This is a genomic window from Marinococcus sp. LNHM5E3-2.1, assembly GCF_056034365.1.
In genome coordinates this window covers 1-50,315 of the sequence record NZ_JBQLIB010000016.1, presented here as the reverse complement: position 1 = coordinate 50,315, position 50,315 = coordinate 1, and the positions used below count along the sequence as shown (strand labels likewise).

General features: G+C 46.8%; 51 protein-coding genes and 4 tRNA genes. 43 read left to right on the top strand and 12 right to left on the bottom strand.

Annotated elements, in window-relative coordinates; all coding sequences use genetic code 11:
* Positions 1–111: 111 nt before the first annotated feature.
* The 7 genes from gyrA to dnaA form a co-directional block, all read right to left on the bottom strand.
* Positions 112–2,580 carry a DNA gyrase subunit A gene (gene gyrA, locus ACTRXH_RS14420; protein WP_474261225.1) on the bottom strand — a complete coding sequence of 823 codons (2,469 nt, stop codon included), beginning with the start codon at positions 2,578–2,580 and terminating at the stop codon, positions 112–114.
* Positions 2,581–2,699: 119 nt separating this feature from the next.
* Entirely contained in the window at positions 2,700–4,616 is a 1,917-nt protein-coding gene (gyrB, locus tag ACTRXH_RS14415) for a DNA topoisomerase (ATP-hydrolyzing) subunit B (protein ID WP_474261392.1), read from the bottom strand.
* An 82-nt stretch (positions 4,617–4,698) separates the two neighbouring features.
* Positions 4,699–4,983: an extracellular matrix regulator RemB gene (remB, locus tag ACTRXH_RS14410; RefSeq protein WP_022792942.1), complete on the bottom strand. Its 285-nt coding sequence runs from the start codon at positions 4,981–4,983 to the stop codon at positions 4,699–4,701.
* Positions 4,984–4,996: 13 nt separating this feature from the next.
* Positions 4,997–6,115 (bottom strand): DNA replication/repair protein RecF, encoded by a 1,119-nt coding sequence (recF, locus tag ACTRXH_RS14405; protein WP_474261226.1) that lies wholly within the window; start codon positions 6,113–6,115, stop codon positions 4,997–4,999.
* A 10-nt stretch (positions 6,116–6,125) separates the two neighbouring features.
* Entirely contained in the window at positions 6,126–6,350 is a 225-nt protein-coding gene (yaaA, locus tag ACTRXH_RS14400) for a S4 domain-containing protein YaaA (protein ID WP_022792944.1), read from the bottom strand.
* Positions 6,351–6,552: 202 nt separating this feature from the next.
* The gene (gene dnaN, locus ACTRXH_RS14395; RefSeq protein WP_474261227.1) at positions 6,553–7,695 is read right to left on the bottom strand and encodes a DNA polymerase III subunit beta; all 1,143 of its coding nucleotides are present in this window, start codon (positions 7,693–7,695) and stop codon (positions 6,553–6,555) included.
* Positions 7,696–7,841: 146 nt separating this feature from the next.
* On the bottom strand, positions 7,842–9,182 hold the full coding sequence (gene dnaA / locus ACTRXH_RS14390) for a chromosomal replication initiator protein DnaA (RefSeq protein ID WP_474261228.1): 1,341 nt from the start codon (positions 9,180–9,182) through the stop codon (positions 7,842–7,844).
* A gap of 624 nt (positions 9,183–9,806) precedes the next feature.
* Between dnaA and rpmH the strand changes: the two genes are divergently transcribed.
* The 9 genes from rpmH (at position 9,807) to ACTRXH_RS14345 (ending at position 18,238) form a co-directional block, all read left to right on the top strand.
* Positions 9,807–9,944 (top strand): 50S ribosomal protein L34, encoded by a 138-nt coding sequence (gene rpmH, locus ACTRXH_RS14385; RefSeq protein ID WP_079474470.1) that lies wholly within the window; start codon positions 9,807–9,809, stop codon positions 9,942–9,944.
* Positions 9,945–10,044: 100 nt separating this feature from the next.
* Entirely contained in the window at positions 10,045–10,407 is a 363-nt protein-coding gene (gene rnpA, locus ACTRXH_RS14380; RefSeq protein WP_474261229.1) for a ribonuclease P protein component, read from the top strand.
* A gap of 227 nt (positions 10,408–10,634) precedes the next feature.
* Entirely contained in the window at positions 10,635–11,270 is a 636-nt protein-coding gene (gene jag, locus ACTRXH_RS14375; RefSeq protein ID WP_474282721.1) for an RNA-binding cell elongation regulator Jag/EloR, read from the top strand.
* A gap of 219 nt (positions 11,271–11,489) precedes the next feature.
* Positions 11,490–12,866 (top strand): tRNA uridine-5-carboxymethylaminomethyl(34) synthesis GTPase MnmE, encoded by a 1,377-nt coding sequence (mnmE, locus tag ACTRXH_RS14370; RefSeq protein ID WP_322525348.1) that lies wholly within the window; start codon positions 11,490–11,492, stop codon positions 12,864–12,866.
* A 46-nt stretch (positions 12,867–12,912) separates the two neighbouring features.
* Complete coding sequence (gene mnmG / locus ACTRXH_RS14365) at positions 12,913–14,793, top strand: tRNA uridine-5-carboxymethylaminomethyl(34) synthesis enzyme MnmG (RefSeq protein WP_474261231.1); 1,881 nt, start codon at positions 12,913–12,915, stop codon at positions 14,791–14,793.
* Between the two features lie 129 nt (positions 14,794–14,922).
* Positions 14,923–15,636, top strand: a complete 714-nt coding sequence (rsmG, locus tag ACTRXH_RS14360; RefSeq protein ID WP_474261232.1) for a 16S rRNA (guanine(527)-N(7))-methyltransferase RsmG — start codon at positions 14,923–14,925, stop codon at positions 15,634–15,636.
* A 116-nt stretch (positions 15,637–15,752) separates the two neighbouring features.
* The gene (gene noc / locus ACTRXH_RS14355) at positions 15,753–16,595 is read left to right on the top strand and encodes a nucleoid occlusion protein (protein ID WP_474282718.1); all 843 of its coding nucleotides are present in this window, start codon (positions 15,753–15,755) and stop codon (positions 16,593–16,595) included.
* 40 nt (positions 16,596–16,635) lie between these two features.
* Positions 16,636–17,409, top strand: coding sequence for a ParA family protein (locus ACTRXH_RS14350; protein ID WP_022792953.1), 774 nt, complete (start codon positions 16,636–16,638; stop codon positions 17,407–17,409).
* Positions 17,390–18,238, top strand: coding sequence for a ParB/RepB/Spo0J family partition protein (locus tag ACTRXH_RS14345; protein WP_474282716.1), 849 nt, complete (start codon positions 17,390–17,392; stop codon positions 18,236–18,238). The genes ACTRXH_RS14350 and ACTRXH_RS14345 overlap by 20 nt, the downstream gene beginning before the upstream one ends.
* Before the next feature lie 75 nt (positions 18,239–18,313).
* Here ACTRXH_RS14345 and ACTRXH_RS14340 read toward each other — a convergent pair whose 3' ends face one another.
* Entirely contained in the window at positions 18,314–18,772 is a 459-nt protein-coding gene (locus ACTRXH_RS14340; protein WP_474282714.1) for a GNAT family N-acetyltransferase, read from the bottom strand.
* A gap of 277 nt (positions 18,773–19,049) precedes the next feature.
* Here ACTRXH_RS14340 and ACTRXH_RS14335 point away from each other — a divergent pair, with 277 nt between their 5' ends.
* Entirely contained in the window at positions 19,050–19,760 is a 711-nt protein-coding gene (locus tag ACTRXH_RS14335; protein WP_474261236.1) for a DUF554 domain-containing protein, read from the top strand.
* Here the strand turns inward: ACTRXH_RS14335 and yyaC are convergent.
* Complete coding sequence (gene yyaC / locus ACTRXH_RS14330) at positions 19,698–20,420, bottom strand: spore protease YyaC (protein ID WP_474261237.1); 723 nt, start codon at positions 20,418–20,420, stop codon at positions 19,698–19,700. The two genes, ACTRXH_RS14335 and yyaC, sit on opposite strands and share 63 nt — an antisense overlap.
* A 208-nt stretch (positions 20,421–20,628) precedes the next feature.
* On the opposite strand from yyaC, the gene ACTRXH_RS14325 reads away from it, so the two are divergent.
* The 22 genes from ACTRXH_RS14325 to rlmH all read left to right on the top strand — a co-directional run bounded on the left by ACTRXH_RS14325 (position 20,629) and on the right by rlmH (position 39,196).
* Positions 20,629–20,817 (top strand): DUF951 domain-containing protein, encoded by a 189-nt coding sequence (locus ACTRXH_RS14325; protein WP_091615215.1) that lies wholly within the window; start codon positions 20,629–20,631, stop codon positions 20,815–20,817.
* A 154-nt stretch (positions 20,818–20,971) separates the two neighbouring features.
* Positions 20,972–22,072, top strand: a complete 1,101-nt coding sequence (ychF, locus tag ACTRXH_RS14320; protein ID WP_322525355.1) for a redox-regulated ATPase YchF — start codon at positions 20,972–20,974, stop codon at positions 22,070–22,072.
* Between the two features lie 138 nt (positions 22,073–22,210).
* Positions 22,211–22,498: a 30S ribosomal protein S6 gene (gene rpsF / locus ACTRXH_RS14315; protein WP_022792961.1), complete on the top strand. Its 288-nt coding sequence runs from the start codon at positions 22,211–22,213 to the stop codon at positions 22,496–22,498.
* A 27-nt stretch (positions 22,499–22,525) separates the two neighbouring features.
* A complete protein-coding gene (gene ssb, locus ACTRXH_RS14310; RefSeq protein WP_474261238.1) occupies positions 22,526–23,014 on the top strand; it encodes a single-stranded DNA-binding protein in 489 nt (162 codons plus the stop codon).
* A gap of 44 nt (positions 23,015–23,058) precedes the next feature.
* Positions 23,059–23,295: a 30S ribosomal protein S18 gene (rpsR, locus tag ACTRXH_RS14305; protein WP_022792963.1), complete on the top strand. Its 237-nt coding sequence runs from the start codon at positions 23,059–23,061 to the stop codon at positions 23,293–23,295.
* Between the two features lie 152 nt (positions 23,296–23,447).
* A complete protein-coding gene (locus tag ACTRXH_RS14300; RefSeq protein WP_474261239.1) occupies positions 23,448–23,585 on the top strand; it encodes a hypothetical protein in 138 nt (45 codons plus the stop codon).
* A 250-nt stretch (positions 23,586–23,835) separates the two neighbouring features.
* Complete coding sequence (locus ACTRXH_RS14295; RefSeq protein WP_474282712.1) at positions 23,836–24,774, top strand: YybS family protein; 939 nt, start codon at positions 23,836–23,838, stop codon at positions 24,772–24,774.
* Positions 24,775–24,786: 12 nt separating this feature from the next.
* Entirely contained in the window at positions 24,787–26,757 is a 1,971-nt protein-coding gene (locus ACTRXH_RS14290) for a DHH family phosphoesterase (protein WP_474261241.1), read from the top strand.
* Positions 26,754–27,197: a 50S ribosomal protein L9 gene (gene rplI / locus ACTRXH_RS14285; RefSeq protein ID WP_474282710.1), complete on the top strand. Its 444-nt coding sequence runs from the start codon at positions 26,754–26,756 to the stop codon at positions 27,195–27,197. Before ACTRXH_RS14290 ends, rplI begins: the two co-directional genes overlap by 4 nt.
* A 96-nt stretch (positions 27,198–27,293) precedes the next feature.
* Positions 27,294–28,658 (top strand): replicative DNA helicase, encoded by a 1,365-nt coding sequence (gene dnaB, locus ACTRXH_RS14280; RefSeq protein ID WP_474261243.1) that lies wholly within the window; start codon positions 27,294–27,296, stop codon positions 28,656–28,658.
* 220 nt (positions 28,659–28,878) lie between these two features.
* Positions 28,879–30,171 (top strand): adenylosuccinate synthase, encoded by a 1,293-nt coding sequence (locus ACTRXH_RS14275; protein ID WP_474277759.1) that lies wholly within the window; start codon positions 28,879–28,881, stop codon positions 30,169–30,171.
* A gap of 142 nt (positions 30,172–30,313) precedes the next feature.
* Positions 30,314–30,389: transfer RNA gene (locus ACTRXH_RS14270), tRNA-Lys, on the top strand.
* A 5-nt stretch (positions 30,390–30,394) separates the two neighbouring features.
* Positions 30,395–30,469: transfer RNA gene (locus tag ACTRXH_RS14265), tRNA-Glu, on the top strand.
* 198 nt (positions 30,470–30,667) lie between these two features.
* Positions 30,668–30,743: transfer RNA gene (locus tag ACTRXH_RS14260), tRNA-Asp, on the top strand.
* Between the two features lie 181 nt (positions 30,744–30,924).
* Positions 30,925–31,000, top strand: a tRNA-Phe gene (locus tag ACTRXH_RS14255).
* A gap of 227 nt (positions 31,001–31,227) precedes the next feature.
* Positions 31,228–31,938 carry a response regulator YycF gene (yycF, locus tag ACTRXH_RS14250; RefSeq protein ID WP_091615232.1) on the top strand — a complete coding sequence of 237 codons (711 nt, stop codon included), beginning with the start codon at positions 31,228–31,230 and terminating at the stop codon, positions 31,936–31,938.
* Positions 31,939–31,941: 3 nt separating this feature from the next.
* On the top strand, positions 31,942–33,792 hold the full coding sequence (gene walK / locus ACTRXH_RS14245) for a cell wall metabolism sensor histidine kinase WalK (RefSeq protein ID WP_474261244.1): 1,851 nt from the start codon (positions 31,942–31,944) through the stop codon (positions 33,790–33,792).
* On the top strand, positions 33,789–35,153 hold the full coding sequence (locus tag ACTRXH_RS14240; RefSeq protein WP_474282708.1) for a YycH family regulatory protein: 1,365 nt from the start codon (positions 33,789–33,791) through the stop codon (positions 35,151–35,153). The genes walK and ACTRXH_RS14240 overlap by 4 nt, the downstream gene beginning before the upstream one ends.
* Before the next feature lies 1 nt (position 35,154).
* The gene (gene yycI / locus ACTRXH_RS14235; RefSeq protein WP_474261246.1) at positions 35,155–36,090 is read left to right on the top strand and encodes a two-component system regulatory protein YycI; all 936 of its coding nucleotides are present in this window, start codon (positions 35,155–35,157) and stop codon (positions 36,088–36,090) included.
* Positions 36,091–36,108: 18 nt separating this feature from the next.
* The gene (locus tag ACTRXH_RS14230) at positions 36,109–36,903 is read left to right on the top strand and encodes an MBL fold metallo-hydrolase (protein WP_474282706.1); all 795 of its coding nucleotides are present in this window, start codon (positions 36,109–36,111) and stop codon (positions 36,901–36,903) included.
* A gap of 213 nt (positions 36,904–37,116) precedes the next feature.
* Positions 37,117–38,364 (top strand): S1C family serine protease, encoded by a 1,248-nt coding sequence (locus ACTRXH_RS14225; protein WP_474282704.1) that lies wholly within the window; start codon positions 37,117–37,119, stop codon positions 38,362–38,364.
* A 352-nt stretch (positions 38,365–38,716) separates the two neighbouring features.
* On the top strand, positions 38,717–39,196 hold the full coding sequence (gene rlmH / locus ACTRXH_RS14220; protein ID WP_474282702.1) for a 23S rRNA (pseudouridine(1915)-N(3))-methyltransferase RlmH: 480 nt from the start codon (positions 38,717–38,719) through the stop codon (positions 39,194–39,196).
* A gap of 51 nt (positions 39,197–39,247) precedes the next feature.
* Here rlmH and ACTRXH_RS14215 read toward each other — a convergent pair whose 3' ends face one another.
* On the bottom strand, positions 39,248–39,883 hold the full coding sequence (locus ACTRXH_RS14215) for a hypothetical protein (protein ID WP_474282700.1): 636 nt from the start codon (positions 39,881–39,883) through the stop codon (positions 39,248–39,250).
* A 185-nt stretch (positions 39,884–40,068) separates the two neighbouring features.
* A complete protein-coding gene (locus ACTRXH_RS14210) occupies positions 40,069–40,341 on the bottom strand; it encodes a DUF4190 domain-containing protein (protein WP_474261251.1) in 273 nt (90 codons plus the stop codon).
* Between the two features lie 200 nt (positions 40,342–40,541).
* Here ACTRXH_RS14210 and ACTRXH_RS14205 point away from each other — a divergent pair, with 200 nt between their 5' ends.
* On the top strand, positions 40,542–41,231 hold the full coding sequence (locus ACTRXH_RS14205; protein ID WP_474282698.1) for a uracil-DNA glycosylase: 690 nt from the start codon (positions 40,542–40,544) through the stop codon (positions 41,229–41,231).
* Positions 41,228–42,070, top strand: a complete 843-nt coding sequence (locus tag ACTRXH_RS14200) for an aldo/keto reductase (RefSeq protein WP_474261253.1) — start codon at positions 41,228–41,230, stop codon at positions 42,068–42,070. The genes ACTRXH_RS14205 and ACTRXH_RS14200 overlap by 4 nt, the downstream gene beginning before the upstream one ends.
* Positions 42,071–42,127: 57 nt before the next feature.
* Here the strand turns inward: ACTRXH_RS14200 and ACTRXH_RS14195 are convergent, their stop codons facing one another.
* A complete protein-coding gene (locus tag ACTRXH_RS14195; RefSeq protein ID WP_474282695.1) occupies positions 42,128–42,616 on the bottom strand; it encodes a glutathione peroxidase in 489 nt (162 codons plus the stop codon).
* Positions 42,617–42,790: 174 nt separating this feature from the next.
* On the opposite strand from ACTRXH_RS14195, the gene ACTRXH_RS14190 reads away from it, so the two are divergent.
* The 9 genes from ACTRXH_RS14190 to ACTRXH_RS14150 all read left to right on the top strand — a co-directional run bounded on the left by ACTRXH_RS14190 (position 42,791) and on the right by ACTRXH_RS14150 (position 50,301).
* Positions 42,791–43,840: an AbrB family transcriptional regulator gene (locus tag ACTRXH_RS14190; RefSeq protein WP_474282693.1), complete on the top strand. Its 1,050-nt coding sequence runs from the start codon at positions 42,791–42,793 to the stop codon at positions 43,838–43,840.
* Between the two features lie 336 nt (positions 43,841–44,176).
* A complete protein-coding gene (locus tag ACTRXH_RS14185) occupies positions 44,177–45,457 on the top strand; it encodes an ammonium transporter (protein WP_474261256.1) in 1,281 nt (426 codons plus the stop codon).
* A 3-nt stretch (positions 45,458–45,460) separates the two neighbouring features.
* Positions 45,461–46,474: a DUF294 nucleotidyltransferase-like domain-containing protein gene (locus ACTRXH_RS14180; RefSeq protein ID WP_474261257.1), complete on the top strand. Its 1,014-nt coding sequence runs from the start codon at positions 45,461–45,463 to the stop codon at positions 46,472–46,474.
* Positions 46,475–47,182, top strand: coding sequence for an exonuclease domain-containing protein (locus ACTRXH_RS14175; RefSeq protein ID WP_091615278.1), 708 nt, complete (start codon positions 46,475–46,477; stop codon positions 47,180–47,182).
* Between the two features lie 44 nt (positions 47,183–47,226).
* Positions 47,227–47,484 (top strand): MerR family transcriptional regulator, encoded by a 258-nt coding sequence (locus tag ACTRXH_RS14170; RefSeq protein ID WP_462869050.1) that lies wholly within the window; start codon positions 47,227–47,229, stop codon positions 47,482–47,484.
* Positions 47,485–47,601: 117 nt separating this feature from the next.
* The gene (locus tag ACTRXH_RS14165) at positions 47,602–47,787 is read left to right on the top strand and encodes a hypothetical protein (protein WP_091615281.1); all 186 of its coding nucleotides are present in this window, start codon (positions 47,602–47,604) and stop codon (positions 47,785–47,787) included.
* Positions 47,788–47,954: 167 nt separating this feature from the next.
* Complete coding sequence (locus ACTRXH_RS14160; RefSeq protein ID WP_474261258.1) at positions 47,955–49,424, top strand: nicotinate phosphoribosyltransferase; 1,470 nt, start codon at positions 47,955–47,957, stop codon at positions 49,422–49,424.
* Between the two features lie 180 nt (positions 49,425–49,604).
* Positions 49,605–49,904, top strand: a complete 300-nt coding sequence (locus tag ACTRXH_RS14155; RefSeq protein WP_474261259.1) for a DUF5327 family protein — start codon at positions 49,605–49,607, stop codon at positions 49,902–49,904.
* A gap of 19 nt (positions 49,905–49,923) precedes the next feature.
* Positions 49,924–50,301 carry a DUF423 domain-containing protein gene (locus ACTRXH_RS14150; protein WP_474261260.1) on the top strand — a complete coding sequence of 126 codons (378 nt, stop codon included), beginning with the start codon at positions 49,924–49,926 and terminating at the stop codon, positions 50,299–50,301.
* The last annotated feature ends 14 nt before the right edge of the window (positions 50,302–50,315 follow it).

Here is a 50,315-nt window from a genome sequence, read left to right as displayed (position 1 = left end):
ACCAGCCAAAAAAGAACGTGGATCGAACGATCCACGAACAAACATGACGCTTTTATTTTGTTTCTCAACAATCTGAAAGCCCAGCCGTTTAAAATACGGCTGGGCTTCAAACTATTCTTCCTCTGATTCTGCTGGAACGTTTTCTTCTTCGATGGCTTCATGTTCAATTACGGGCGCCACTGTAGAAACAGCCTCGCCTTTATCAAGACGGATGAGACGTACACCCTGGGCGTACCGCCCGAGTCTCGAAACATCGCCTACCTGCATACGGATCACCACTCCCTGAATGGTCATCACCATCAGGTCGATGTCCAATGGCACCGAACGCATCGCTGCGAGTTCCCCTGTGCGGCTTGTCAGTTTAATCGCTTTTAACCCTTTGCCGCCCCGGTTCTGCTTACTGAATTCTTCAATTGAGGTAAGCTTCCCGTATCCTTTGTTTGTTACCATTAGTATCATTTCATTCTCTACTGAAATATCCATACCTACTACTTCGTCATCTTCGCGAAGGGAAATGGCTTTAACTCCGGAAGCCGTCCGCCCCATCGAGCGCACGTCCTCTTCATCAAAGTGAATGGACATTCCCTGCTTTGTGCCGATAATTAAGGAATCGTCGCCGGAGGTGAGACGCACGCCGTGAAGCTCATCGTCCTCCCGGACGTTAATAGCGAACAGGCCGCCCTTGCGGATGTTTGAAAAGGCCGACAGCACAGTTCTTTTCGAAATTCCTTTTTTCGTCAGGAAGAATAGATAGGCGTTTTCTGAAAATTCCTCGATCGGAATTACCGTGCTGATATATTCACCTTTATCGATCTGAAGCAAATTAATTAACGGAATCCCTTTAGCCGTACGGCTTAATTCAGGAATTTCATAAGCTTTCAAACGATATACTTTCCCTTTGTTGGTAAAGAAAAGAATCGTCTGGTGGGAATTGGTCGTCAGCAGATGCTCTACAAAGTCATCCTCATTCGTCCCCATTCCCTGTACGCCCCGTCCACCGCGGCGCTGGCTCCTGTACGTATCAATCGGCATACGTTTAATGTAGCCCTGGTGCGAAATAGTGACTACTACGTCCTGCCGCGGAATAAGGTCTTCATCTTCGATGGAATTCTCTCCGGCTTCCAGACGTGTCCGACGGTCGTCACCGAATTTCTCCTTCACTTCGGTAAGCTCTTCCCGGATAATTTCGAGCACCCGCTCTTCGTTAGCCAAAATTTCTTTCAGCTCCCGGATGCGCTCCATCAGCTCCCGGTACTCCTGTTCAATTTTGTCTCTTTCAAGGCCGGTTAAACGCTGCAGTCGCATATCAAGAATAGCCTGTGCCTGATCTTCACTCAAATCATAGTTGTCCATCAGACCATTTCTTGCGATCTCCGTTGTTTCCGATCCCCGGATCAGCTCAATCACCGCATCCAGATGGTCAAGCGCCACCCGCAGACCTTCAACAATGTGGGCACGGGCCTCTGCTTTTCGAAGTTCAAAAGCAGTCCGTCGCTTGATAACTACTTTTTGATGCTCGAGATAGTGATACAGACATTCTTTGAGGTTAAGCACCTTCGGCTGGCCGTTCACAAGAGCCAGCATGTTAATACCAAAGCTCGTCTGCAGCGCCGTTTGCTTGTATAGGTTATTTAAAATAACGTTGGCGTTGGCATCTCTTCGTACTTCCACAACGACCCGCATGCCATTACGGTCTGATTCGTCGCGAAGATCAGTAATACCGTCGATTTTTTTATCGCGAACCAGCTCTGCAATACGCTCCACCAGCCGGGCTTTATTCACCTGGTATGGCAGCTCATCTACGATGATTGTTTCCTTGCCTTTTTTATCTTCTTCAATGTAGGCGTGCGAACGGATAATAATTGATCCTTTGCCTGTCTGGTAAGCCTTGCGGATACCCGAGCGGCCTAGAATGGAAGCAGCTGTTGGGAAATCCGGACCAGGGATATATTCCATCAGCTCTTCTACCGTAATATCAGGATCTTCACTCAGGGCGAGTACCCCGTCAATAACTTCTTCAAGACGGTGCGGCGGGATATTGGTAGCCATACCCACCGCAATTCCGGACGTACCGTTAACCAGCAGGTTCGGGAAACGCGCCGGCAGAACTACAGGCTCCCGCTCGTTACCGTCATAGTTTTCCTGATAATCAATTGTGTCTTTGTTAATATCGCGGACCATTTCAAGCGATATTTTAGACATTTTTGCTTCGGTATAACGCATCGCCGCTGCTCCGTCCCCGTCCACGGAACCGAAGTTTCCGTGCCCGTTAACGATTGGATGGCGGTAGCTGAAATCCTGTGCCATGCGCACCATTGTTTCATAAACCGCGGAGTCGCCGTGCGGGTGGTATTTACCGATAACGTCCCCAACGATACGGGCGGACTTCCGGAACGGCTTTTCAGGCGTCATGCCGAGCTCACTCATTGCAAATAAAATACGCCGGTGCACCGGCTTCATTCCGTCACGAACGTCCGGGAGGGCCCGGCTGACGATAACACTCATCGCGTAATCTAAAAATGAGGTGCGCATCTCCTCGCCAATACCAATCTCCGTGACTCTGGATTCGTTTTCTGCCATTGCAGTAACCTCCTACTTTCTATTCCAGCAGGCTTGAGTGCCTGTTTCTGCTATATTCGATAGAAACCCCCGCTTTAATCTTCCGCGGGGGTTTCTTTGTTTCACCTTAATGCCGGCTCTTACACGTCGAGGTTCTGTACGTAATGCGCGTTTTCCTGGATAAAGTCACGACGCGGCTCGACGTGATCACCCATCAGTGTTTCAAACACTTCATCGGCTACCATTGCATCTTCAAGTGTAACCTGCATCGTCGTTCTTGAATCCGGATCCATGGTCGTTTCCCAAAGCTGGGTCGGATTCATTTCCCCGAGCCCTTTATAGCGCTGAAGATTCGGTTTTGGCTGCGCCGGGAGCTCGGCCAGGGCAGGCTGAAGCTCACGTTCGAAAAAGAGGTAGCGCACGTATTTGCCCTGCTGGACCTTGTACAGAGGTGGCTGGGCAATATAAATATATCCTCTTTCAAGCAGCGGCCGCATATAACGATAAAAGAAGGTTAGCAGAAGTGTCCGGATATGGGCTCCATCCACATCGGCATCCGTCATAATAATAATCCGGTGATAGCGGGCCTTTTCGATATCAAATTCGTTGCCGATTCCCGTTCCGAGAGCTGTAATAATGGTTCTGATTTCATTGTTGGCAAGAATCTTATCCAAACGTGCTTTTTCCACGTTCAGAATTTTTCCGCGCAGCGGCAGAATAGCCTGGAAATGCCGGTCCCTTCCCTGTTTGGCTGAACCGCCGGCAGAATCGCCCTCGACGATATATACTTCACTGCTCGCCGCATCCTTCGAGGTGCAGTCGGCCAGCTTTCCCGGAAGGGAACTGACTTCGAGGGCACTTTTACGACGGGTTAATTCCCGTGCTTTTTTCGCAGCGTCCCGGGCTCTTGAGGCCATAAGCCCTTTTTCTACGATCGTCCTCGCCGTGTCCGGATTTTCGCTCATAAACCTCGAAAAATGCTCCGAGAATAATGAATCTGTAATGGTACGGGCTTCCCCGTTCCCTAACTTTGTTTTTGTCTGTCCTTCAAACTGCGGATCCGGAATTTTCACGCTGACAATCGCGACCAGTCCTTCACGCACATCGTCTCCGATTAAGTTCGGGTCGTTTTCCTTGAACAGGCTGTTTTTACGGGCATAGTCGTTAATAACTCTCGTCAGTGCCGTCCGGAATCCGGACTCGTGGGTTCCGCCTTCATGGGTATTAATATTATTCGCAAACGAATACACATTGCTCGTATATCCGTTGTTATACTGCATCGCCACTTCCACCTGAATATCGTTGCGGTTCGCTTCAAGAAAAATCGGCTCTTTGTGAAGAGTGTCCTTCTGACGGTTCAGGTATTCCACAAACGAAGCAATACCGCCTTCGTAATGGTAGGACTGCACCTGCTCTTCTTCCGTGCGTTTATCCGTACATGTAATATGGAGGCCCCGGTTGAGAAACGCGAGTTCCCGTACACGGGTGGTGAGCGTTTCAAATTCAAACTCGGTCGTTTCTTCAAAGATATCCGAATCCGGTTTGAAACGGATCTTTGTGCCCCTTTTGTCTGTCTTGCCGACCTTTTCAAGGTCGTGCTGCGGGATACCGCGGCGGTAAGCCTGCTGATAAATTTCGCCTTCCCTGTGTACTTCGATATCAAGCGTTTCGGAAAGAGCGTTCACCACGCTCGCCCCAACACCGTGAAGACCGCCGGAAACCTTATAGCCGCCGCCGCCAAATTTACCGCCGGCGTGCAGTACGGTCATAATAACTTCCACTGCCGGCCTGCCCATTTTTTCGTGCATGCCGACAGGAACACCACGGCCGTTGTCTTCTACGGTGATGCTGTTGTCTTTTTCGATCGTAATATATATTTGGTCGCAATAGCCGCCCATGGCTTCATCAATGCTGTTATCAACAATCTCCCACACTAAATGGTGAAGTCCTCTGGACGTTGTAGAGCCGATATACATGCCTGGGCGCTTCCGGACTGCTTCGAGTCCTTCAAGTACCTGGATTTGACTTTCATCATATGAATTTTGATTCATCGACAATCTGTTCACCTTCGCTTCCTGCGGGATCAAATCTCGCGTGTAGTCCGTAAATACATGCTGTCGTTTTCATGTCTTTATAAGCTCAGTCCTCTTTAGCTGACTGTATTTCTTCATGATATTCATCATATTCTGAAATAATCTGCGATCTGCGTTTCAGCGTTAACGAAGAAATAGGAGAGAAATAAACCTTCTCTTTCGTAACCACGACGGACTTTGCTTCGGAATCTGCAATTTGCTCTTTATCGTCATTTTCGACTGCCTGCAGGAACTGTCTTGTGATACTTGAAGAGTCCTGACTGTTGCTGTCTAAAATCGCAATGACATCTTTTGAACGTATTACGGTGCCGTCGCCTAAATGTATAAACAATGTGATTCACCACCTACTGTTTTTCCAATTGTCCCTGGCGGGCAGTAAATACGGTTGCCCGCTCGATTGTCTCGTGCTTGATGCTTTCAATGCTTGTCGTTGTAACAAAGGTCTGTACTTTTCCCTGGATCGCGTCAAGTAAATGAGACTGCCGATGCTGATCGAGTTCAGAGAGTACGTCATCAAGCAGCAGGATCGGATACTCTCCCACATAAGCGCGGATCAGCTCTATCTCTGCCATTTTTAACGATAGGGCAGCTGTTCGCTGCTGGCCCTGGGACCCGTATGTCTGTACGTCCCGTTCGTTAACCAGAAGCTTCATTTCATCCCGGTGCGGTCCTGCCAGCGACAGTCCACGGCGGATTTCATTTTCCCTGCGGCGCTCAAGCTCTGCCCGTAGCTGTTCAGCGAGTGCTGAGGCTTCCATTTCCGCGTGAATGTTTGCGGAAGGGTCATACTGCAGCTCAAGCTGTTCCCGACCCTGTGTGATCCGTGTATGAATCTCTGAGGCCCATCCTTCAAGCTGCTGCAAAAATCCGTAACGCCGCTGGATTACTTTCACGGCTGCTTCGATGTATTGTTCATCGATGACCTCAAGTGTTAATTCCTGCTCCCGGCTGGGTACGGGGAACATACCCTTCAGCAGCTGGTTGCGCTGCTTTAGAATGCGCTGGTATTTGGAAAGATCGTGAAGATACACCGGACTGATCTGGCCAATCTCCATATCAATAAAACGCCGCCTCATATTCGGCCCGCCTTTTACAAGGTTTAAATCCTCCGGGGCAAACATGACGACGTTGCATGCGCCTATATATTCGCTCAGCTTTTTTTGCTCGATGCCATTCTTTTTTACTTTTTTTCCTTTAGCCGAAAGAATAACTTCGAGATCAACATGACGCTGCTCCCGCTCTACCGAAGCTTCGATACGGGCAAATTCGTGGTTCCAGCCAATCAATTCCTTGTCTTTGGAAGTCCGGTGGGATTTCGCAAAAGCAAGCATATGAATAGCTTCCATCAGGTTTGTTTTTCCCTGGGCATTTTCCCCGACAATAACGTTTACAGTGTTCTCTATTTGCAAGGCAATATCACCGTAGTTGCGATACTGCTTGAGCCGAATGTTTTTTACATACACAGGCCTGTGCTCATCCTTCGCCGGTACCGATAGTGAAGCTTCCGTTTTCTTCGACTTCCACTACGTCCCCTGGATACAGCTTTCTTCCCCTGCGGGCTTCTTCTTCTCCATTCACTTCTACAGCGAATTCAGAGAGAAACCACTTTGCCATACCACCTGTATCGATGATTCCAGCTTCTTTGAGGAACTGGCCGAGTGTTATATATTCGGTTGTGATATTAATCGCCTCTCCCATATCGATCCTCCCGACGCCGGATATTAAAGCATAATTATTACTTCTGCCTGTTTCCGAACATATTTCATTCATACTCTATATTTTACTAAAAATAAGCGAAAAATGCCAGTATATCGCACTATTCGTTTCATATTCCCTGTCAGCATAACATAAGAAAAACGGCCTCCTGTTTTATACAAAAGGCCGTATAATTGTTCAACTTTTAATACGTGCGTACCGGCGAAAATAAATGCAGCATCTGATCATGGTCTGTCGGCCGCACCACAAATGGGCTCATTGCCCCGGTAAATTGAATATGAATTTTTTCACTGTCGATTACTTTCAGGGCATCTGTGATATTTTTTCCGTTAAACGAAATGCGAAGCTCTTCTCCGTCTATTTTATCACAATCGATGTTTTCCGTCACTTTCCCAATTTCGGAGGAAACGGAGTTGATCTCTACCCTTCCATCTCCGAGTGTTTTTAAGTTGATCACGTTGTTTTTTGTTTCTCTTGAAAGCAGCAATGCCCGGTCAAGTGACTGGAGTAATTCTTTCGTATACAGCTCCACCCCGGTTTTCGTTTCAGAAGGAATCATATTTTTTGTGACTGGATATTTCCCATCAAGAAGCCGGGAATAAAACAGGAGATGCGGAAAACGGAACATTACCTGGGTTTCCGTAATAATAATTTCCACCGTGGCATCATCATCGCTCAGCAGGCGGCTTAGCTCATTCAGGCTTTTACCTGGAATGACAATGTTAGACAGGTCAGGTGCATCCGAACCTGCTTCGAGATTTGCTTTCCGGAGAGCAAGCCGGTGGCTGTCTGTAGCAGTACAGATCAGTTCTCCGTTCTCACTTTCAAGGTTTACACCTGTCAACACTGGTCGCGTTTCCTGGGCCGACACGGCAAAAACCGTCTGGCGGATCATGTCCTTGAGTAAGCTCTGGGGCAAATGAAACATATTTGTATCATCCAGCTTTGGAAGCCTTGGGTATTCTTCTGGGTCCAGACCATTCAGGTTAAATACGACAGAGCCGGAACGGATCGTAGTCGCGAACTGGTCCTGTACGACGACTTCAATTTCTTCCCCTGGAAGCTTTTTTACTATTTCCGCAAAAAAACGGGCCTGGAGCACAATGCTTCCCTGCTCCTGCACCTGAACATACTGATTATCGTTTTCCTCTGTGGGAATGAACGTTTCGATGGATATATCAGAATCACTGCCGGTTAACGTTACGCCATCAGCAGCTGCAACGATTTTAATTCCGGTCAGTATTGGAATTGTCGTTCTGGAGGAGACAGCTTTATTTACGTTTTGTACATGTTGCACAAATTGATCTCGATCGACGGTGAAATGCATAGGTCATCTCCCTTTATATATATTGTTTTTAAAGTAGTAATAGTAGTAGGGCTTGTTAGTAATGTGGATAAATAACATTTGAACTGCTAAATCGGGCATTTGTCCCTGTGAGTAAGTTGTGTATAACTTCGGTTCGTTATCCACACCTATGTGCGTAATTGATCGATGATCCCCTGGACAGTTTTTTGCAGTTCTGTATCTGTCGACATCAGATTTGATATTTTTTCGTGGGCGTGAATGACGGTTGTGTGGTCTCTGCCTCCAAAAGCCTCACCGATTTTCGGCAGAGAGGCATCCGTCATTTCCCGTGACAGATACATGGCGATCTGACGCGGAAAAGCAATGCTTTTTGTACGCTTTTTTGCTTTTAATTCCGGCACAGGCATCTGAAACTGGGTAGCCACCCGTTCCTGGATATGCTCAATGGTGACTGTCTTAGGCTGGGCGGTAGGAATGATATCTTTCAGAGCTTCAGCCGCCAGGTCAGCATTCATGTCCTGATTGATCAACGAAGAATAAGCGACGACACGGATAAGTGCCCCCTCGAGTTCACGAATGTTTGTATCAATCTGATTGGCAATATAGAGCATGACTTCGTTTGGAATATCGAGCATTTCCGCTTTCGCTTTTTTGCGCAGAATAGCGATTCTAGTCTCGAGGTCCGGCGGCGTGATATCAGTGATTAATCCCCATTCAAACCGGGAGCGGAGCCGGTCTTCAAGCGTTGGTATTTCCTTTGGCGGACGATCGCTGGAAATGACAATTTGTTTGCTTTCTTCATGAAGAGCATTGAAGGTGTGGAAAAACTCTTCCTGGGTCTGCTCTTTTCCTGCTAAAAACTGAATATCGTCAATAAGCAGTACATCGACGTTTCGATATTTGTTCCGGAAATGCACAGCTTTGTTGTCCCGGATAGCATTGATGAATTCATTGGTAAACTTTTCAGAGGACAGGTACATAACTTTGGCATTTGGATTATGATCAATAACGTAATGACCGATGGCATGCATTAAGTGGGTTTTTCCAAGGCCGACACCGCCGTAAATAAACAATGGATTGTACGCTTTGGCTGGCGCTTCGGCTACTGCAAGCGATGCAGCGTGGGCAAAACGGTTCCCGGAGCCGATCACGAAAGTATTAAATGAATATTTATCATTCAGCATGCTCTTTGGAGGGTCCTGGCTGGAGCCGGACGGAGCTGCTTTTGGGGGCGCTGGTTCATTTTCAACCGGAACTTCAGCCTGCGGGATCACAAATTTCACCTGCAGCGCGGATCCGGTAATATCTTCTAAAGCATCCGTAATCAGGTTTGTATAACGGCTCTCAAGCCAGTCGCGGGCAAACTCATTCGGTGCTTCAATAATTACGGTATCTCCTTGAAGATCCGAGGCCTCTGTCGCTTTCAACCACGTTTCATAGCTTGGTTTACTTACTTTTTCCTGCATTAGTTCCAATGTCTGGTTCCATAAATCAGTAATATTTTCCAATAAGGACGCACTCCTCTCGTACAGGTTTAGCAGTATACAATGGTTTGGCTGGAGACTCAAATCGCTGGAAAGACAGAAAAGGCTTCTATCTTATCATGGTGAAAGAAAGAAACCCAATAAGTGAATATGCGGGAGATGCATATTGTATGCGTTATAAAATTATTGTGCAATAATAATAAAATTATGTAAAAAAAGAAATACACATAATGCACAGGGCTGTGAATAACATTGTCCAATGGCTGTGGAAAATTATCCACAAAGTTATCAACAGCTGTGGATAAGGTTGCATTGTATGGAATGTTATTAACAGAAACTTAATCCATGATAGCAAATAAAAAGATGAATAACAACGGGAACATATTTGTTTATCCACAAACTCAAGAACTTGTGTATAGAAACTATCCACAGCACTAGATTATGTGTACAGGTTGTTCATAATGCTGTGGGCATTTTTTATGTTCGCTTTTATTTATCCACACAGCAGAAAAGAATTGCTGTGCACAAATGCAGGAAACACAGCCAGCGGTATCGGCCAGGGGGTGGTTGACAGTTTTTCTTATTCTCTATATAATTTACGGGAATGTTTTCGAACGTTTATTACTCCTTAAGGAGGTGCGATACACTATGGGAAAACCAACATTTACCCCTAACAACCGGAAGCGTAAAAAAGTACACGGTTTCCGTGCGAGAATGGGAACAAAGAACGGTCGTCAGGTTTTGAAAAATCGTCGTCGTAAAGGTAGAAAAGTATTATCTGCATAAGAAGGCCACGGATTTTATCCAGTGGTCTTTTTTTCTGTCTTCAGCCGGAAAGAAAAATAAAAATGCCGGTGGTTTTTATAGGAAAAGGGGGAACCGGGTGATGAAAAAGCACAATCGTTTAAAAAAGAATCACGAATTCAGCTATATTTTTGCGCACGGAACTTCCTTTGCCAACCGGCAATTTGTGCTTTATACCTTAAAAAAAGAGGAACAGGTTCATTACCGGGCAGGACTTACCGTCAGCAAACGGATGGGAAACGCCGTCATGCGCAACCGGATCAAGCGTTATCTGCGTGAAGCTGTATCGGAGCTTGAGCCCCGGATCCCCGGAGGCTATGACCTGGTAGTAATAGCGAGGAAACCGGTAGCGGATATGGATTACCATGAAACAAAAAAAAGTCTGACCCATGTATTTAAAAAAGCCGGTTTGTTAAACTCAGGTAAAGCAAAGCCCAACAAGTAGACACAAAGTTGTTTTCGCTTCTGGCCGGCAGCGGCTGGGGGCGAAAAATACTTTTAAAATAGAGGGATTTCTGCTGGTGCTGAAGAAATTGTTTACAAGGACCGTGCGTAAATAAACTCAAAATCACTTTACACATACATGTACGTGCAGCATAAGCATATACATGCCCGTAATAAACGAAAATCGGGTACTTAAGAAACGTAAGGAACGAGGAGGGCGGGGTAACGGTGAACCAATCGATGAAGGTTTCGGGGAAAACAGTAGAAGAAGCTTTAGATACAGCTGTGCGGGAATGGGAAACAACAATAGACCGTATCGAGTACCAGGTGCTTGAAGAACCAAGAAAAGGATTTCTCGGCATTGGAGCGAAGCAGGCTTTCGTAGAAGTATCCCTTCGAATCGACCCTGTGGAGGAAGCGGCTGCATACTTAAAAGATCTGATTCAGGCTATGAACGTAGAAGCAGAAGTGGAAGTACAGATCTCAAGAAAGCATACCGCGATGGAGATCAAAGGCTCTTCTCTCGGCCTTCTGATTGGAAAGCGTGGAAAGACCCTCGATGCGCTCCAGCATCTTACGAATACAGCCGCCAATAAGCATGCTGACGCCAAGCAGCATATAGTACTTGATGCTGAAAATTACCGTGGGAAACGAAAAGAATCGCTGCAGAGGTTTGCAGAGCGGATGGCCGGAAAAGCGCTCCGGGAAGCCAAAACAATTAAACTTGAGCCTATGGACGCAGCGGAACGAAAAATTATTCATCAGGCCCTGCATCAGCATAAAAATATTGAAACAACTTCTTCAGGAAAAGAACCAAGACGTCACGTAGTAATTACACCTGGTGCAAAAGAAAAGTTAAAATGAGACAAATTGCCGCCTGGACTGCCGGGCGGTTTTTTTAAAAGAAACAGGCAGATGTACACAGGTTATCCACATGTGGATAAAAACCTTTTTCGAACTGCTTTCATATGATATTCTATTTAGTTAGAAGCATATAAGGAAACTGACGAAAGCGATGCCGAAAAAGGTGTCGTCCTTTTCGTGTGTCTAATAGATGAAGAAAAACCCAGGGAGGGTTGATGAATGGAAACAGATACAATTGCCGCGATTTCGACTCCGAGCGGGGAAGGAGCTATTGCGATTGTCCGCCTGAGCGGAGACGAAGCGCTAAATATTGCGGATCATGTGTATAAGGGCAAAAAATCTCTTCATGACGTGGAAACCCATACGATCCATTACGGGCATATTATCGACCCAGCGGACGGCTCCGTGATTGAAGAATCCATGATTTCTGTCCTCAGGGCTCCAAAAACATTTACAAGAGAAGATATCGTGGAAATTAACTGTCACGGAGGACTGGTTTCGGTCAATCGTGTCCTTGATAATGTATTAAGTCAGGGAGCGCGGCTGGCGGAGCCTGGAGAGTTTACGAAACGGGCATTTTTAAATGGGCGTATTGATCTGACGCAGGCGGAAGGTGTCATGGACCTGATCAGAGCTAAAACCGACCGGGCGATGCAGAGTGCTTTAAAGCAGGTTGAAGGAAGGCTTTCTGAACGCATCCGTAAGCTTCGCCAGAAGCTTCTTGAAACAGTAGCCAATGTGGAAGTGAACATTGACTACCCTGAATTTGATGCTGATGTTGTGACGACAAATGTTTTGAAAGAGAATGTTTCGTTTGTCGGCGAAGAGATCGATCAGCTTCTCGTAACGGCGCGGCAGGGAAAAATCATGCGTGAAGGACTTGGCACAGCGATTATCGGCCGGCCGAACGTGGGAAAATCCTCCCTGATGAATAATTTGGTACATGAAAACAAAGCAATTGTAACGGAAGTGCCCGGCACCACAAGAGACGTGCTCGAGGAGTATGTAAACGTCCGGGGGGTGCCGCTTCGTTTAATTGACACCGCCGGTATACGTGAAACTGAAGATATTGTGGAAAAGATCGGCGTAGAACGCTCCCGCCAGGTGCTGCAGGAAGCGGAGCTGATTCTTCTTGTCATCAATAGTGCAGAGCCGCTCTCCGATGAAGACCGAGCATTATTTCAGGCAGTTCAGGGCATGAATGTTATTGTTATAATGAATAAAACGGATCTTCCTAAACAGGTCGATGAGGAAGAACTCCGGGAGTATACCTCTGGGCGGCCGATTATTGCCGCTTCTTTTCTGAATGATGAAGGCATTGACAGTCTTGAAGAAGCAATTGCCCACCTCTTTTTTGATGAAGGGGTGGAGGCAGCGGACATGAATTATTTGTCCAATGCCCGTCATATTGGGTTATTGAATCAGGCAAAACGTTCGGTAAATGACGCTTTGGAAGCCGTGGAAATGGGAGTACCAGTAGACATGGTACAAATTGATATTACCCGGGCCTGGGAACAGCTCGGAGAAATTGTCGGGGAAAATGTGCATGACGGATTAATTGATCAGCTGTTTGCCCAGTTTTGTCTCGGAAAATAGATACACCCGCTGCAGGCGGAGGGTAATACTAGAAGGAGGAACTGTAATGAGTTACAACGGAGGAAATTATGACACGATTGTCATCGGCGCCGGACATGCGGGCGTAGAAGCAGGGCTTGCTTCTGCACGCATGGGAGCTAATACATTGATGCTGACGCTGAACCTGGACGCCGTAGCGTTTATGCCGTGCAACCCGTCCGTAGGAGGGCCGGCAAAAGGCATCGTCGTCCGCGAAATTGATGCGCTCGGCGGAGAAATGGCTAAAAATATTGATAAAACCCATATCCAGATGCGGATGCTTAATACAGGAAAGGGACCGGCTGTTCAGGCGCTCCGTGCGCAGGCTGATAAATTTCTTTATCAGCAGGAAATGAAGCGGACCCTTGAGAACACAGACAATTTAACGATCCGCCAGGGACTGGTGGAGGAGTTGATCGTTGAAGATAACGTATGTAAAGGCGTAGTCACTAATACTGGTGCGAGCTATTATTCTTCCTCGGTCGTAGTGACAACGGGCACTTATCTGCGCGGCAAGATTATTCTCGGAGAACTCGCTTATGAAAGTGGTCCGAATAACATGCAGCCTTCCATCAATTTATCGGACAGCATTAAAGCGCTCGGGCTCGATATGGTCCGGTTCAAAACCGGCACTCCGCCCCGGGTGAACAGTAATTCCATCGATTACAGCAAAACAGAGATCCAGCCCGGCGACGAGCAGCCGCGGGCCTTTTCCTACGAAACGGTGGAATTCATTACTGATCAGCTCCCGTGCTGGCTCACCTATACCGGCGCAGAAACGCATGAGCTGATTACAAACAACCTGCAGCGCTCCCCAATGTATTCCGGTATGATCGAAGGAACAGGTCCGAGGTACTGCCCTTCAATTGAAGACAAAATTGTCCGTTTTAACGACAAGCCGAAGCACCAGATTTTCCTCGAACCCGAAGGCAGAAATACAGATGAAGTTTACGTGCAGGGGCTCTCAACCAGTCTTCCGGAGGATATTCAGTTTGGCATACTCAAAACTATCCCGGGACTTGAAAACGTAAAAATGATGCGCCCGGGATATGCGATCGAATACGATGCAATTGTTCCGACGCAGCTGTGGCCGACCCTTGAAACAAAAACCGTGGAAGGTCTCTTTACGGCCGGTCAGATTAACGGTACTTCGGGTTATGAAGAAGCTGCCGGGCAGGGGATTATGGCCGGAATCAATGCAGCCTGCAAAGCACAGGGCAAGGAAGGCGTCATCCTTGACCGTTCGGATGCGTATATTGGAGTACTTATTGATGATCTGGTCACTAAGGGCACCAACGAACCATACCGCCTGTTAACATCGAGAGCGGAATACCGCCTGCTTCTACGTCATGACAATGCCGATCTGCGTCTAACCGATATCGGTCATGAGATCGGATTGGTTCCGGAGGCCCGCTACGAACGATTTGTGCATAAAAAAGAATCGATCGAGGCTGAGAAAAAACGATTGGAGAGCTTTACTCTGAAGCCGCATGAAGAAATTAATGATATGCTCATTTCCCGCGGTTCAACAGCGATGAAGGAAGCAGCTTCGGCGGCCCACCTGATGAAGCGGCCGGAAATCGGTTATGCTGACGTTGCTCCATTTGCAGACGCGCCTTCGTCTATTGCGCCGGATGTAGCCGAACAGGTGGAAATTCAGGTAAAATACGAAGGATATATTTCCAAACAGCTTGAACAGGTCGAGCGGATGAAAAAAATGGAAGAGAAAAAAATTCCAGAGAGCATCGATTACCACTCCATCTCGGGTATTGCGATTGAAGCGAGACAAAAGCTTTCAGAAGTACGTCCGCTTTCTGTCGGACAGGCATCCCGTGTATCCGGGGTGAATCCATCCGATATATCTATACTGCTTGTGTATATTGAACAGGGCCGTATGGCAACAACGTAACAGTGCGTGATAAAGCCCCTGCTTACTGAAAGCAGGGGCTTTTTTTAAGACAACGCCGTTTTGCTAAGGGGTAAACACCAGGAGTGTGAGCGTTGTCGTATTATCCAGTGAAGGGCAGGAAAGAAAAGAATGAGTAAAGAAACGTTTCCGGAATGGCTTGAAGCCATACATATTTCTTTGGACGATAAACAGAAGAAGCAATTTGAACAGTATTATCAGCTGCTAGTGGAATGGAATGAGCGCATGAATCTGACAGGCATTACTGAAGAACGGGAGGTATATGAAAAACATTTTTATGATTCTCTTACCGGAGCTTCCCTTTCGGCATTTAAGGCAGAAGGAACCCTGATCGATGTCGGTTCAGGAGCCGGCTTCCCAAGTCTGCCTCTTAAGATCTGCTTTCCGGAGCTTCAGGTTACGATTGTCGACTCTTTAAAAAAACGCATAGGTTTTTTAGAGGAAATCGTCAGTGAGCTTGGGCTTGAAGGAGTGACCCTTATCCATGACCGGGCGGAGCAGCTGGCTCGTCAAAAGACGTACCGGGATCAGTTTGACGCAGCGAGTGCCCGTGCTGTGGCTAAGCTGCCAGTACTGCTCGAGCTCTGCCTGCCGTTTGTAAAGCCGGGAGGTGTTTTCATTGCTTGGAAGGGAGCCAGCGGGGAAGAAGAACTGCTTGAGGCAGAAAACGCCCTGTTAAAATTAGAAGCAGAAGCATTGGCCCCGAAGAAAATGAAACTGCCTGAAGAAGAGAGCGAACGGGTGCTTTTAGCATTCGAAAAAAGGAAAAAGACCCCAAAAGCGTATCCGAGAAAACCAGGGACCCCGGCAAAAAATCCTTTATAATCACCCATGGCTCATTCGACAACCCTTAGAAACGTGATAGAATGAAAGAGCAAATGTACGAAATCCACTAGTGAAACATCATGGGCCGCAGTTTTTAAGTGAGGTGATATACGGGTATGAAACAGTCGATTCAAAAATGGTTCGGTCTGGGAGACAACCAGGCTGAAAAAAGCGGCATTAATGAACACGAAGTTAAAATGATTCCCATCCATCAAATCATGGCGAATCCTTTTCAGCCACGGACCATCTTTTCAGATGAAAAGCTTTCGGAATTAGCTCAATCGCTGCAGACGCACGGCCTTCTGCAGCCAATAACGGTCAGAAAGCAGTCCGGAGGCTATGAGATTATTGCTGGCGAAAGGCGTTGGCGCGCTTCGCAGAAGCTTGGATGGAAAGAGATCCCGGCGCTGGTGAAAGAATTTAATGATACCCAGACGGCCTCAATTGCGCTTATTGAAAACCTGCAGCGGGAAGCATTGACAGCGCTTGAAGAGGCAGCTGCATACGCCAGGCTGCTTGAAATGAATCAGCTCACGCAGGCAAGTCTGGCGCAGCGGCTGGGAAAAAGTCAGTCGACCATTGCTAACAAGCTCCGTCTGCTGCATCTGTCTGAATACGTTCAGGAGAAGCTCTCAGAAAAAGAAATTACTGAACGGCATGCCAGAGCCCTTCTGAAGCTGCCGGAGGCGGAGCGCCAGGATCGTATCGTTGACGAGGCCATTGAAAAGGACTGGAACGTGAAACAGACGGAAGACAGGATTGCTGCTTTGCTTGATCCAAAGCCAAAAAAGACAAGGCAGCCGAAAAAGCACGTATCCAAAGATACCCGTATTGCCTTAAATACGATCCGGGAGTCGATAGATATGGTGACGAAAAGCGGCATGGCAATTGATACGGATGAAGAAGACTATGATGGTTATTATCAGGTAACCATTCGAATACCAAAATCGAAGAAGTAAACAAGAAGAACAGCATGGAACTGGGAAAGTAGGTGTATCGATGGCAAAAACTGTTGCTATCGCCAACCAGAAAGGCGGCGTTGGGAAAACAACAACAGCAGTAAATATTAGTGCCTGTCTGGCACATGTAGGACAGCGGGTGCTTCTCGTGGACATTGATCCGCAGGGCAATGCTACCAGCGGGGCGGGCATTGAAAAAGGGGACGTTGAAAAGTGCGTTTATAACGTTCTCGTTGAAGACACAGATATTCGTGATATTGTCCGGGGAACAGCCTTGGAACAACTGGACGTAGTACCTGCCACCATCCAGCTTTCCGGGGCAGAAATTGAACTGGTCTCCACTATTTCCCGGGAAATCAGGCTGAAAAATGCATTGGAGGATGTGGCGGCGCAGTACGACTACATAATAATCGATTGCCCTCCCTCCCTTGGGCTTTTAACGATCAACGCGCTTTCCGCTTCGGATTCGATTTTAATCCCTGTGCAGTGCGAGTACTACGCCCTCGAAGGATTGAGCCAGCTGCTCAATACCGTCCGGCTTGTGCAAAAGCACTTAAACCATGATCTGGAAATCGAAGGAGTCCTGCTTACAATGCTCGACGCAAGGACCAATCTCGGATTCCAGGTTATAGAAGAAGTAAAAAAATATTTTCAGGAAAAAGTATTCGAAACGATTATTCCCCGGAATATACGTCTTGGGGAAGCTCCAAGCCACGGTCTTCCAATTATTATGTACGACGCAAAGTCTAAGGGTGCCGAGGTCTATTTAGAATTAGCAAAGGAAGTGGTTGCTGGTGGCCAAAGGTCTAGGTAGAGGATTGAACGCTTTTTTCCCGGAAGAAACAGGCGGCAACGAAGATCAAATCACTGCCGTACCAGTACAGGAATTACGGCCGAACCCTTATCAGCCGAGAAAACGATTTGAAGAAGAAGCGATTGAAGAGCTGAAGCAATCTGTGGCGGAGTTCGGTGTTTTGCAGCCAATTCTCGTTCGCAAAAGTATTAAAGGGTACGATATTGTTACGGGAGAGCGGCGGTTCCGTGCTGCCTCAGCGGCAGGCCTAAAAGAAATTCCGGCGATTGTAAAGGATTTAAGCGATGAGCGGATGATGGAAGTCGCGTTAATTGAAAATCTGCAGCGGGAAGATCTGAATCCATTAGAAGAAGCCCATGCGTATCAGCGTCTGGTGGAATCACTCGACATTACTCAGGATGAACTGTCCAAGCGGCTCGGAAAGAGCAGACCGCACATTGCCAATTATATCCGACTTCTGCAGCTGCCGGCAGAAGTGCAAAAGCTCGTTGAGACCAAGGAAATTTCCATGGGACACGCCAGAACGCTTCTTGGATTGAAAAAGAAAGAGCTGGCGGTGAAGGTAAGCGAACAGATTGTTAAACAGGCACTCAATGTCAGGCAGACGGAAGCACTTGTTCAGCAGATGAACGAGGGTGTTCCACGTGAAACAAAGCCAAAACAGCCGGCCTCTCCTTTCCTTGAACAAAAAGCTGAGGAACTCCAATCATATTTTGGTACCTCCGTTTCTATTCAGCAGGGAAAAAACAAAGGAAAGATTGAAATCGAATTCTTTTCGGATGAGGACCTGGATCGGATTCTTCAGCTTCTGAGTGAAGAAAAAGAATAAGGAAAGGGCTTCCGGTTTTACCCGGGAGTCCTTTCTATTTTGCATGGCTTAAAAGGCGGAGGGTGGGACGAAGTATCAGGCGTAGGAGGAATGGCGTTCAAGTACTACCATGGGATGCCCGTCGGAAAGGCTGAATTTGCGGGAAATGACAAATCCAAATGAATGGTAAAGATCGATCGCCGGCTGGTTTTTTTCGCTTGTATAAGCGTAAATTAAAGTATCCAGATGGTGATTTAATAGATATTTCAGTAAATAAGAGGCAAAGCCCCTCCGGAAAAAATCCGGGTGGACGACGAGTCTTGTGATTTGCAGCTTTTTTTCCTGGTATTCATAAGCAATAAAAGCGCAAAGCTCCCCCTCCACAAAGTAACCAACAAAGGTTTCCTTCGATGCCCGGATAGCTTCCACCGTTTCATTTAGAGCAGGGATATCAAAATTGTCTATAAGCACAGCTTCTGTATGGTAGGATTGCTGCTGCAGAGCAAGTATACTTTTAGCGGTATTGTATTTATGATTAGGTAAAAGGACGATCATTATAATCTCTCCTTAAAATGAAAGGGCAGAAAGAACGATAAAAGACATCAGCTATGTAACCTTTGCCTTTTAGGGCAAGCCCGCTCCAGTTCATTTTATAGTAAAATATTTAAAGCCAGCCCAAAAGGCACAAAAATCAATAGCCAAAAGCACAGGATGAAGAGACTCACCGTTGCTTCCGGCAGTTGGACTGCACTTATCAGCGTATCCACAAAGGATTTCAAAAGAATATACAGAGAGAAATAAAGAAACAAATGGGAAAAGGGAGCGGACATTTATGGTGCTGACAGGAACATTGGTCAACGGAGTGACTATTATTATTGGATCATTAATGGGGTTATTGTTTCACCGTATACCGGAAAGAATGAAAACAACCATTATGCAGGCGTTGGCGCTGGCGGTTGTTCTTCTTGGCATTCAGATGGGACTGCAGACAGAACAATTTTTAATTGTCGTGGGCAGTCTGGTAACTGGAGCCTGGGCAGGAGAGCGCCTGCGAATCGAAGATGGTCTGGAGTCGGTCGGCCAGTGGGTGGAAAAACGAATGGGAAACAGCGGTACAGAGAACACAGTAGCCAAAGGTTTTGTAACTGCCACGCTGGTATATGTGGTGGGAGCTATGGCAGTGCTTGGAGCAATGGACAGCGGGCTGCGCCAGGAGCACGATGTGTTATTTACAAAATCAATGCTGGACGGATTTTCAGCGCTTATTTTTACAACGACGATGGGGATCGGGGTGTTATTTTCGTTTATCCCAGTCGTTATTTACCAGGGATCCATTGCCCTTTTTGCCGTCCAAATTGATAGGCTGGTGCCGCAGGAGGCCATGGATACCTTTATTACTGAAATGACGGCTACCGGCGGCGTGATGATTATTGCTATCGGCTTAAAGCTGGCAGGTCTTTTAGAAATCCGGGTGGCAAATCTACTTCCGGCGATACCGATGGTGGCTTTTTTTGTGTTTATTATCCGTCTGTTCGGCGGATGAAGCCTCCCGGAGGAAGCGGACATGGTCGTCCTCGTTATGGAAAGTTAACGGAGGGGTGGTGGCTTCTTCCTCCTTCAGGACATGCTGCGTTGAGATTGACCGGTCGGCAAGAAGGAAGCTTTCTGCTATTAAAGAAGCCATTGTGTCGATAGTATACAACCTGGTATTTTGCAGTACGAAGTATTCCATCATTCCGCTGACATTCACTATGCCGTTAATATGCATATCTCCAACCATTGGAAGCTTCTTTTTCATGGCAGCTCCCGGAGTTACTCCTCCTTCATTCAAAGTAACTTTCCCTACATTCTGAAGATAACCAAGACAGGCGTCTACAGCGATAATAAAAGCATGCGGATGCTCTGCGGCAATGATCGAAAGCGTTTCTTCTAAATTAACAGCATGTACCGGGTACTGGAGAGTGCCGTATATATAAAAGTTTTCCAGTTGCTTTTCAAGAAGCTTGCTTCCGGTTAAAGGCCCTAGAGAATCTCCGGTGGAGCGGTCTGTGCCAATACAGACCAGGATGATATCTTCATCTGTGACACGCTCCCGGATGTGACCGGTCAGGCAGTCCGCCAGCTCTCCAGCACTTCCGGGCTCATCCATGCTGACGTGGCAGTGAGTACGGTAGGCTTCACGTGAAACAGCTTTTTTCCCCATAGCAGATAACTCCTTTCCAGAATTCTCCCCAAAAATAATTGTATTAGCCTACTATACCCGCGTTTGGGTAAAAATAACTGTCGTATTTAAGCAAAAGCCGCCCCGGACAGAAAGATGAGAGTTTAATTGAGGTTTTTGACGGATTACGATAGGATAAAAAGTACCGAATCGTTCAGGTGAGATGAGAAGAAAGGAGAAAACGGGCCTTATGGTGGAAAAGCAGCCTTTTGATATCAATAGTATTGTGGAAATGAAAAAGCAGCATCCTTGTGGAGAAAATCGCTGGAGAATTATCCGGATGGGCGCCGATATCCGGATTAAGTGCGAAGGGTGCGGACATAGCGTGATGCTTCCGAGAAAAGAATTCAGTAAAAAGGTGAAAAAGGTGCTCGAATAATTCCGGTAAAGCTGCTCTTGTTGTCGCAAAAGTGAAATTATACTATACTCAAAGCAATATACTAACGATAAAGAGTTGCTTTTAAGGACAGCTGCGGTTGTCCTCTTTGTTATGTTTAGAGAAATATTAATTGAAAGAAAGAAGGAAATAATAAATGGCTTTAACTACAGGTATAGTCGGACTTCCGAACGTCGGGAAGTCAACATTGTTCAACGCGATCACTCAGGCGGGAGCGGAGTCTGCCAACTATCCGTTCTGCACAATTGACCCGAACGTAGGTATTGTGGAAGTGCCGGACAGCAGGCTCGAACAGTTAACAAATATGTTTCAGCCGAAAAAAACGATTCCTACCGCATTCGAATTTACAGACATTGCCGGCATTGTTGAAGGAGCGAGTAAAGGAGAAGGCCTGGGAAATAAATTCCTTTCGCATATCCGTGAAGTGGACGCTATTTCCCACGTGGTACGCTGCTTTGACAGTGATGACGTCACTCACGTCTCGGGAAAAATAGATCCGATCCATGATATCGAAGTAATTAACCTGGAACTGATTCTTGCAGACCTTGAGACGGCAGAAAAGCGGATCGATAAAGTAGCAAAGCTTGCCAAATCCAAGGATAAAGATGCAATGCAGGAGCATGCAGTACTCGAAAAGATTGTCGAAGCACTGAAAGAAGAACAGCCCGTGCGCAGCCTGGAATGGACTGAGGAAGAGCTGAAAATCGTTAAAGGCTTCCAGCTTCTCACGATGAAGCCGGTATTATACGTCGCCAACGTCAGCGAAGATGACTTAATGGAAGAAGAAGACAATGAGCACGTCTCCCGTGTCAAAGAATTTGCAGCAGCTGAAGGTGCGGGCGTTGTAGTTATCTCGGGGAAAATTGAAGAAGAACTCGCGGAGCTTGAAGGAGAAGAAAAAAATGAATTTCTTCAGGATCTCGGCATTGAAGAGCCGGGGCTTGACCAGCTGATCCGGGAAGCTTATTCCCTGCTTGGCCTGCAGACGTATTTTACTGCAGGTGAACCGGAAGTAAGGGCCTGGACGATCCGCAAAAATACAAAAGCTCCCCAGGCTGCCGGTGTAATCCACAGTGATTTTGAGAAAGGCTTTATCCGTGCCGAGGTTGTCGGATACGAAGACCTGATGCAGGCAGGTGCAATGAACAGCGCCAAAGAAGCAGGCAAGGTAAGGCTTGAAGGCAAGGAATATATCGTTAAGGACGGCGACGTTGTTCATTTCCGCTTTAACGTTTAATTTTTCCTCCGGGAATATTGTAAAATGCAATTCAAGCTGATATAATTTTAACTTGCGAGTTAAAAACGGATAAGCGTTTTTTGCTCCTTGTTCTTTTCCACCGGAGAAGAGCCGAAGACCAAAAGGAGGTGACGCAGCATGCGGAATTATGAAGTACTTTACATTATCAGCCCGAATGTTGACGAAGATGGTGTCAAAAACACAATCGAACGGTACAACAAAATCTTAACGGATAACGGCGCTGAAATTGAAAAAGTAGACGAAGTAGGAAAAAAACGTCTCGCATACGAAATCAATGATTTTCGTGACGGGTATTACGTTGTAACCTACATTAAAGGCACCGCGGACGCTACCAACGAATTTGACCGTCTGGTTAAAATCGATGATAACGTAATCCGCCACTTAGTTGTTCGTAACGACGACTAATTTCATTAACAATCAGGAGGGGTTTAAATGATAAATCGTGTCGTGTTAGTCGGTCGGCTGACCGCGGACCCTGATCTGCGTTATACCCCGAACGGCGTAGCAGTCGCTAACTTTCGCATTGCGGTAAATCGTCCATTTACCAACCAGCAGGGCGAAAGGGAAGCAGACTTTCTTAACTGCGTCATTTGGCGGAAGCAGGCAGAAAATGTGGCCAATTACTTGAAAAAAGGCAGCCTGGCCGGTGTGGATGGACGTATGCAGAGCCGGAGCTATGAAAACCAGGAAGGCCGTCGTGTAACGGTAGTAGAAGTTCAGGCGGAGAGCGTGCAGTTCCTTGAACCGCGCGGAGCGTCCGGAGGCGGAGGTTCTTCGCAGGGAAGCGGCTATTCTCAACAGCAGAGTAGCCAGAGCTCAGGTTCAGGCCAGCAAAATCGCGATTCGTCTAATTTAAACGATGATCCGTTTTCGGATAACGGGCAGCCAATCGACATTTCAGATGACGATTTGCCATTCTAAAACCCCTGAGAGCATAAACAATCTTTTATAAAGGAGGATAAACAATGGCAGCAGCAGCACGTCGTAGAGGAAAAAGACGGAAAGTTTGTTACTTCACAGTAAACAAAATTACTCATATCGATTACAAAGATACTGAACTCTTGAAGAAGTTTATTTCAGAAAGAGGGAAGATTCTTCCACGCCGCGTAACTGGTACGAGTGCGAAATATCAGCGTAAGCTGACCCGCGCTATCAAGCGTTCCCGTCACGTAGCATTGCTTCCTTTTGTGCGCGAGCAGTAAGGGAAACATTTAAACACCCTTTTCCAGGCCTTATGCCCGGGGAAGGGTGTTTTATTGTATGGAAACTGGCTGTATGTTTAGGCCGCTCCCTCCCCGGGGTATAAATGAAGTAATTGTTAAAGCGTTTTATATACTGGGAAGGAGGTTTTCATATGGACGTTCAGTCTTATATTACAAAAATTAATAAACAGCTTGAAGAATTGAAGCAGGATGATATTCAAGCCGCAGAGGAAAACATAGAAGCAGAGGTTCCAAACGAATCTTCCTTCAAGCTGCCGAATGAAGAATAAATAAAAGCCCGGCCGCAGATAAATAAACGAAATAAGGCGCTGACGTAAGTCAGCGTTTTTTAGATATGTACAGCCTTTGACTATTCGGCTGTTCGTCTTTCTTTTTGAAAGGGAATAAGCTAAAATGAACGAATGGAATTTCCATGAATACGAAGAGATAAAGGCAGCACTGGGATAATGTGGGAGTGAAAGCAATTGGGCGGCTGCTGTACATTTATTTGACTGCCTTTGTAAATGAGGTGAACGTGAAGTGAAAAATGCTAGAAGTGTCGCAGAAGCAGCCGTCTTTAGCGCTATTTTCCTGGTGCTGGTACTGCTGCTGATCTTTGTGCCGGTCGTCGGAAGTATATTAACGATAGCGATGCCGCTTCCGTTTATTATTTTTGTGGCAAGAAACGGAGGGAAACCGGGCATTTTTATGTTTATCGTCTGTGCGCTGCTTGCGACTTTGTTTACGGGTGGTATTGGTTTTCCGACTGCTTTGATTTTCGGTCTTGGGGGCATTGCAGCAGGGGCGCTTATTCATCAAAAGAAGCCGGCTTTTGCCGTTTTTGCTGCAGGGACTGTGGCTTATATCATCGGCCTGGTTTTATTTTATTTAAGTTCGGTTCTTCTGTTTAATATTGATCCGATCCAATTGATCCAGCAAACACTGAATGACTCTATTGCCCAGGCGAGAAGCATGATGGAGAGTATCGATCAGGATACCTCAAATCTGGATGCCTTAGCAGAGATGGTTACACTGATTCAATACATCGGTCCGGTGCTCCTTATTGGCACAGGCATTATTCTTTCATTTATAACCCAGGTGTTCGCTCATGTTATTTTGAAGCGTGTCCGGATGGATTACCAGCAGTTTCCGGCTTTTCGAAACTGGAATTTTCCGAGGTCTCTCATATGGTATTATTTGACCGGTTCCATATTTATTTTGATTGGGCTTGAAGAAGGCACGGCTATGTATATTGTTGTTATGAATCTTTTTCCTCTTTTGGAGCTGGCTGTGGCGATTCAGGGCTTTACCGTGATCTTTTATTTCCTGCATGCTAAATCCTATCCGAAATACTACGGGGTTCTCATTATCGTCGGGAGTATATTATTATCAACAATAGCATTATTTTTGGCCCGCATTTTAGGTATAATAGATTTAGGTCTAAACTTGAAGCAACGCATTCAAACCGACACGAAGTAGGGGTTGAGTTACATGCCGAAGTTTTTAATACGGCGGTGGTACGGCTATCATATCGTCGGATTGTTCATACTAGCCGGAATAGCACTTGCCTTTCTCACCTGGTTTCAATGGGAAATAGGAGCTGTAGGATTTGTCCTGCTCGGAGCTTTGGCTATTTATGTTATCCAGGCGGAGCGTTCATTTGAAAAAGAGCTTGAACGGTATATATCTACGCTGACCCACCGTGTGAACAAGGCGGGGGAAGAAGCAGTTACCGAAATGCCTATTGGCATACTGCTGTATGATAAGAATTATCAGATACAGTGGGCGAACCCCTTCATTCTTTCCTACCTGCCGAAGGAGTTCATGGGAAAACCGATCAGTACTGTATCTGAACGTCTGGCTGCAGCGATTAAGCAGGGGGAAAGCGAAATACATTTAACGATGAGAAATCGTCATTATACCGTTTATATTCACCGCGAAGAGCGGCTGCTGTATTTTTTTGATATGACTGAAACGACGGATATTCAGGCGATGTATCAAAAAGAAAAATCAGTTGTGGCGTTTATTTATTTGGATAATTTCACTGAAGTTACCCAGGGCATGGACGATCAGACAAGAAGCCGGCTGATGAGTCATGTGACTACCGCTTTGAATGAGTGGGCGGGGGATCATGACATTTTACTGCGCAGCATTGCTGTAGACCGGTTTATTGCTATCATGAATCAGGACGCCCTTGATCATCTTGAGCAGACAAAGTTTGAGCTGCTCGATTACGTACGTGATATTACGAGTAAAGAGAAGGTGACCATCACCCTTAGCATCGGCATCGGTTCGGGCGAGCCGTCCCTGCAGGAGCTTGGTTCCCTGGCCCAGTCCAGTCTCGATCTCGCACTCGGACGTGGAGGCGATCAGGTAGCCATCAAGGACGCGAACGGAAAGGTGCGTTTTTACGGCGGGAAGTCCAATGCCGTTGAAAAGCGTACCCGGGTGCGCGCCAGGGTTATTTCCCATGCACTGCGTGATTTTGTTCTCGAAAGCGACCAGGTCATTGTGATGGGCCATAAAAATCCGGATATGGATGCTATTGGTGCTGCGATTGGCGTGCTTAAAATCGCTGAAGTAAATAATACAGATGCGTATGTTGTCGTAGATCCGGATGAAATTAATCCGGATGTGAAAAAGCTGATGGAAGAAATCGAAAACCATGAATACCTGTGGTCTCAATTTATTACGCCGTCCGAAGCAATGGATGAAGTAACGAAGCATACGCTGCTTGTCGTCGTGGATACACACAAACCCTCCATGGTTATCGAGCCGCGGCTGATTGACCGCGTGAACCGTACGATTGTTCTTGATCATCACCGCCGGGGAGAAGAATTCATTGAAGATCCGGTGCTTGTATATATGGAACCGTACGCTTCATCCACAGCCGAGCTTGTAACAGAGCTTCTGGAGTATCAGCCGAAAAAGCTCAGTATGGATGTGCTTGAAGCAACGGCGATGCTTGCAGGCATTATTGTGGATACGAAAAGCTTCGCCATCCGAACCGGATCTAGAACGTTCGATGCAGCCTCATTTTTAAAAATGCACGGTGCCGACACGACTATGGTGCAGATGCTCTTAAAAGAAGATCTCGATCAATACGTGGAGCGGTCGCATCTTATCGAGCGGGCGGAGGTCTACCGTGACGGCATGGCTGTTGCCGCCGCTGCGGAAGATGAAATGTACGGCCAGATTTTAATCGCTCAGGCAGCAGATACCCTGCTTACGATGAACGATATCAAAGGTTCATTTGTGATATCTAAGCGTCAGGATGATAAAATTAGTATCAGCGCCCGTTCGCTTGGTGAAGTGAACGTGCAGTTAATAATGGAAGCTTTAGGCGGAGGCGGTCATTTAACGAATGCGGCAACGCAGCTGACCGATACTACGATTGAAGAAGCGGAAAAACGCCTGAAGCAGGCCATTGATGAATATTTGCAAGGGGGCACATCCGAATGAAAGTCATACTGAAACAAGACGTAAAAGGCCAGGGGAAAAAAGGTGAAGTTGCAGACGTATCCGAAGGGTACGCCAGAAACTATTTATTAAAGAAGGACCTTGCTGTAGAAGCGAGCAAAGGCAATCTGCGGGACCTGGAAGCTACACAGAAAAAACAAAAAGAACGTGAGCAGGAAGAGCTTGAGCAGGCGAAGAAGTTTAAGGAGCAGCTCGAAAAAACAGACGTAGAGCTTACTGCCAAAGCAGGAGAAGGCGGTCGTTTGTTCGGAGCGGTTTCTACAAAACAGATTGCGGAAAAGCTGAAAAGCATGAACATGAAAGTGGATAAACGTAAAATAGAAATTGACCAGCCAATTCGTTCACTTGGCTATACTAAAGTACCAATCAAGATTCATCCTGAAGTCACAGCTGTCGTAAACGTACACGTGACGGAAGAGTAACAGCTGCGTGGATGAATAAAGAGCCTGTTTCCCCGTCATAAACAGAGGGTAAGAACCAGGCTCTTTTTTTCAACACGTTCTATAGAGGTGAAAGCAATGAATGATATTTTCACAGAACGGGTCCCCCCGCAGAATATTGAAGCAGAACAGGCTGTTTTAGGTGCTGTCTTTTTAGAGGGCGAAGCACTCATTACTGCCACGGAGCATTTGATGCCGGAAGATTTCTATCGTCAGTCGCATCAGCGTATTTTTAATACGATGATTGAGCTGTCTGAACGGGGAGAGCCGGTTGATCTTATTACGGTCAGCACGGAACTGCAGGCAAAACAGGTGCTCGAAGAAATCGGCGGTCTTTCTTATCTTACCGATCTGGCAAATGCTGTACCGACAGCGGCCAACGTTGGTTATTACAGTCAGGGCGTATACAGTAAGTCCCTGCTGCGGCGGCTGATACGTGCGGCAACTAACATAGTGAATGAAGGCTACAGCGGAGAACATGATGTAGAGGAAGTACTTAACGAAGCTGAAAAGACTATAATGGAAGTATCGCAGGAGCGTCGTTCGTCTGCCTTCGTTTCCATCAAAGATGTACTCATTGAAACATATGACAATATTGAAATGCTGCAGAACCGGGAAAATGACGTAACCGGAATTGCGAGCGGCTTTGCCGAGCTCGACCATATGACTGCCGGATTTCAGCGCAGTGACCTGGTGATTGTGGCTGCGAGGCCTTCTATGGGGAAAACGGCCTTTGCCTTAAACATTGCCCAGAACATTGCAACAAAAACCGAGGAAAATGTGGCTATTTTTAGCCTGGAGATGGGTGCTGCCCAGCTTGTGCAGCGGATGCTCTGTGCGGAGGGAAACATTGATGCTAACCGTCTTCGTACCGGTGCGCTTCAGGAAGAGGACTGGGAAAAGCTGACGATGGCGATGGGGAGCTTATCTTCAGCCGGCATTTTTATTGATGATTCCCCGGGCATACGGGTAAACGATATACGTGCGAAATGCCTCCGTTTGAAGCAGGAACGGGGTATTGGAATGATTCTGATTGACTATCTGCAGCTGATCCAGGGAAGCAGCAGAGGCGGGGAAAGCCGCCAGCAGGAAGTTTCGGAAATCTCCCGTAATTTAAAAGCTCTTGCGCGTGAACTTGAGGTCCCTGTAATTGCGCTCTCCCAGCTTTCCCGCGGGGTGGAATCCAGGCAGGATAAACGCCCGATGATGTCTGATTTAAGGGAATCCGGAAGTATTGAGCAGGATGCAGATATTGTATCGTTTTTATACCGTGATGATTACTATGACCAGGAATCCGAAAACCAGAATATCATTGAAATTATTATTGCCAAACAGCGTAACGGGCCGGTTGGTACGGCCGAGCTCGCTTTTATTAAAGAATATAATAAATTCGTTAATTTGGACCGGCGACACGACGATAATCAGATCCCGCCCGGAGCTTAGACTCCGGGCTTTTTGTATAAGCGAACAAATTAAGCAAATAAAACTTTTAATGTTCGTGTTTTATTGACTTTGCGTGCCGTGGTTGATAGACTATCTAAGGGATTTTCTCCATAATAAAATAAGAATATGAAAACTTTAGATGAAGCCAAGTGAACGTTATTGGATAAGCAAGAAAAATATGCCTAAGGTGCCGGCAGGAGAGATTGTGGAGGTGGACGCTGTGTCGTCAATAGTAATTGTAGGAACTCAGTGGGGAGACGAAGGAAAAGGAAAAGTAACGGATTACTTATCAGAAAATGCGGAGGTTGTGGCCCGTTACCAGGGTGGAAATAACGCTGGTCATACGATTGTCTTCGGAGGAACTAAATACAAGCTTCATTTAATTCCGTCCGGAATTTTTTATGATAATAAAACATGTGTCATCGGAAACGGAATGGTTATTGATCCGAAAGCGCTCGTTGAAGAGCTGGAATATCTGCATGAGCGCGGCGTTGATACAAGCAACCTGCGTATCAGCAACCGTGCCCACGTTATTCTTCCTTACCATCTGCGTCTCGATGCCGTGGAAGAAGACAGCAAAGGCACAAATAAAATTGGAACGACCCGTAAAGGCATTGGCCCGGCTTATATGGATAAAGCTGCCCGCGTAGGCATCCGTATTGCTGACCTTCTGGATAAAGATGAATTCCGGGAAAAACTGTCGCGGAATTTGAAAGAAAAGAACCGTCTGCTCGAAAGAATGTATGACGCAGAAGGGTTTGAGCTTGAAGATATTCTGGATGAATACTATGAGTATGGCCAGTTCTTTGCGAAGTATGTCTGTGATACATCGGTAGAGTTGAATGAAGCGATCGATAAAGGCCGCCGGGTGCTGTTTGAAGGTGCGCAGGGCGTGATGCTTGATATCGACCAGGGCACATATCCCTTTGTCACCTCCTCAAATCCTATCGCCGGCGGCGTAACTATCGGTTCGGGAGTAGGACCGTCCAAAATTCAGCACGTGGTGGGCGTTTCCAAAGCATACACGACCCGCGTTGGCGACGGCCCGTTTCCAACAGAGCTGTCTGACGAAACCGGGGACCAGATTCGTGAAGTCGGAAACGAATACGGGACCACTACCGGCCGGCCCCGCCGTGTCGGCTGGTTCGACAGTGTAGTGGTGCGTCATGCCCGCAGGGTGAGTGGGATCACCGATTTATCTTTAAATTCCATTGATGTTTTGACCGGTATTGAAACGCTCAAAATATGCAAGGCCTATAAGTACCGGGGAGAGATTATGGAAGAATTCCCTGCGAGCCTGAAGGTACTTGCAGAGTGCGAGCCGATTTATGAAGAGCTGCCGGGCTGGACAGAAGACATCACCGGTGCTTCGTCGCTCGGGGATCTTCCGGTAAATGCCCGTCATTACATTGAACGTATTTCCCAGCTGACCAACATTCCTATCAGCATTTTCTCAGTAGGCCCGGACCGGAATCAGACAAATATGGTCCGCGGTGTATGGGCTATCCAATAAAAACCACTAAGCATCTGCCATAGAGGCGGATGCTTTTTTCAACGAATCACTTTTTTCATGCAAAACTAGTTGAAATTGCATCTGTGACGTGATAATATTACTCATGTTGTCGTTATCCACAGCGACAATTTCTTCATATTAGGAGCCATTAGCTCAGTTGGTAGAGCATCTGACTTTTAATCAGAGGGTCGGAGGTTCGAATCCTCCATGGCTCACCATGAAAGGCCCGTTGGTCAAGTGGTTAAGACACCGCCCTTTCACGGCGGTAACACGGGTTCGAATCCCGTACGGGTCACCATTTTCTTATCAAACAGAAAATGAACAGCACTGAAATAAACGACTAGATTCGCAGTTTACCCCCCTTACTCATTTTTGGAAAGAAGACACCAGAAGGTTGAGTATGCCAGAGAGAGAGCAAAGGAACGTACAAAGCGTACGTGACTGCAGCGAACGAAAGCAACAGACGATAAGATTCGCAGTGTATTCTTTTTTAAAAGGGCCTGTGGTGTAGTGGTTAACATGCCTGCCTGTCACGCAGGAGATCGCGGGTTCAAATCCCGTCAGGCCCGCCATTTTATTTTCTGATTTACTCATGGCCAGGCAGCTCAGTCGGTAGAGCAACAAGCGATACCTCTCCGAATGTTCTGCGAGTTGTCCGTCCCGAATTGCTTCATCGAATAAGCAAAGAATGAGGGTAAGGACAGTAGCCCTGGAAGCAAGAGCAGTATCTAAGCAAAATTATTTTTTTAGCATGGCTCGATAGCTCAGTCGGTAGAGCAGTGGACTGAAAATCCTCGTGTCGGCGGTTCGATTCCGTCTCGAGCCACCATTTTTATAAAATAACCAGCGCCTGGACATTGACGTCCAGGCGCTTTTTTCACAGGCTTCCGGCCTCGATAGGAACAGATAAAGAGCTGTGTTACAATGTGAAAGAGAATTGTAATCCTCTTAAATATTTTGCAATAAACATAAAGAGGCATACCTTTGCAGGATGTTACTACACATAGATGATTGAATTTATGCCTTTTCACATTTGAGGAATGGAGCGGTGGGAACATGGATGAGAAAATATTAGTAGTCGATGATGAACAGCCAATTGCTGATATATTAGAATTTAATCTTCAAAAAGAAGGGTTTCAGGTTGTTTGTGCATATGACGGCGACGAAGCTTTAGAAAAGGTGGATAATTTCGGTCCGGATCTGATTCTTCTTGACGTCATGCTTCCAAACAAGGACGGCATGGAAGTATGCAGAGAAGTCCGGAAGCGGTTTGATATGCCCATCATCATGTTAACTGCTAAAGACGGGGAAATCGATAAGGTGCTCGGTCTTGAACTTGGAGCAGATGACTATGTAACCAAACCGTTCAGCAACCGGGAGCTTCTGGCCAGAGTTAAAGCCAATCTTCGCAGGAAGCAGCCGGCAGCAGAAGAAGGCAGCACCGAGCCGCAGAATGCTATAAAAATCGGTGACCTTCTCGTAGACCCGGATGCGTATTTAGTAACAAAACGTGGGGAGCCGATAGACCTTACGCATCGGGAGTTTGAACTGGTTCTTTACCTTGGCCGCCATATCGGCCAGGTAATGACAAGAGAGCATCTTCTGCAGGCCGTGTGGGGCTATGATTACTTTGGGGACGTACGTACCGTGGACGTAACGGTGCGCCGTTTAAGAGAGAAAGTAGAAGACAATCCGAGCTTCCCTGAGTGGATTGTGACAAGACGTGGTGTTGGATACTACTTAAAACATCCAGAACAGGAGAAGTAATGTATGAAGATTATCGATTTTTTCAAATCGATTCATTTTAAACTCATTTTGATCTTCGTGCTGCTGATTTTTGTAGCGATGCAGTTCATTACCGTATTTTTCACGAGCGCTCTTGAAGACACGCTCGTGGAAAATTTTAATGATACGCTCGCCGAGCAGACCGATCTTCTGGAGTATAATGTGCAGGAAGAACTGACACAGAGTCGAGGAGAAGACGATAATACGGTTCAGGAGGATATCGACAGTTTATTAAGCCAATTTGCCAATTCAGGAGCAAATAATGACCCGGGACAGTCGAGTCCGGAAGCCAGGGTGATCGGCTCCAATCAGATTATTTTAGGCACGTCGAATATAAACGAGCAGGATATCGTCAATAACCAATCGAACGATGACCTTGTGCAGCGGGCGTTATTAGGGAATACGCTTGAAGAAGTGCGCTGGGATGCCGACAGCGGCCACAGGGTCAGCTTAATTGTGCGGCCGATCGAAGAAGACGGAGAAATTCTGGGTGTATTGTACGTGCGTTCCGACATGTCGAGCGTATACAGCCTGGTAAATGACATCAGCAGTATTTTAATTGCAGCGAGCATTATTGTGCTGATTTTAAACGCCATACTTGGTATTCTGCTGGCCCGCACGATTACAAGACCTATCGCGGACATGCAGCGCCAGGCTAAAATTATGGGGGAAGGAGACTTTTCCCGCAGAGTCCGCGTGTACGGCAACGATGAAATCGGGCAGCTGGCCCATTCCTTTAACCAGCTGACGCTGAAACTAAAAGAGAGCCAGGCAAGCACCGAGGACGAACGGAAGAAATTAAGCTCGGTATTGACCCATATGACGGACGGGGTTATAGCCACTGATGAACTCGGGCGTATCATTTTGATGAACAAACGCGCTGAGCAGCTGTTAAACAAAAACAGCGACGAAATGGAAGGCACGTACATTACAGAAGCTCTGCATTTGTCTGAGACGCTGACATCGAGCGATCTGTATGATTATAATGAAGCGATCATGCTGGATTTCAGCAGCGAGGAACAGGATTTTCTGCTGCAGGCCAACTTTTCCATCGTGCGAAACGAAGATGGACCGGTTACTGGTCTGATTACCGTGCTTCATGATGTCACGGAGCAGGAAAAGATAGAAAGAGAGCGCCGGGAATTTGTATCAAATGTTTCTCACGAATTAAGAACTCCGCTGACTACGCTGAAGAGCTACATGGAAGCTCTCGAAGACGGAGCGATGCAGGATGAAAATCTGGGACCCCGCTTTTTACAGGTGACCCAGAACGAAACGGACCGAATGATCCGGCTCGTGAACGACCTGCTTCAGCTTTCGCGGATGGACAGTGACGAAATCAGCCTGGACTTTTTTACTGTGGACCTGTCTGAAATGATTAATCAGGTGATTGAACGCTTTGAAATGATTAACAAGGATAAAAATATTGCTTTCTATAAAGAAGTCCCTTCCTACCCGGTATACGTAGATATGGACAAAGACAGGATTTATCAAGTCTTTGATAACGTACTTTCAAATGCCGTGAAGTACTCGCCGGATGGCGGGGAAATCAGTGTGCAGATGTTTACTCGTGCTGATGCTGTAGACGTGGAAATCAGCGATCAGGGTGTAGGCATTCCAAAAGAAAGCCAGCACCGTATTTTTGACCGGTTTTACCGGGTGGATAAAGCGAGAGCGAGAAACCTCGGGGGTACCGGACTGGGTCTTGCGATTGCCAAGGAATTTATCCATGCGCACGGCGGAAGAATTGCGGCTGACAGTGAATGGAAAAAAGGAACCACTATATTAATTACGCTGCCATATTCAGTGATTAATAAAGCGGAGGCTGGATCATGAAAGAAACAATCAAATCCTGGGTGTTAACGATTTTAGTAATAGGCAGTCTGCTTCTTACCTGGCAGAACTGGTCGTTTCAGCCCGAATATGATAGCGTCAATTCCTCCGAAACCGTACAGGAAACGACAGAAATAGCAGAGACCCGGGAAGCAGGTGAAATCGTCCGGCCGAATCAGGGAGTAGTGCGTTCAAATGGCAGAAGTGTTCTCATGACCGAGGACCAGGCTTCAACTGACCTGGACAAAGCCTTCCGGCAGCTCGAAGAGGCAAGCATCACAGAAACATCAGCGACTGACCTGGAGCATGATGAGCTGTACGAAAGCGTCTCTTCAGCAGAATATTCGATGGAGCTTGTATTTCCGTCGTCGGTATCGTGGTCGATGATCAATGAACTGTTCAGCTTTGAAGATGAAAACGATGAAGCAGCCAGCATCCTGGATGGCTCGATTGACCGGATTATATTAACAGCTTCACCGGCAAGTGAAGAACTGAACGCTGCGTTTGTTTCCTACGATCAGGGTGTAGTTGTAAACAGCAACACTAGCCTGGATAAAAGCGATGTGGAGCACGAACGGTATCTCTCGGAATACGAAAACATGCTTACTTACAGTGCTGATGAAAACGGGTATGAAAAGCATATTTATATTCCCGAAGATCCGGGATCCCGGACGAATTATACCTATGCTTCCACGAGTTTATCAGCCAACAGCTTTCAGCAGGTGTTGCTGCCGGAAGGAAATGGCCAAAACCTTCAGACGTACAACTATGATTCATCAGAAGTCATCACAGACGGCACGAGAGAGCTGCGGATTAATAATGCCGGGGATTACCTTCGTTATGCCAACCCAACCTATTCGGAGCAGACAGACGGTAATGATACAAGCAGCCTTGTTTCTTCCTTTGAGTTCGTGAACAATCATGCCGGCTGGTCGGATAATTACCAGTATTATGATTCCACCACCCTGGACGGAGAAACAACGGTTACCTTCAGAATGAATAAAGGCGGTCTGCCAGTCTTCCGGGACTCCAATGGCAGTGATTTTGCTTCCATTCAGGTGTCGAATGTAGGCACGCAGACAAGTGGGTATTCCCGGCCGCTGTTTGATTTGGAAAATAACCCGGTCAGGACTGGGGCTGCTGGTGTCTCCACCGATCTTCCCACCGGGGAAAAAACGCTCGATGCTGTACAGGAGCAGTGCAGTTCTTCGTTGATTGAAGATATACAAATTGGCTACAGCATTTCAAGAAACGGGGAAAATTCCGGCTATTATGACATGGAGCCCGGGTGGTTTGTCCGCTGCGATGGCAGCTGGTCTCCAGTGGATTTTGGCGGAGACGATAACGAAGAAGGAGGAGAATAAGATGGACTGGGCGAGAACAAAGACCATTTTTATTATTGTTTTCCTGCTTCTTAATACATTTTTGCTTTCGAGTTATTTAGAACAGCAGACCAATTACCAGGAAAGCTCTGCCTCCCAGACAGGCGGTGAGGAATCAGAACAGCGGCTCTATGGGTATCCAGAGGATGATCTGCCGGACCGGATTGAACAGCTTCATCTAGAAGCAAGCTACGTGGATTTTGAAGACGGGAGCCGCTCTCAAAAGGTAGAAGACAACTCAAACATTAGTGAAATTACGTATATATCAAACGAACGACTGATTGGAATGAGTGCTACGCTCGAGGAACCGGTGGAAATATCTGAAGCTAACCGGAACGAGGATCTGGCCTCCTTTTTAAGCGACTATGTCTGGAGTGCAGACGATTATGAACAGGGCCAGATGGATGAAGAGTTAAACAGGCAGTACTATTATCAGACGTTTGACGATAAGCAGATTTATAAACCGGAGACGTCTGCCCAGCTTGAGCTGGTGTTTAACGACCAGGACGAGATTGTGGGCTTCCGACAGTCGTATTTTGAGCTTGATGCCACTCCGGCAGACAGCACCATTCCTCCGGAGGATGCTATTGAAGCCCTGGGGAACCCGAGCAACGGTATTCTGCAGACAAACGATACGGTGAGCGATGTGAGCGTCGGTTACTTTAACCAGGTTACACCTCAGGGAGAAAACGTTTATTTATATACACCGATGTATATTGTGGAAGTAAACGGAGAATCGAGGTACCTGGTGAATGCCAGAACCCAGCGCGTCCAATCATGGGAGCAGGTAATGGAGAATAACGGCGAAGAGGATATCATGGTCGAACCGGAGGTGCCGGAAAATGACTCTGACCCGGAAGAAGATGCTGAAGAAGATGGTTCAGCGGAAAACGGGGAAGAAGCACCGGCTAATGAATAGGGAAAGCAGGAGGATAGAATGACACTGCAGTTCAGTGTACTTGCCAGCGGCAGTACAGGCAATGCTATTTACGTACAGACTGGGAAGCAGCGTTTGTTGATTGATGCAGGATTGAGCGGCAAAAAAATAGTGGAAAATTTAAATGCGATCGGTGTGGATCCAGCAGCTTTGGACGCGCTGATAGTTACCCATGAACACAGCGATCATATTAAAAGCGTCGGGGTATTAAGCCGGAAATACCAGCTGCCGGTCTATGCCAACGTAAAAACGTGGCAGGCGATGGAAGGGCTTATTGGGAAGGTGCCCCTGGAACAGAAATTTCACCTTGACCGAAATCAGCCGGCAGCATTTGGCAATATTGAGCTTGAGCCATTCCACGTTTCGCACGATGCAGCAGATCCTATGTTTTTTGTGTTTCACCATGAAGGCAAAAAACTGGCGCTTGCCACAGATATGGGATACGTCAGCGACCAGGTCAAAGGCACGGTAAAAAATGCCGATGCGTACGTTTTTGAATCAAACCATGACATTAATCTGCTTCGTATGGGCCGCTATCCCTGGAATGTTAAAAAACGAATCCTGGGTGATTCCGGACACGTGTCGAACGAGGACTCCGCTTATGCGCTCGCGGATATTGTCGGAGAGCGGACGAGCAGAATCTATCTCGCGCATTTAAGCCGGGACAATAACATGAAAGACTTGGCACGGATGACAGTAAAGCAGGTGCTTGAAGAAGAGGAAACAGGAATAGGTCATACGTTTCATCTCTACGATACGGATCCATTTCTTCCTACAAGCCTGCATACCCTTTAAACCAATATATATGGTACACCTTAGGGGTATTCTCTATAAACGTAAAAAATTATCAAAAGCGCGCCCTTTTACTGGACGGGGCGTGCTTTTTCTTCGTACAATAAATATACATCCCGGCACCCGAGACGGGTATGATAAAGGGTCTTCATTTCAGTATGTGTCAAAAGCACTGAAATCAGCCCCGGTATCTTATGAAAAAGGAAGTGTCGGAATATGGGTTATTATGATGATCATGCAAGAAAAGAAAGTCAGAAGCAAAAGAAAAGTCGCAGAAATGTAGGTATCGCGGGCTTTGTGGGGGCAATTCTCGGTGCAGGGGTAATGACAGTATCAGCACCGTTTATATATGATTCGGTTTCAGGGGAAAATACTGAAACGATTGACGGGACGGCGGATTTATCGGACAACGGTTCCGGATCCGACGTCTCTACGGAAGAAGTCAGTGCAGAGGCTGGCACGGTAACAGCAGCAGCAAACGAGGTTTCCGGGGCTGTAGTCGGAGTGTTTAATCAGGTTCAGTCAGAAAACGCCGGTATTCAGGGCAGCGAGGACCAGGGCGAAGAATCTGTCGAACAGGGGACCGGCTCTGGCGTTATTTATAAAAAGGAAAACGGCTCAGCGTTTATTGTTACCAACAACCATGTGGTAGAAGGGGCAAATTCAGTAGAAATCAGCTTAGAGGATGATACCCGGCTGGAAGCAGAGATTGTCGGTACTGACCCTTATACTGATCTGGCCGTGTTAAAAGTAGACGGCGGACAGATAGACACGGTAGCTGATTTTGGCAGTTCGGACGACCTGCAGGTAGGAGATCAGGCAATCGCTATTGGGAATCCGCTCGGCACAGATCTGTCACGAACAGTGACAGAGGGAATCATCAGCGCGAAGGACCGCAGTATTCCGGTGGATTACGACGGGGATGGACAGGATGACTGGGAAGCAGACGTCATGCAGACGGATGCAGCAATCAACCCCGGCAACAGTGGTGGTCCTTTGGTCAACAGCTCAGGTCAGGTCATCGGCATTAATTCGATGAAAATTGCCCAGTCTTCGGTGGAAGGCATCGGGTTTTCGATTCCAACATCAGTGGCAGTGCCGATCATTGAAGATTTAGAAGAAGACGGCGAAGTAGAACGCCCGCAGCTGGGTGTTGCTATTCAATCAATTTCTGAACTGTCAAGCTACAACTGGACAGAAGAGCTGGGACTTCCGGAAGATGTGGATCACGGAGTGTACGTGACCCAGGTCCAGCCAAATTCTGACGCGCAGGAGGCAGGACTCGAACAAAACGATGTGATCACTCAAATTGACGGCGAAGAAGTACAGGGAGGCAGCGACCTCAGGAATTATCTCTATAACAGCACCGAAATCGGAGATACAGTTACTATAACGTATTACCGGAACGGGGAAGAGCAGACAACGGATATAGAATTAACACAGACAGAATCCACAGGTGAATAAATCAATTCAGGGCCTTCCATTGAAGGCTCTTTTTTTGTGGATAAATATAGATATGGTCGAACTGAAGAAAATATATGCTACAATAGACGCGGAGAAAATTGTATGGAGAAAGAGGGACAAACCCTTGCTATACTGCTGTAAAGAACATATAAGATAATTATTGGATGACGTATTGTAAAATGAAAAAAGTATAGCTGTGGGTGTGGATAGGATTGTGGATGAAAGTGAAAAAATATCCACACCCTGTGAGTATCGGGGAGAAAAAGCAGAATATATCTTGTCAATTTAGGCTCGTTCACTTGTGAATATGTGGACAATTTCTGTGGAAAAATAAGCTGGAGGGAAAAGACCTGTGAATATATTGATTATTGCCGTCGGTAAATGCAAAGAAACATTCATCAATGAAGGAATCGCAGAATATAAAAAAAGACTGAGCAGGCAGGGCTCCTTGGAAATTGTTGAAGTAAGGGATGAAAAAACACCGGAGCAGGCCAGTGATAAGGAAAATGAGCAGGTAAAGAATACAGAGGGCGAACGCATTCTCAAAAAGATTCCTGAACGGGGATACGTGATTGCTCTTGAGCCGGAAGGCAGAATGATTTCTTCTGAACAGCTGGCTGCAACCTTCCAGGATTTAGCCGTACAGGGAACGAGTACCATTGTTTTTGTCATCGGTGGATCGCTCGGCCTATCCGCAGAAGTGTTAAAGCGGTCTGATTTCAAATGGTCATTTTCTGCGTTAACCTTCCCCCACCAATTAATACGTCTGATGCTTACAGAGCAGATCTACCGTGCAGTACAAATTAATGCGGGTAGCCCGTACCATAAGTAAAAGGAATGTAAAAAGCGCTTACTCTTAAAGGAGCAGGCGCTTGTTTAACAGTTAATTATTGTAGGCGCTTAACTGTTCTTCATAGGCGAATTCGACCATAACAAAATCATAGCCCCAGTCGTCGTAAGCGTTTTGCAGAAGCGTTTCCTTTGTACCTGTGTCGATGGAAAGCTCTGATAAGCTCTGGTAGGCAGCTCTCTGCTCCTCTATGACGAAATCCTGCATAACATAGTCGTCAGGCCAGTCGCTCTCTGCATTTTCTTTAATACGGGTCTCTGCCTCTTCTTCAGTAATCGAGGCGATAACGTTCGTGTAGCTTCCGTCTGTCTCTTCGCTGGAATCGGATGAAGCTTCTGTCTCTTCTTCCTCCTCGTTGAAGGTCCCTGCTTCTTCTTTTAATTCTGCGTTTTCTTCCTTAAGCTCTTCGTTTTCTTCCAGTAAATTCTGGTTCTTTTCCTTTAGATTTGTTTTCTTTTCTTTTAGACTGTTCTTTTTCTCGCGGAGTTCTTCATTTTTTTCCTGCAGATTGGACACTTTTGTTTTCAGTTTCTCGTTCTTTTCCTTTATTTCCTGCAGTTCTTCCTTCACAGAAGACCCTGAAGCAGCTTCGGTCTCTATAGAAGTACTGCAGGCTGAAAGCATGAATAAGGAAACAAGACCTACGACAGGTACAATCTTTTTGTTCATATAACCTCCTAATAAAATGTATTTAATAGTTACATAGTACTGCCGGTGAGAAGGATAAACAAGTATTTGTTTGCCGGCCATTTCTTTTTATAGGCAGCTGCTTTTTTTTTGCAGGGATGCTTTACTTTACGGACAAAAATTCGGCGCTTTTAGGTGTAAAAAACCTAAAAGCGCCGATACTTTTATCATAATACAAAAACATTTAACGTAATGATAGCTCCTATTATCGTTCCAATTAAGCTGAAAATGACTCCGGCCAATGCTGCTTTTCTTCCGCGGTAATGATAGTTTTTAATGTCCTTTAATGCTTTAATCCCGGTCCACAAACCAATAATACCGAAAATTACACTGAAAGGAAAAAGAATTACAAGAAAAATGAATGCATCAAACCCCAGGACTAAGGAAATGATGGCTTTAAGGCTTCTTGGCTGGGTCGCCACTGTATCAGTTTCATTCATGGGCTGCCGCTCCTTCACTATACCAGATCACATTATCGTCTTTTTTATCGTAACGCGACTGTGAAGCAAAAACAATGAACAGGAGTGGCATTCTATTGACATTTCCCGGACTGCTTACGTTTGATCTTTCTAAAAAAAGGATATTAAGGATTTAGAGCATACAGTAAAAGAAATCAGCAGGCGAAGGAGTCGACGCGGCTATGGAAATTCTGCAGAATGACTGGGCTCCTGTGCTCGAAAAGGAATTCGAAAAAGAGTACTATCAGGAGCTGCGGGAATTTTTAAAAAAAGAATACCAGGAAAAGACCGTCTATCCTGATATGCACGATATTTTTAATGCGCTGCATTATACAGGATACGAGAATACAAAAGTGGTTATTCTTGGTCAGGACCCCTACCACGGGCCGAAGCAGGCCCACGGGTTAAGTTTTTCCGTAAATCCGGATGTTTCCATCCCCCCATCGCTGAAAAACATCCATGCAGAGCTGGAAGAAGACCTGGGCTGTGAAAAACCGCGTCATGGTTCCCTCGTTTCCTGGGCAAAGCAGGGAGTGCTTCTGCTGAACACAGTACTTACGGTGCGAAAAGGGGAAGCGAATTCGCACAAAGGACAAGGATGGGAAACCTTCACAAATGAAGTAATCCGGCAGACTAACGAAAAAGAGTATCCCGTGGTATTCATTTTATGGGGCCGCCATGCTCAGGCAAAAGAAGAGCTTATTACAAACGAGCATCACTTAGTCATTAAATCTCCACATCCGAGTCCGTTTTCCGCTAATAAAGGATTCTTTGGAAGCCGCCCGTTCTCAAAAACCAATCAGTTTTTGAAAGAGGCCGGGCGTCCGGAAATTGACTGGTGTATTCCAACAGAGGAGGAAGATCGTACATGAGTATTCAAACATCTGTAACAACCTTAGCAAACGGAGTAAAAATGCCGTGGTTAGGCCTTGGCGTCTATCAGGCAGAAAAAGGTGAAGAAGTAAAAAATGCTGTTTTAACCGCCCTGCAGGCAGGCTATCGCTCCATCGACACCGCTTCCTTTTATGACAACGAAGAAAGCGTCGGAGAAGCGATTCAGGAAAGCGGAGTGCCACGTGATGAATTGTTTATCACCACAAAGCTGTGGAACAATGAACACGGCTTTGACGAAGCGCTGGAAGCCTTTGAGCGCTCCCGTAAAAAACTCGGCGTTGATGTAGTGGACCTTTATTTGATCCATTGGCCGGTTCCCGGAAAGTTCAAAGAAACCTGGGGAGCGCTTGAGAAGCTGTATAAAGACGGCAAAGTACGTGCCATAGGAGTCAGTAACTTTACCGAACAGCACCTCGAAGAGCTGCTGAAAACAGCAGAAATCACGCCGATGCTGAACCAGGTAGAGTTTCATCCGCGTCTTTTCCAAAAAGCCCTGTTAGAATACTGCCAAAGCCATGATATTCAGCTTGAAGGCTGGAGACCGCTTGGGAAAGGCGATCTTCTTGAACACGATGCGGTGAAAGAAATTGCTGACAAGCATGGCAAAACGCCGGCACAGGTTCTGGTACGGTGGGCCCTTCAAAATAAGGTTGTATCTATTCCTAAGTCTGTTACAGCCGAACGGATCCGCTCTAATGCAGAAGTGTTCGATTTTGAACTCGATACGAAAGACATGGACACGATCAACGGCATGAATGAAGACGCCCGTTATGGTCTGCACCCGGATGAGTTCGATTACGCGTCAACGACAAAATAATGAAGTAAAGCAGCCGGCATATTCGCTATGCCGGCTGCTTTTTTATGTTTACCATCTTTAAGACTGCTGAAGGCCAGTTTCAATCATGCTCGTTATTTGCGGATCGGTCGGTTTTGTACTGCTTTTGAAGCTGCCGAGAACTTCGCCGTGGCGGGAAACAAGAAACTTCTCAAAATTCCATTCGATCTCACGGTCTGGGCTGGTCTGCTCCAGAAGCCAGTCGAAAAGGGGATGTTTTTCGTTTCCTTTGGCATGGATCTTATCAAAAATATCGAAGCTGACCCCGTAATTGGTTTCGCAGAATTCCGTGATATTTTCAATAGTGTCCGGCTCCTGGCCGCCAAAGTCGTTCGAAGGAAAGCCGAGTACCTGAAAGCCACGGTTTTTGTATCGTTGATACAGCTCCTCCAATTCTTCGTACTGCGGAGTGAAGCCGCATTCTGAAGCAGTGTTGACAATCAGCAGCACCTCACCCCTGTACTCGTTCAGTGTTTTTTCTGTGCCATCAGCCTGGACGGCCTCAATGTTGTAAATACTGGCAGTCATAATTTCCTCCTTTGAGCGAATAATACTTTTCGTATAACCTCCGCCATTCCCATTCAAACTCCTCTGCTGTGAATAAAATGCAATTAATGCATGAAATAGCGGGAAGGTTTTTCAATTTCATCAGGATGCTATAATATTAACCGATATGGATGAATGAGGAAAGAAGGCATCAGGATGAAGCGGACAAAACTTTTATTATTAGCAACTGCCGTACTAACAGGCAGCTTGTTTACCTACTTACAGCTGCCGGCAGGATGGCTGCTTGGCGGGCTCGTGACAGGGATTGTCTGTGGGATGGCGTACAAACGGCTCGTTTTTGATGGCTGGCCGTTCCGCACCGTTCTTGCTTTGATTGGATGCAACATTGGTTTTATGATGGAGCCCGGTATCTTTGCTCTTCTGGGACAGTATATTTTTCCGCTGATTCTTACCCTCAGCTTAACAATGGCGCTCGGCGTTGGTCTCGGCTGGCTGATGAACCGCTGGACGGATCTCGATCCGCTGACGGCTTATTTTTGCTGTGTCCCGGGAGGCGCTTCGGAGGTGATCGGCTTAAGCAGCGATTACGGAGCTGACAACCGTATGGTCGCGGCATTTCACACTACGCGAATAACGCTGTTTGTGTTAACGATACCAATTTTTATCGGTCTTACGACCCCGGCGGATATTGGCTCGATAGGAAGTGCCGGACCGGCGATATCCGAAGTCTCTCCTGCAGTAATGGGAGTGTTCGGTATTTGCGTTGTGGCTACGGTTCTGCTTTATTATTTGTATAAAGTACCGGCAGGAACGTTGTTTTACGGGTTACTAATTGGATTTGTCGTTGGCCACTGGGTGGTGACAACAGACAATGGACTCCCCTCTGTTATCGGCGGGAGCGGCCAGGCTCTGCTCGGAGCGATGGTCGGTATCCGTTTTGACCGTCCGACCTTTTATAAATTAAAGGAGATCGGGCGTCCAAGCGCGGTGCTTCTCGGGTTTTACTTCATTTTCAGCCTGCTGCTCGCTCTAATGTTTCACGCTGCTACGGGTCTGCCGTATGTGACGAGTCTTCTCAGCACAGTCCCTGCAGGGGCAGCAGAGATGAGCAGCACGGCGGTTGCCTTAAATCTTGAACCGACTCTTGTATCGAGTCTCCATATTATAAGAGTGCTCGTGTTGTTTCTCTGCCTGCCATTTTTTGTGCGTCTGCTGCAGAGGCTTATTCAAAAACAGTCGGTATAGCAGAACTGAATAGAAATAGACAGCTGGGGCGATAATTAATTTTATCGTCTTTTTTTTGGGGAGAAAATGCTGGAGAAAAAATAAAAAGACTATTATTTTAAGGTAACGCTTTCAAAAATAATGAAAACAAAATTATTTCGTAAAATAATAAACCTTTTGAACCCGTTGCATATCACTGATTTTTCGAATTTTTAAGTCATAAGGAGGATATTTTTGTGTAAGATTATCTTACATAGTACTAGATTCTGAAAATTTAAACGGTAAAATACTATTTAACGCAAGATGTTAGCTAAGTTCACATGAATCTTGCACGATAATAACAGAGGGGGAAAAAACGTGGATCCGATAGTATTGCTTGATAACCTTTGGGTTATGCTTGGATTTATTTTAGTTATTCTTATGCAGGGTGGATTTATTCTATTGGAAGCAGGTTCGACCCGGATGAAAAACGCGGGTCACATTGCAGGAAAAACAATCTTTACACTGGGGATTTCCTCACTTGTCTTCTGGGCTGTCGGGTACGGTTTTATCTACGGTAACGACGTTGGAGGCATCATCGGGCTTTCGAACTTCTTTTACGGGGACGCAAGCACCGCAGACGGTTTAACGCCTGCCATCGACTTTATCTTCCAGCTCGCATTTGCGGCGATTGCCCTTACGATTGCTTTTGGCGGTTTCGCTGAACGTGCGAAGCTTGCAGCTTACGTAGTCTTCGCTATTTTATTCTCTGCCATTGTGTATCCAATAATTGCACACTGGATCTGGGGCGGCGGCTGGATTTCCGGTCTTGGCAAACAGGACTTTGCCGGTTCCACAGTAGTCCATTTGACTGGTGCGATGGGTGCTCTTGCGGCAACAATTTTACTTAAGCCGCGTATTGGGAAATACAATAAAGACGGTTCGGTCAACAATCTTCCAGGTCATAACCAGGTGTTTACTGCTTTAGGGGTGCTTTTCCTGTGGGTCGGCTGGTTCGGCTTTAACGGAGCGAGTACCTTCGGTGTAGCGGACGGTTTCTTTGGCTACGTTGCAATGAATACACAGCTGGCAGCGGCGGCGGGTGCTTTTGCAGCACTTCTGATTGCCTGGGCTGTGCTCGGAAAAGCAGACGTACCAAGCATGTTGAACGGAGCACTGGCAGGACTTGTAGCAATTACCGCTTCCTGCGCATTTGTAGCTCCATGGGCATCCGTGGTTATCGGCGCAATTGGTGGAATACTCTGCTTCTTCAGCGTTCGTTTCTTTGAAAAACGTAACATCGATGATCCAATTTTCGCCCTTTCAGTTCACGGTATGGCTGGTATCTGGGGTACGCTTTCTACCGGTTTCTTTGCTACACCGCAGCTTGCTGAAATGAACGGCGGCCGTGCCGGTTTATTCTACGGCGGCGGGCTGACCCAGCTGGGTGTTCAAGCAATCAGTGTCGTAGCTTGCGGACTGTTTGCACTCATCGCTTCTTACATTATTCTCTTAATTACAAAATCGATCATCGGCGGCCTTCGCGTATCGGAAGAAGAAGAAATCATGGGTCTTGATATGAGTGAGCACGGTGCATACGGGTACCCGGAAAACGTGCAGCCTACTACAGACAATTCTTCGGAAAGAACAGGAGCATAAATTATGTCGAATTCTTCATTCTCACAAGCACAGGGATTTTCAGCAGAACCTTCCTTTAAGAGCTATGAAGAAATAAAAAAAGACAAAGAAGAGAAGATGGACGATTTGGCGGGAGAGCCAGTAAAGCTTAATGAAGCCCACGATATGTGGATTTCAGAAACGGTTACTCTTGCTGTTCATCATCACCAGAGTGAGCGGGGAGACCTTCCTGCTCACTTTGCTTTTTTTCTTATGGGAAGCGCGGGAAGACAGGAGCAGGCGAAGTTCAGTGATCAGGATCATGGTATTGTTTTTGAAGGGACAGACGACGAACACCAGGATTACTTTCTCGGCCTCGGAGCAGAAATACGTGAAGGAATGGCGATCGTTGGATACCCGCGCTGTGAAGGACTGGTTATGGCTTCGCACAAACGCTGGTGCCACGGGGTGGAAGGGTGGAAAAAGCAGGTGGATGGCTGGATTGAAGCCGATGAATGGGGGCCGTTCCGCCACCTGCTCACCTTTATCGATGCGAGGACGCTGGTGGGAGAAGATGAGCTTCTTGAGGAAGTAAAGGAGCATGTCTTCGAGCAGGCCGGCCAGCGAGACGTATTAAAGCGATTATCCGAAAACACTGCGTACCTGCACAAGGGGCTCAACGCTTTCGGCCAGCTTCTCCCGGAAGAAAAAGGGCAGTACGCAGGCTCGATGCACATCAAAGATGTTGGATTTTTCCCATACGTTCATGCTCTGCGTCTGCTTGCGATCCATGAGGGGATTCATGCTTCCTCCACGATAGAACGCATCCGGCAGGTGTCGGAAAAACATTCCTATGTGAAGGGCAAGGACGTGCATTTTAAAAATCTGCTGGAGCTGCGGGCTTCATTTTCCAAGAAACAGAATGTTTATGAAGATGTTCACTACGTACCGCTGCAGCAGCTTTCGAAAGCCCAGAAGTCCGAGCTGAAATCTGCATTAAAAGAAGGAAAACACTTGTTTCAGCACACAAAAAAAATCATGGAGTCGGGTGATTTTTAGATGTTTCAATGGATGCGCAGTATTTCTAGTCGATTTGGCGGTCTGGACTCCACGAATCCCCAGCATCAGTCTTTTATGCGTCAGCTGCAAAAAGATGTAAAGGCAGAGCAGCCTCTGCAGAAATCGCTGTCTTCACTGAACGTCACCGTCCTTGATCTGGAAACCTCGGGCTTTAACGCAGATGCCGGAGATAAGATATTGTCGATGGGAGCGATTAAAATTAAACACAACCGGCTGGTCCGGGACGATGCCTTTTATACGCTTGTCCATGAACCAGAGGCTGTGTCCCCGGAGGTAAGCGAAGTCACCGGTTTAACAGCGGAGGAATTGGAAGCAGACGGCCAATCGATCAGCGAAGCTCTCGAGCAGTTTTATCAGTTTGCCCAGGCGGATATACTCGTAGCGCATCACGCCTCCCATGAACGAAAGTTTCTGCAGAAGTATACGTACCGGACGATGGGGACGAACCTGCAGCATCGTCTGCTCGATACTTCGTTTGTGTTCAGTATTGCTGCCCCGGATTTTGAATTTCGTTCGCTCGATGACTGCTGCAACTATTACGACATCCCGATAAAAGGAAGACACAATGCTCTAGGGGATGCCATTATGGCGGCTGAGCTCTGGACACGCTCCATCCAGACGGTACAGGAGCTTGGCTATGAGACACTTCAGGACGTATATGCACATCTCAGCCACCGCCGGAGGTAACCCCTTACGGCAGGCTGAAAAAATTTATAAAGGAGGAGGGCGCGGTGAAGGGTAATATTCCTCGTAATGCTGCTTGTTTTCCCATTAGCGTGGTACAAGAAATCACATCATTGTCAGCTCGCCAAATCCGTTACTACGAAGAACAGGGGTTGATCAATCCAGAGCGAAATCAGGGAAACCAGCGCCTGTTTTCGATGAATGATATTGATCGGTGTCAGGAAATCAAAGAGCTTATCGACCAGGGGTTAAATATTGCCGGTATCAAAGCCGTGCTCTCCGTCCGGGATAAGAGTTCAAGCTGAGGAATTATCGCAGGATATGCATTAATAAAAAAGTCCCTTTTTTAAAAAAATTCTTTATATCTGTTTGAATAAAGAAGTGAACGGGAACACTTTCGAAACAACGGAGGTGTTTTATTCATGTCATTTATCATAGTAGAAGATATTCAAGTACCGGCGAAAAAATTCGACGAGCTTGAAAACGCCCGTGAAGACGCATCGGAAAAGGAAGTAATTGTCCGCAATAACGATGGCCAGTACTGGGTGATTGACGAAGAAGACTATGCGAAGATCGAAGCCTACGGCTATGAGCTTGTAGAGAAGTAAACGCAGACGTATAAGAGTCCGCACCTGATTCAGGGCGGGCTCTTTTTTAAATGTACCCGGGACAAGAGGGAAACGGGTTTCAATGGAAAGAAGAAGTGAAAAAGTACAAGTAGTGCAAACACGACTCAGGCAAGTACAAATAACAGGATTTAAAAGGGGGGGCTGGAATGACACGCTATGAAGATGACAGTTTATCGCTCCATACCGATTTATATCAGGTGAATATGGTGGAAACGTATTGGCGGAGCGGCATGCATACCCGGAAAGCCGTATTTGATCTATATTTTCGGGAGCTCCCGTTTGGCAATGGGTTTGGCGTATTTGCCGGATTGGAACGGGTCGTACACTTTTTGGAAAATTTCCGGATGACAAAGGAAGACCTTACTTATCTGCGGGAAGAAGCAGGCTACGGGGAAGATTTTCTTTCCTATTTAGCGGAACTCCGGTTTACCGGCAGTGTTTATGCGATGAAGGAAGGCGAGCTTGTCTTCGGCAACGAGCCGATGATCAAAGTAGAAGCGCCGCTCGGAGAAGCCCAGCTGATTGAAACCGCGCTGTTAAACATGGTGAACTACCAGACACTGATCGCTACGAAAGCAGCCCGCATTAAACAGGTGACGGGTGGGGACGGACGAGCGATGGATTTCGGTCTGCGCCGGGCCCAGGAGCTTGACGCCGGGCTGTGGGGGAGCAGAGCGGCTTTTGTCGGCGGTTTTGAAGTAACGAGCAATGTCAGGGCCGGAAAAGTATTCGGGCTTCCTACAGCGGGCACACATGCGCATTCTATGGTACAGGCATGTGAAACAGAGTATGAAGCCTTTAAAATGTATGCCGAGCACCACACGGATTGCGTATTTTTAGTGGATACGTACGACACTCTCCGCTCGGGAGTACCTAATGCCATCAAGGTCGCAAAAGAGATGGGTGAAAATATCCGCTTCAAAGGCGTGCGTCTCGACAGCGGGGATCTGGCCTACCTGTCCAAAGAAGCAAGAAGAATGCTCGATGAGGCCGGCTTTACAGACACCCAGATTATTGCCTCCGGAGACCTGGATGAATATACAATTACCAATTTAAAATCCCAGGGGGCAGAAATTGATACGTGGGGTATCGGTACCAAGCTTATCACCGGGTATGACCAGCCTGCTCTTGGAGCTGTATACAAGCTTGTGGCGATTGAAAACAATAATGGTGACATGCGTGACACGATGAAAATTGGAGCAAAAAAATCCGGCAATCTGGAAAAAATGACTACCCCGGGCGTGAAAAATGTTTACCGGATAATAAATACTGAAAACAAACGCTCGGAAGGAGATTACATTACGCTTTCCGGGGAAGAGCCAAACGAGCAGGAGGAGCTGCACATGTTCCATCCGGTGCACACGTATATCAGCAAAAAAGTTCAGAATTTCAAAGCGGTGAATCTTCATGAAACAATATTCAAAGACGGTAAGCTGGTTTACAGTCTCCCGTCCATGACAGATATCCAGACCTATATGCAATCAAATCTGCCGCTTTTATGGGAAGAATACAAACGGTCGTTAAATCCTGAAGAATATCCAGTTGATTTAAGCCCGAAATGCTGGGAAAACAAAGTGCAGAAGATGCATGAAATTCAAAACGAATTTAGTCGGTAAAAGAACAGTCTGCCGGGCCGAATTTTTCGGTTCGGCAGTTTTTTTATACTATCTGCCGGAAAATTGCGAACGTCTCGTGACAATGAGGAGAAACATAGGGCTGCGGGCTGTACATATGATATAATTTGACAGAATTCCAAATGTGAATGCTTTGAAGCAGAGAAAGGGAGGGCAGAGCCTATGCAGATATCTGTTCAGACCGTGATTGAAAAAATGGAAGAGGAACTGCTCCAGCTCGCAGAGCAGGGGGAAAAGGGAGACGAGCGGGCGCTGCAGGAGCACGCAAGAACGCTTCGAAACTATTGTGATATTCTGCTTTCTTCCAGGGCCGGGGAAGCACAGCGCCCGGCTGCAGAACCTCCGCAGCCAAAAGCTGCGGCTCCTGCTCCGGAAAAGCCTGCAGCATCGAGGCCGAGCCGTGAAACGGTGGAAGAGGAAAAAGATATTCCGTCAACGGAAGGTAATTTACTGGATTTTTAATTAAGAAGGAGACTTAGGCATGCTGTGGAAAGTACTCGTTGTGTTAGGGGCAGTAAACGCTGCGTTGGCAGTGGGAATTGGGGCGTTCGGTGCCCACGGCCTGGAGGGCCGGCTGTCGAACCGGATGCTTGAAACGTATAATACCGGAGCGCAGTATCATATGTATCATTCCCTGGGACTGATCGCTATCGGCGCTGTAGCAGCTTATACTGGCGGAGGATCAGCGCTGTTGGGATGGTCCGGATGGCTGTTGTTTGCAGGAATTGTTTTATTTTCCGGCAGCCTGTATGTGCTGTCGCTTTCTGGCATTTCCTGGCTGGGGGCCGTAACTCCTTTAGGCGGAGTGGCTTTTATTGCCGGGTGGATTTGTTTAATTATTTACGTGCTGAAAGCCTAAGAAAAGCCGGCTGC

Bases quoted from the DNA above. Each gene is read 5' to 3' on its own strand.
- gyrA (WP_474261225.1), bottom strand. From the start codon at position 2,580: ATGGCAGAAAACGAATCCAGAGTCACGGAGATTGGTATTGGCGAGGAG.
- yaaA (WP_022792944.1), bottom strand. From the start codon at position 6,350: ATGGGAGAGGCGATTAATATCACAACCGAATATATAACACTCGGCCAG.
- dnaN (WP_474261227.1), bottom strand. From the start codon at position 7,695: ATGCATTTCACCGTCGATCGAGATCAATTTGTGCAACATGTACAAAAC.
- rpmH (WP_079474470.1), top strand. From the start codon at position 9,807: ATGGGAAAACCAACATTTACCCCTAACAACCGGAAGCGTAAAAAAGTA.
- rnpA (WP_474261229.1), top strand. From the start codon at position 10,045: ATGAAAAAGCACAATCGTTTAAAAAAGAATCACGAATTCAGCTATATT.
- mnmE (WP_322525348.1), top strand. From the start codon at position 11,490: ATGGAAACAGATACAATTGCCGCGATTTCGACTCCGAGCGGGGAAGGA.
- mnmG (WP_474261231.1), top strand. From the start codon at position 12,913: ATGAGTTACAACGGAGGAAATTATGACACGATTGTCATCGGCGCCGGA.
- rsmG (WP_474261232.1), top strand. From the start codon at position 14,923: ATGAGTAAAGAAACGTTTCCGGAATGGCTTGAAGCCATACATATTTCT.
- noc (WP_474282718.1), top strand. From the start codon at position 15,753: ATGAAACAGTCGATTCAAAAATGGTTCGGTCTGGGAGACAACCAGGCT.
- ACTRXH_RS14350 (WP_022792953.1), top strand. From the start codon at position 16,636: ATGGCAAAAACTGTTGCTATCGCCAACCAGAAAGGCGGCGTTGGGAAA.
- ACTRXH_RS14340 (WP_474282714.1), bottom strand. From the start codon at position 18,772: ATGATCGTCCTTTTACCTAATCATAAATACAATACCGCTAAAAGTATA.
- ACTRXH_RS14335 (WP_474261236.1), top strand. From the start codon at position 19,050: ATGGTGCTGACAGGAACATTGGTCAACGGAGTGACTATTATTATTGGA.
- yyaC (WP_474261237.1), bottom strand. From the start codon at position 20,420: ATGGGGAAAAAAGCTGTTTCACGTGAAGCCTACCGTACTCACTGCCAC.
- ACTRXH_RS14325 (WP_091615215.1), top strand. From the start codon at position 20,629: ATGGTGGAAAAGCAGCCTTTTGATATCAATAGTATTGTGGAAATGAAA.
- ychF (WP_322525355.1), top strand. From the start codon at position 20,972: ATGGCTTTAACTACAGGTATAGTCGGACTTCCGAACGTCGGGAAGTCA.
- rpsF (WP_022792961.1), top strand. From the start codon at position 22,211: ATGCGGAATTATGAAGTACTTTACATTATCAGCCCGAATGTTGACGAA.
- ssb (WP_474261238.1), top strand. From the start codon at position 22,526: ATGATAAATCGTGTCGTGTTAGTCGGTCGGCTGACCGCGGACCCTGAT.
- rpsR (WP_022792963.1), top strand. From the start codon at position 23,059: ATGGCAGCAGCAGCACGTCGTAGAGGAAAAAGACGGAAAGTTTGTTAC.
- ACTRXH_RS14300 (WP_474261239.1), top strand. From the start codon at position 23,448: ATGGACGTTCAGTCTTATATTACAAAAATTAATAAACAGCTTGAAGAA.
- ACTRXH_RS14290 (WP_474261241.1), top strand. From the start codon at position 24,787: ATGCCGAAGTTTTTAATACGGCGGTGGTACGGCTATCATATCGTCGGA.
- rplI (WP_474282710.1), top strand. From the start codon at position 26,754: ATGAAAGTCATACTGAAACAAGACGTAAAAGGCCAGGGGAAAAAAGGT.
- dnaB (WP_474261243.1), top strand. From the start codon at position 27,294: ATGAATGATATTTTCACAGAACGGGTCCCCCCGCAGAATATTGAAGCA.
- yycF (WP_091615232.1), top strand. From the start codon at position 31,228: ATGGATGAGAAAATATTAGTAGTCGATGATGAACAGCCAATTGCTGAT.
- walK (WP_474261244.1), top strand. From the start codon at position 31,942: ATGAAGATTATCGATTTTTTCAAATCGATTCATTTTAAACTCATTTTG.
- ACTRXH_RS14240 (WP_474282708.1), top strand. From the start codon at position 33,789: ATGAAAGAAACAATCAAATCCTGGGTGTTAACGATTTTAGTAATAGGC.
- yycI (WP_474261246.1), top strand. From the start codon at position 35,155: ATGGACTGGGCGAGAACAAAGACCATTTTTATTATTGTTTTCCTGCTT.
- ACTRXH_RS14230 (WP_474282706.1), top strand. From the start codon at position 36,109: ATGACACTGCAGTTCAGTGTACTTGCCAGCGGCAGTACAGGCAATGCT.
- ACTRXH_RS14225 (WP_474282704.1), top strand. From the start codon at position 37,117: ATGGGTTATTATGATGATCATGCAAGAAAAGAAAGTCAGAAGCAAAAG.
- ACTRXH_RS14215 (WP_474282700.1), bottom strand. From the start codon at position 39,883: ATGAACAAAAAGATTGTACCTGTCGTAGGTCTTGTTTCCTTATTCATG.
- ACTRXH_RS14210 (WP_474261251.1), bottom strand. From the start codon at position 40,341: ATGAATGAAACTGATACAGTGGCGACCCAGCCAAGAAGCCTTAAAGCC.
- ACTRXH_RS14205 (WP_474282698.1), top strand. From the start codon at position 40,542: ATGGAAATTCTGCAGAATGACTGGGCTCCTGTGCTCGAAAAGGAATTC.
- ACTRXH_RS14200 (WP_474261253.1), top strand. From the start codon at position 41,228: ATGAGTATTCAAACATCTGTAACAACCTTAGCAAACGGAGTAAAAATG.
- ACTRXH_RS14195 (WP_474282695.1), bottom strand. From the start codon at position 42,616: ATGACTGCCAGTATTTACAACATTGAGGCCGTCCAGGCTGATGGCACA.
- ACTRXH_RS14190 (WP_474282693.1), top strand. From the start codon at position 42,791: ATGAAGCGGACAAAACTTTTATTATTAGCAACTGCCGTACTAACAGGC.
- ACTRXH_RS14180 (WP_474261257.1), top strand. From the start codon at position 45,461: ATGTCGAATTCTTCATTCTCACAAGCACAGGGATTTTCAGCAGAACCT.
- ACTRXH_RS14175 (WP_091615278.1), top strand. From the start codon at position 46,475: ATGTTTCAATGGATGCGCAGTATTTCTAGTCGATTTGGCGGTCTGGAC.
- ACTRXH_RS14165 (WP_091615281.1), top strand. From the start codon at position 47,602: ATGTCATTTATCATAGTAGAAGATATTCAAGTACCGGCGAAAAAATTC.
- ACTRXH_RS14160 (WP_474261258.1), top strand. From the start codon at position 47,955: ATGACACGCTATGAAGATGACAGTTTATCGCTCCATACCGATTTATAT.
- ACTRXH_RS14155 (WP_474261259.1), top strand. From the start codon at position 49,605: ATGCAGATATCTGTTCAGACCGTGATTGAAAAAATGGAAGAGGAACTG.
- ACTRXH_RS14150 (WP_474261260.1), top strand. From the start codon at position 49,924: ATGCTGTGGAAAGTACTCGTTGTGTTAGGGGCAGTAAACGCTGCGTTG.